At 69.7% G+C, this 56,197-nt stretch carries 54 protein-coding genes and 1 tRNA gene (1 of these 55 cut by a window edge); 25 read left to right on the forward strand and 30 right to left on the reverse strand.

Annotated features, from left to right (window positions below; translation table 11 throughout):
* On the forward strand, positions 1-985 hold a 985-nt coding region (locus tag LY625_RS12170; RefSeq protein ID WP_233740580.1), incomplete at its 5' end, for a restriction endonuclease subunit S.
* Between the two features lie 74 nt (positions 986-1,059).
* Here LY625_RS12170 and LY625_RS12175 read toward each other — a convergent pair.
* Positions 1,060-2,457, reverse strand: a complete 1,398-nt coding sequence (locus LY625_RS12175; RefSeq protein ID WP_233740581.1) for a UvrD-helicase domain-containing protein — start codon at positions 2,455-2,457, stop codon at positions 1,060-1,062.
* A complete protein-coding gene (locus LY625_RS12180) occupies positions 2,450-4,177 on the reverse strand; it encodes an ATP-binding protein (protein ID WP_233740582.1) in 1,728 nt (575 codons plus the stop codon). Before LY625_RS12180 ends, LY625_RS12175 begins: the two co-directional genes overlap by 8 nt.
* A 363-nt stretch (positions 4,178-4,540) precedes the next feature.
* On the opposite strand from LY625_RS12180, the gene LY625_RS12185 reads away from it, so the two are divergent.
* A complete protein-coding gene (locus LY625_RS12185) occupies positions 4,541-4,846 on the forward strand; it encodes a tyrosine-type recombinase/integrase (RefSeq protein ID WP_233740630.1) in 306 nt (101 codons plus the stop codon).
* 30 nt (positions 4,847-4,876) lie between these two features.
* Here the strand turns inward: LY625_RS12185 and LY625_RS12190 are convergent, their stop codons facing one another.
* Positions 4,877-8,005, reverse strand: a complete 3,129-nt coding sequence (locus LY625_RS12190) for a type I restriction endonuclease subunit R (protein WP_233740583.1) — start codon at positions 8,003-8,005, stop codon at positions 4,877-4,879.
* Positions 8,006-8,132: 127 nt separating this feature from the next.
* Between LY625_RS12190 and LY625_RS12195 the strand changes: the two genes are divergently transcribed.
* Positions 8,133-9,269, forward strand: a complete 1,137-nt coding sequence (locus LY625_RS12195; RefSeq protein ID WP_233740584.1) for a Fic family protein — start codon at positions 8,133-8,135, stop codon at positions 9,267-9,269.
* A 67-nt stretch (positions 9,270-9,336) separates the two neighbouring features.
* On the opposite strand, the gene LY625_RS12200 is transcribed toward LY625_RS12195, so the two are convergent.
* A tRNA-Met gene (locus LY625_RS12200) sits at positions 9,337-9,413 on the reverse strand.
* 142 nt (positions 9,414-9,555) lie between these two features.
* Here LY625_RS12200 and LY625_RS12205 point away from each other — a divergent pair.
* The 3 genes from LY625_RS12205 to bfr all read left to right on the forward strand — a co-directional run bounded on the left by LY625_RS12205 (position 9,556) and on the right by bfr (position 11,018).
* Positions 9,556-10,140 carry an RNA pyrophosphohydrolase gene (locus LY625_RS12205; protein ID WP_233740585.1) on the forward strand — a complete coding sequence of 195 codons (585 nt, stop codon included), beginning with the start codon at positions 9,556-9,558 and terminating at the stop codon, positions 10,138-10,140.
* Positions 10,141-10,208: 68 nt separating this feature from the next.
* Positions 10,209-10,412 (forward strand): (2Fe-2S)-binding protein, encoded by a 204-nt coding sequence (locus tag LY625_RS12210; protein ID WP_233740631.1) that lies wholly within the window; start codon positions 10,209-10,211, stop codon positions 10,410-10,412.
* Between the two features lie 135 nt (positions 10,413-10,547).
* Positions 10,548-11,018 (forward strand): bacterioferritin, encoded by a 471-nt coding sequence (gene bfr, locus LY625_RS12215; RefSeq protein ID WP_233740586.1) that lies wholly within the window; start codon positions 10,548-10,550, stop codon positions 11,016-11,018.
* Here the strand turns inward: bfr and LY625_RS12220 are convergent.
* Entirely contained in the window at positions 11,008-11,586 is a 579-nt protein-coding gene (locus LY625_RS12220) for a DUF4126 domain-containing protein (RefSeq protein WP_233740587.1), read from the reverse strand. The two genes, bfr and LY625_RS12220, sit on opposite strands and share 11 nt — an antisense overlap.
* A 68-nt stretch (positions 11,587-11,654) precedes the next feature.
* Here LY625_RS12220 and LY625_RS12225 point away from each other — a divergent pair, with 68 nt between their 5' ends.
* The 6 genes from LY625_RS12225 (at position 11,655) to LY625_RS12250 (ending at position 15,964) form a co-directional block, all read left to right on the forward strand.
* The gene (locus LY625_RS12225) at positions 11,655-12,392 is read left to right on the forward strand and encodes a DUF4349 domain-containing protein (RefSeq protein ID WP_233740588.1); all 738 of its coding nucleotides are present in this window, start codon (positions 11,655-11,657) and stop codon (positions 12,390-12,392) included.
* Entirely contained in the window at positions 12,393-12,818 is a 426-nt protein-coding gene (locus tag LY625_RS12230; RefSeq protein WP_343223492.1) for a polymer-forming cytoskeletal protein, read from the forward strand.
* Between the two features lie 114 nt (positions 12,819-12,932).
* The gene (locus tag LY625_RS12235) at positions 12,933-13,652 is read left to right on the forward strand and encodes a DUF6776 family protein (RefSeq protein ID WP_233740589.1); all 720 of its coding nucleotides are present in this window, start codon (positions 12,933-12,935) and stop codon (positions 13,650-13,652) included.
* Between the two features lie 54 nt (positions 13,653-13,706).
* Positions 13,707-14,096, forward strand: a complete 390-nt coding sequence (erpA, locus tag LY625_RS12240) for an iron-sulfur cluster insertion protein ErpA (protein WP_233740590.1) — start codon at positions 13,707-13,709, stop codon at positions 14,094-14,096.
* Between the two features lie 47 nt (positions 14,097-14,143).
* The gene (nudC, locus tag LY625_RS12245; protein ID WP_233740632.1) at positions 14,144-15,058 is read left to right on the forward strand and encodes an NAD(+) diphosphatase; all 915 of its coding nucleotides are present in this window, start codon (positions 14,144-14,146) and stop codon (positions 15,056-15,058) included.
* Positions 15,059-15,067: 9 nt separating this feature from the next.
* A complete protein-coding gene (locus LY625_RS12250; protein ID WP_233740591.1) occupies positions 15,068-15,964 on the forward strand; it encodes a hypothetical protein in 897 nt (298 codons plus the stop codon).
* A gap of 123 nt (positions 15,965-16,087) precedes the next feature.
* Here LY625_RS12250 and LY625_RS12255 read toward each other — a convergent pair whose 3' ends face one another.
* Together LY625_RS12255 and purD are read right to left on the reverse strand one after the other, a co-directional pair.
* Positions 16,088-17,971: an MFS transporter gene (locus LY625_RS12255; protein ID WP_233740592.1), complete on the reverse strand. Its 1,884-nt coding sequence runs from the start codon at positions 17,969-17,971 to the stop codon at positions 16,088-16,090.
* Positions 17,972-17,980: 9 nt separating this feature from the next.
* Positions 17,981-19,267: a phosphoribosylamine--glycine ligase gene (gene purD / locus LY625_RS12260; protein ID WP_233740593.1), complete on the reverse strand. Its 1,287-nt coding sequence runs from the start codon at positions 19,265-19,267 to the stop codon at positions 17,981-17,983.
* A 113-nt stretch (positions 19,268-19,380) separates the two neighbouring features.
* On the opposite strand from purD, the gene LY625_RS12265 reads away from it, so the two are divergent.
* Positions 19,381-20,823 (forward strand): alanine/glycine:cation symporter family protein, encoded by a 1,443-nt coding sequence (locus LY625_RS12265; RefSeq protein ID WP_233740594.1) that lies wholly within the window; start codon positions 19,381-19,383, stop codon positions 20,821-20,823.
* A gap of 40 nt (positions 20,824-20,863) precedes the next feature.
* On the opposite strand, the gene purH is transcribed toward LY625_RS12265, so the two are convergent.
* The 10 genes from purH to cutA form a co-directional block, all read right to left on the reverse strand.
* Complete coding sequence (gene purH, locus LY625_RS12270; protein WP_233740595.1) at positions 20,864-22,444, reverse strand: bifunctional phosphoribosylaminoimidazolecarboxamide formyltransferase/IMP cyclohydrolase; 1,581 nt, start codon at positions 22,442-22,444, stop codon at positions 20,864-20,866.
* 53 nt (positions 22,445-22,497) lie between these two features.
* Complete coding sequence (locus tag LY625_RS12275) at positions 22,498-22,785, reverse strand: helix-turn-helix domain-containing protein (protein ID WP_233740596.1); 288 nt, start codon at positions 22,783-22,785, stop codon at positions 22,498-22,500.
* A gap of 104 nt (positions 22,786-22,889) precedes the next feature.
* On the reverse strand, positions 22,890-23,426 hold the full coding sequence (locus LY625_RS12280; protein ID WP_233740597.1) for a DUF3426 domain-containing protein: 537 nt from the start codon (positions 23,424-23,426) through the stop codon (positions 22,890-22,892).
* 320 nt (positions 23,427-23,746) lie between these two features.
* Positions 23,747-24,664 (reverse strand): 50S ribosomal protein L11 methyltransferase, encoded by a 918-nt coding sequence (prmA, locus tag LY625_RS12285; RefSeq protein ID WP_233740598.1) that lies wholly within the window; start codon positions 24,662-24,664, stop codon positions 23,747-23,749.
* Positions 24,665-24,678: 14 nt separating this feature from the next.
* Positions 24,679-26,046 (reverse strand): acetyl-CoA carboxylase biotin carboxylase subunit, encoded by a 1,368-nt coding sequence (gene accC, locus LY625_RS12290; RefSeq protein ID WP_233740599.1) that lies wholly within the window; start codon positions 26,044-26,046, stop codon positions 24,679-24,681.
* A 6-nt stretch (positions 26,047-26,052) separates the two neighbouring features.
* Positions 26,053-26,538: an acetyl-CoA carboxylase biotin carboxyl carrier protein gene (accB, locus tag LY625_RS12295; protein ID WP_233740600.1), complete on the reverse strand. Its 486-nt coding sequence runs from the start codon at positions 26,536-26,538 to the stop codon at positions 26,053-26,055.
* Between the two features lie 60 nt (positions 26,539-26,598).
* Positions 26,599-27,048, reverse strand: coding sequence for a type II 3-dehydroquinate dehydratase (aroQ, locus tag LY625_RS12300; RefSeq protein ID WP_233740601.1), 450 nt, complete (start codon positions 27,046-27,048; stop codon positions 26,599-26,601).
* Positions 27,049-27,157: 109 nt separating this feature from the next.
* A complete protein-coding gene (locus LY625_RS12305; RefSeq protein WP_233740633.1) occupies positions 27,158-27,661 on the reverse strand; it encodes a TlpA disulfide reductase family protein in 504 nt (167 codons plus the stop codon).
* A gap of 86 nt (positions 27,662-27,747) precedes the next feature.
* Positions 27,748-30,069, reverse strand: a complete 2,322-nt coding sequence (locus LY625_RS12310) for a protein-disulfide reductase DsbD (RefSeq protein WP_233740634.1) — start codon at positions 30,067-30,069, stop codon at positions 27,748-27,750.
* A 129-nt stretch (positions 30,070-30,198) separates the two neighbouring features.
* The gene (gene cutA, locus LY625_RS12315; RefSeq protein ID WP_233740602.1) at positions 30,199-30,525 is read right to left on the reverse strand and encodes a divalent-cation tolerance protein CutA; all 327 of its coding nucleotides are present in this window, start codon (positions 30,523-30,525) and stop codon (positions 30,199-30,201) included.
* A gap of 379 nt (positions 30,526-30,904) precedes the next feature.
* Between cutA and groES the strand changes: the two genes are divergently transcribed.
* Both groES and groL read left to right on the forward strand, forming a co-directional pair.
* On the forward strand, positions 30,905-31,192 hold the full coding sequence (gene groES, locus LY625_RS12320) for a co-chaperone GroES (RefSeq protein WP_233740603.1): 288 nt from the start codon (positions 30,905-30,907) through the stop codon (positions 31,190-31,192).
* 56 nt (positions 31,193-31,248) lie between these two features.
* Positions 31,249-32,889, forward strand: coding sequence for a chaperonin GroEL (gene groL, locus LY625_RS12325; RefSeq protein ID WP_233740604.1), 1,641 nt, complete (start codon positions 31,249-31,251; stop codon positions 32,887-32,889).
* Positions 32,890-32,982: 93 nt separating this feature from the next.
* Here the strand turns inward: groL and LY625_RS12330 are convergent, their stop codons facing one another.
* Positions 32,983-34,284, reverse strand: coding sequence for a hypothetical protein (locus LY625_RS12330; RefSeq protein ID WP_233740605.1), 1,302 nt, complete (start codon positions 34,282-34,284; stop codon positions 32,983-32,985).
* A gap of 301 nt (positions 34,285-34,585) precedes the next feature.
* On the opposite strand from LY625_RS12330, the gene glnE reads away from it, so the two are divergent.
* A complete protein-coding gene (glnE, locus tag LY625_RS12335) occupies positions 34,586-37,423 on the forward strand; it encodes a bifunctional [glutamate--ammonia ligase]-adenylyl-L-tyrosine phosphorylase/[glutamate--ammonia-ligase] adenylyltransferase (RefSeq protein ID WP_233740606.1) in 2,838 nt (945 codons plus the stop codon).
* Here the strand turns inward: glnE and LY625_RS12340 are convergent.
* A complete protein-coding gene (locus tag LY625_RS12340; RefSeq protein ID WP_233740607.1) occupies positions 37,362-38,309 on the reverse strand; it encodes a mitochondrial fission ELM1 family protein in 948 nt (315 codons plus the stop codon). The two genes, glnE and LY625_RS12340, sit on opposite strands and share 62 nt — an antisense overlap.
* A gap of 121 nt (positions 38,310-38,430) precedes the next feature.
* On the opposite strand from LY625_RS12340, the gene LY625_RS12345 reads away from it, so the two are divergent.
* The 6 genes from LY625_RS12345 to LY625_RS12370 all read left to right on the forward strand — a co-directional run bounded on the left by LY625_RS12345 (position 38,431) and on the right by LY625_RS12370 (position 43,126).
* Entirely contained in the window at positions 38,431-39,027 is a 597-nt protein-coding gene (locus LY625_RS12345) for a malonic semialdehyde reductase (protein WP_233740608.1), read from the forward strand.
* Positions 39,028-39,078: 51 nt separating this feature from the next.
* A complete protein-coding gene (locus LY625_RS12350; RefSeq protein WP_233740609.1) occupies positions 39,079-39,666 on the forward strand; it encodes a YceI family protein in 588 nt (195 codons plus the stop codon).
* Positions 39,667-39,675: 9 nt separating this feature from the next.
* Positions 39,676-40,392 carry a pirin family protein gene (locus LY625_RS12355; RefSeq protein WP_233740610.1) on the forward strand — a complete coding sequence of 239 codons (717 nt, stop codon included), beginning with the start codon at positions 39,676-39,678 and terminating at the stop codon, positions 40,390-40,392.
* A gap of 69 nt (positions 40,393-40,461) precedes the next feature.
* On the forward strand, positions 40,462-40,659 hold the full coding sequence (locus LY625_RS12360; protein WP_233740611.1) for a zinc-finger domain-containing protein: 198 nt from the start codon (positions 40,462-40,464) through the stop codon (positions 40,657-40,659).
* Between the two features lie 12 nt (positions 40,660-40,671).
* A complete protein-coding gene (locus LY625_RS12365; protein ID WP_233740612.1) occupies positions 40,672-41,784 on the forward strand; it encodes a glycosyltransferase in 1,113 nt (370 codons plus the stop codon).
* Complete coding sequence (locus LY625_RS12370) at positions 41,765-43,126, forward strand: O-antigen ligase family protein (RefSeq protein WP_233740613.1); 1,362 nt, start codon at positions 41,765-41,767, stop codon at positions 43,124-43,126. Before LY625_RS12365 ends, LY625_RS12370 begins: the two co-directional genes overlap by 20 nt.
* Here LY625_RS12370 and lpxL read toward each other — a convergent pair.
* Complete coding sequence (gene lpxL / locus LY625_RS12375; RefSeq protein WP_233740614.1) at positions 43,117-44,040, reverse strand: LpxL/LpxP family Kdo(2)-lipid IV(A) lauroyl/palmitoleoyl acyltransferase; 924 nt, start codon at positions 44,038-44,040, stop codon at positions 43,117-43,119. The genes LY625_RS12370 and lpxL overlap by 10 nt on opposite strands.
* 67 nt (positions 44,041-44,107) lie before the next feature.
* Here lpxL and waaA point away from each other — a divergent pair, with 67 nt between their 5' ends.
* The gene (gene waaA / locus LY625_RS12380) at positions 44,108-45,403 is read left to right on the forward strand and encodes a lipid IV(A) 3-deoxy-D-manno-octulosonic acid transferase (protein WP_233740615.1); all 1,296 of its coding nucleotides are present in this window, start codon (positions 44,108-44,110) and stop codon (positions 45,401-45,403) included.
* Here waaA and LY625_RS12385 read toward each other — a convergent pair.
* The 3 genes from LY625_RS12385 to LY625_RS12395 all read right to left on the reverse strand — a co-directional run bounded on the left by LY625_RS12385 (position 45,397) and on the right by LY625_RS12395 (position 48,335).
* Entirely contained in the window at positions 45,397-46,830 is a 1,434-nt protein-coding gene (locus LY625_RS12385) for a TolC family outer membrane protein (RefSeq protein ID WP_233740616.1), read from the reverse strand. The genes waaA and LY625_RS12385 overlap by 7 nt on opposite strands.
* Positions 46,831-46,833: 3 nt before the next feature.
* Positions 46,834-47,490, reverse strand: coding sequence for a protein-L-isoaspartate O-methyltransferase (locus LY625_RS12390; protein ID WP_233740617.1), 657 nt, complete (start codon positions 47,488-47,490; stop codon positions 46,834-46,836).
* Between the two features lie 149 nt (positions 47,491-47,639).
* The gene (locus LY625_RS12395) at positions 47,640-48,335 is read right to left on the reverse strand and encodes a TetR/AcrR family transcriptional regulator (protein ID WP_233740618.1); all 696 of its coding nucleotides are present in this window, start codon (positions 48,333-48,335) and stop codon (positions 47,640-47,642) included.
* Between the two features lie 67 nt (positions 48,336-48,402).
* On the opposite strand from LY625_RS12395, the gene LY625_RS12400 reads away from it, so the two are divergent.
* On the forward strand, positions 48,403-49,527 hold the full coding sequence (locus LY625_RS12400) for an efflux RND transporter periplasmic adaptor subunit (protein WP_233740619.1): 1,125 nt from the start codon (positions 48,403-48,405) through the stop codon (positions 49,525-49,527).
* A 2-nt stretch (positions 49,528-49,529) separates the two neighbouring features.
* Positions 49,530-52,697, forward strand: coding sequence for an efflux RND transporter permease subunit (locus LY625_RS12405; protein WP_233740620.1), 3,168 nt, complete (start codon positions 49,530-49,532; stop codon positions 52,695-52,697).
* A gap of 63 nt (positions 52,698-52,760) precedes the next feature.
* Here LY625_RS12405 and LY625_RS12410 read toward each other — a convergent pair whose 3' ends face one another.
* The 7 genes from LY625_RS12410 to LY625_RS12440 form a co-directional block, all read right to left on the reverse strand.
* Complete coding sequence (locus LY625_RS12410) at positions 52,761-53,276, reverse strand: RES family NAD+ phosphorylase (protein ID WP_233740621.1); 516 nt, start codon at positions 53,274-53,276, stop codon at positions 52,761-52,763.
* Complete coding sequence (locus tag LY625_RS12415; RefSeq protein WP_233740622.1) at positions 53,273-53,656, reverse strand: antitoxin Xre/MbcA/ParS toxin-binding domain-containing protein; 384 nt, start codon at positions 53,654-53,656, stop codon at positions 53,273-53,275. The genes LY625_RS12410 and LY625_RS12415 overlap by 4 nt, the downstream gene beginning before the upstream one ends.
* Positions 53,657-53,773: 117 nt before the next feature.
* Entirely contained in the window at positions 53,774-54,448 is a 675-nt protein-coding gene (locus LY625_RS12420; RefSeq protein WP_233740623.1) for a hypothetical protein, read from the reverse strand.
* A 48-nt stretch (positions 54,449-54,496) separates the two neighbouring features.
* Positions 54,497-55,432, reverse strand: coding sequence for a homoserine kinase (locus LY625_RS12425; protein WP_233740624.1), 936 nt, complete (start codon positions 55,430-55,432; stop codon positions 54,497-54,499).
* Positions 55,429-55,680 (reverse strand): hypothetical protein, encoded by a 252-nt coding sequence (locus LY625_RS12430; protein WP_233740625.1) that lies wholly within the window; start codon positions 55,678-55,680, stop codon positions 55,429-55,431. The genes LY625_RS12425 and LY625_RS12430 overlap by 4 nt, the downstream gene beginning before the upstream one ends.
* Before the next feature lie 72 nt (positions 55,681-55,752).
* Complete coding sequence (locus LY625_RS12435) at positions 55,753-56,082, reverse strand: hypothetical protein (RefSeq protein WP_233740626.1); 330 nt, start codon at positions 56,080-56,082, stop codon at positions 55,753-55,755.
* Between the two features lie 78 nt (positions 56,083-56,160).
* On the reverse strand, positions 56,161-56,197 hold the final stretch of the coding sequence (locus LY625_RS12440) for a hypothetical protein (RefSeq protein WP_233740627.1). It continues 200 nt past the right edge of the window; only the last 37 of its 237 coding nucleotides appear in the window; its start codon lies beyond the right edge, outside the window; the stop codon is at positions 56,161-56,163.

The following is a 56,197-nucleotide window of genomic DNA, read 5'->3' on the forward strand; positions in this document are numbered from 1 at the left end:
TTATTATTGGCTCCAGGATATGTATCAATCTGGTCGAGCCGCCGCATACGAGAACCAATCGACCGGAATCAGTAACTTTCAGTTCGAGCGATTTCTGGACGCCGAGGCAATCGTGCTTCCGGACCTTGGTACCCAGCAGCACGTGGTAGAAATGCTGGCGTCGATCGATGACCGCATCGACAATTTGCGTCAAACCAACGCCACCCTCGAAGCCATCGCCCAATCCCTGTTCAATTCCTGGTTCATGGACTTCGACCCCGTCCGCGCTAAAGCCGATGGTCGCCAGCCCGAAGACATGGACGCCGCCACCGCCGCGCTGTTTCCCAGCGAGTTTGAAGATTCCGAGCTCGGCCCAACTCCGAAAGGTTGGCAGATCGATGAGATCGGAAAGCTGGTGGACTGCCTTGGTGGCGCAACGCCCAGCACAAAGAATGACGCGTTCTGGAACGGAGGCGTTCATCATTGGGCCACGCCAAAGGATTTGTCTGGGCTTGGCAGCCCTGTGCTGATGGATACCGGGCGCAAGCTGACCGACGCAGGCATCGCGAAGATTAGTAGCGGCCTGTTGCCAGCAGGCACCTTGCTCATGTCGTCGCGGGCGCCGATCGGATATCTCGCCATCGCGGCGATGCCTGTCGCGGTGAATCAGGGGTTCATTGCCATGCCACCCGGCGGTCAGTTATCCCCAACGTTCCTGCTGTTCTGGTGCCAGGCCAACATGGAACTGATCGAGCAGAGCGCGAACGGCTCCACATTCATGGAGATCAGCAAGAAGGCGTTCCGCCCGCTCCCCGTCCGTGTTCCGCCTCCCGAACTACTCGAGGCTTTCGAGTGCATTGTGGGTGCGCTCATAGCACGCATTATGGAGAACGAGCGGCACAGACTCTGCCTGGAAGAAGCCCGCGACACCCTTCTCCCCCGCTTGATCTCCGGCCAGCTCCGCCTCCCCGAAATCGAGGGCGTAGTTGACGACGTGTCCGCGTGAAGGGCGCGCCGTATCCGCTCAAAGGCTGCTTTCGGCCAGAAGCGGACACTCAGTTATGGTGACTCATGGTTCTTTCAATGAGTTGGCACAGGGAGCCGGATGATTCGTTCTGACGATGAAATGGTCAACGACTGAGTGGCCCGAGAAATTGCAACGTAAAAGAGCTTCGCCTGGGCTTGACGCTCGTTGGCGAAATGGGCTGCGTCGGGGATGACGACATGATCGAACTCCAGACCTTTCAGCAGTAGTGGGGTCGAAACTGTGCGCTTGGGGAGCTTCCTGCCCGAGTTGCTGACCCGCTGTCGAACACTGAGGGCCGCCACCGCCATAGTGGCCGCACGTCCTGCCGCGAGATCTACGGTCGCGCGCTCGGCGTCCCGCCATAGCTCGTTTCGAAACAGCTTCCACCGCGAGCGTCTACGCGAAAGTATGAACAGCTGTGCGAGTGCACCCGCGCCGTCGCCTTCCCCAAGGCCTGGTACAAGGTCTCGCATCGCTTGCTGGACAGCGTCGTCTTCGGAATCGATCGGCTCTCCTTCTACCGCAGGCTTCTTGTGGAAGCAGTCATCGATGAGCCTGGTGAACGCTTGCAACCGTCCTGTGCAATCGGTCGCTCGGTCCCATGCGGATGCGAAGTCGCGAAGCCGGTTGGCGGCGACTTCTTCGATGGCTTGGTAGCCGCCATTAGCCGCTCTTGCCAGCCGGTAGCAGATCGTCTTGTGGCAATGGATGGCGGCAAAGCTGCCTTCCTTTCCGTCGATGCCGTCGAACAATGTGGCCATGTCAAAGGCATTGTCGGACTCGCGATAGATAATTCGTGGGTCGGACAGGTCGATGGCGTGGCCTCGCATGAGCTTCTCACGAGTCTCCGCGATCCAATGCCCAAGCTCCGGGTTCTTGCCTGCCCAGCGATGGGGCGTTTCAAGTGTGCCTGCAAGAGGGAAGCTTGGATGAATCTCGTGATCCCAACTCAGAGTTGCGCCGGCGAACTCAAAGATTCCCTGCATGGGGTCGCCGAAGATCAAGGTCGGAACGATGCCCGAGAGCTCGATCGCGAGCTGGTGCTGCAAGCCGTGGCAATCTTGATACTCGTCGATCAGGATTCGGTCGTAGGAGGCTGCGACGACTTCGCGGACCGCATTGACCCCGAGGGCCCATGTCGCGCCGCGATAGAGCTGATTCCATTGTTCTCCGGTCTGGGGCATGCCGTCGGATGGCTGAGCCACTCCAGGGAAGGCATGGGCATAGCGCGTGCACCAGCCGGCGATAGTATCGACGGCAACCCTGCTGTGCGTTATTCCCAGCCGCTTCAATCGGGCGCGGATTGCGTGCACCCCTGCATGCGTGTGGGTCAGGATCAGAGCGCGACGCCCCATTGTGGCGACTTTGGCGATGATCTCTGTCTTGCCATGACCAGCGGGAGCAACCACGGCGGCGTTGCCCAGCGCGAACAGATCGACGGCATCAGGCATACATCCAAGCCTCGACTTGGGCGAGTGCTGTAGCCAAGGGGGAAGCGTCGTTTCCAGTGGCAATGCGCCAAACCAAAGGAGCAAGGCCTCGGGCTATGCGTTGATCCTTGAACCACTTCTTGCGTGCTGCAACTTCGGCGATGGCTTCTCGGAGCTGCACACCGTCCATTGCCGAAAAGAACTCCCAAACGTCGAAGTCGCCTCGAATTGTCGCGATGTCTACGTCGGAGATCTTGATGCTGAGGTTGTTGTTGACGGCATCATCGCCACGCACTTCCCGCGCGTAGGTCAGTAACTCTTGGACCATCGGGTCGGTTGACGCCGAGAAGATCGCCTGCTCAGTGTTCAGGCCACCGCCATACTCAAAAATGGGGACCCCTGCCGCCGCCAAGTCGGTGAGAACGGCAGGTGCCAGAGCAGTGTCTGAATCGCGATAAACGGCGGTAGCGTAGCCCAAGCCCGCTAGAGCGAGCGCCATCGAACACGCCTGTTCACCATTGCCGTCGGCGATTGCTGCGCCCAGCTGCTCGATGGGACGATTGCCTCGGCGCGCTGGCCAGTTCTCGCGCAGCCCAAGAAGAAGACCCAGCTCGGTGTTCCCCTCTGTCACCAGGATGCGTCGTGCAAACAGCGCTCTCGGTGTGAAGCGCATGAGCGGTCGGATGGTTTCTGGCGCGCTAGGGCGCGTGACGGCCGTACGCCGCTCCGGCCGTGAAACCTGGACCACTCGCAAGCTGTCCGTACCGGCTTCGCCCAAAGCCACGTCTGAGTGCGTAGTCATGAGGATCTGCCCAGCGGGCTTACGTGCCTCCAGGGACTTGACCTGATCGGCCTTCAGTTGAGCGATAGCTCCGATGATCCGATGGGGTTCGAGCCCGTGCTCGATCTCATCAATAAGCACGATCGCGCCCTCGGCAATCGCGGATTTCTGGATCGCCAGAGTAGTGAGGCGGCGCGTGCCCAGCCCTGCCAAGCGCAGCGGGACACCGCTGTCGTGCAGAGCGATGGAACCTGAAGACAAGCCGGAGCGCCCTAACTCCAACCCAGGCTCGTAAGCGCCCTCGACGTAGGCACCCAAGCCCTTAGCGAACTGCTCGGCCATCTCCGCCGTGTCGGCCAAGGATTCGATGTCGCCCAAATTAGCGCTCGCGCGGGCGGCGCGGTAGGCCTCCGCCAAGCGGGATGCCGCCTCTTTGTTGTCGCCAGTGAGCCTGGACAACACCGAACCTTGGCCCCAAGCCAGGTGCCGGGCGTCATCGCCAGCGAGCCGCACCAGCCCGAACAATGCCCGGTCGCGATTGGACAGCACACGCGAACCCTCGATACGGTCGCACACCAGCTCCCACGCCGGCTCCATCGTGGCGTCGACTGTGAGACGAACAGTCAGCACCGATTCGTCATCTTCTTCGGGCTCGTCGCGCAGGTCTCCGGAAGTCGTCCATCCGCGGATGTATAGCCCTAGTCGCTCGTCGGACTTGAGTGCCTTGGACAGCTCGCCGACCGTGGCTTCGATGACGATGGAATGGGAGGTATCACAGCCCAGGAAGTCGGATTCAGTGAAGGAGAACCAGCGCGACGAGAGCGCCGCCTCGGCCGCGTCAAGCAACGTAGACTTGCCAGAGTCTCCCGCACCGATCAGGCAGCAAAACGGCGAATCTGGAATCCAGTCGAGGGTTGCGATGCCTCGAAAATTCGAAACTTTGAGATGTCGAATCTGCATACGTCCCCTAGTTCATGCTCCAGAGCTTCCACTCCAGGATCAATGCAGGGTACGCCACAGCTTGCAGGGACTCCAATACCAGCAGTTAAAGCCGCACCCTAGAAGCACCCGAATCCGACATCGAATGTTTGCAGTGGGTCGCATCACGTCCATCTTTCAAACATAGGCGAACCCTGACCACCCCCTTCAACAGGAGTTGGTCATGGTAAGCCCTCACACATCTCAGAACCACGAGCCCCGGAACAAGGGAAAGCTGATCGGCCAGAAGGCAAGCTGAAAGACATCTGGGCTATCCGGATCAGGCTTCAACTCGGCCACAAGATCCGCGACCTCGCCCTGTTCAACCTTGCGATTGACTCAAAGCTGCGCGCCTGCGATCTGATGAAGCTCCGGGTATCCGATGTCTCCCATGGCAGCCAGATAGCATCCCGCGCCATGGTGATGCAACAGAAAACGGGGCGACCGGTCCAGTTCGAAATCACCGCGATGACACGTGAAGCCGTCCAGGCTTGGATCCAGAAGGCCGACCTGAGCCCCTCGGACTTCCTTTTCACCAGCCTGGTCACTGACTCACCTCACCTGTCGACGAGGCAGTACGCAAGGATCGTCCATCGATGGGTCGAGGATGCGGGCTGCGAACCCAAACCCAGACTCACCTTGCGCAGCTAATCGGACGTCGGCTTTGGGTCGAAAGCAGCCTCATTCTGTCCACGAATCCGCCAACAATTCCGCCTGCGCAATCACCTTCTCAATCGCCTCCGGATGCTTGTCCGGTGGGTATTTGTGCGTCGCGAGCAGCACCTTGACCATCGCCACCATCTTCGCCCGTGAGTCCTTCCGGTTCTGCCAGTTGATCGTCGCCGAGTTGCGCAGCTTGTCCGTCAGCTCCTGGGCCAGCGCGCGCAGGGTGGGGTGGCCGAGTTCGCGCACGGCGGATTCGTTCTCCGCCAGCGCCTGGTAGAAGGCGAACTCCTCCTCGCTCATGCCGTCGGGCGGGCGTGCTTCGTTGATCTCCCTGGCCAGGCGGATCAACTCCTCGATGACCTCCACCGTGGTCAGGCCGCGGTTCTGGTAGCGGTTGATCGCTTCTTCCAGCCGGGTAGCGAACTCCTTGCCCTGCAGCGCGTTCTTCTGGCCACGTGAGCGGATCTGGTCGGCCAACAGCCGTTCCAGCAGCTCGGCGGCCAGGTTCTTCGTCGGCATTTCCCGGATCTGGGCCAGGAACCGCTCGTCCAGCAGGCTGATGTCCGGCTTCTCCAGCCCCAGCGTGCTGTAGAGGTCGTTGACGCCTTCGACCAGCACGCCCTTGGCCACCAGCTGGCGCAGCGCGGCCTCTTTCTCCAGCCGCGACATGCCGCCGGCCGAGCGGGTCAGCTTGATCAGGCTCACCCGTACCGCCTGGAAGAAGGCGATCTCCTCGCGCACTGCCATGGCCTCAGCCCGGGTGCCGGCCAGGGCCTGCGCCCGGGTGAGCTTGGCGACCTGGTCCAGGTAGGCCCGCACGCCGCGGTTTCGGCCCTTGTCGTCGGATTCTGGATCAAGCTTGAGGATGTGCTCCATCGCCGGCGCCAGCAGCGCCAAGGCCCGTTTCGGATCCTCGAATCCGCTGTAGTCGAAACCTGCGAAGAATTCCTTGCGGATGACGTCGAGCGTATCGAGCAGAATGCCCAGCGCGGCGCCGGAGGTATCCACCGGCTCGCGCTCCGCGCCGCTGTCGCTGGTGTACTGGCGGATGGCCTTCTTCAGCTCCTCGCCGATGCCGATGTAGTCCACCACCAAGCCGCCGGGCTTGCCCTTCCAGATGCGGTTGGTGCGGGCGATCGCCTGCATCAGGCCGTGGCCCTGCATGGGCTTGTCCACGTACAGGGTGTGCACGGGCGGGGCGTCGAAGCCGGTCAGCCACATGTCGCGCACGATCACCAGCTCCAGCGGCACCTCGTTCGGCTTCAGCTCGTCAGGTGACTGCTTGAAGCGCTTCTCCAGCAGCTTGCGGTCGGCCTTGTCGGTGCGGTGCGGCTGGAAGTGCGGCGGGTCGGCCGAGCTGCCGGTCATCACCACCTTGATCCGGCCGCTGTTGATGTCGTCCGAGTGCCAGTCCGGGCGCAGCTTGACGATCTCGTTGTACAGGCGCACCGCGGCCTCGCGCGAGACGGCCACGATCATCGCCTTGCCGGCCACCGATTGCTTGCGCGCCTCCCAGTGCTGCACCAGGTCTTCGGCCAGGGTTGTCATCCGGCCATCGGCCATGGCCAGCGCTTCCAGCCGGGTATGGCGGCTGGCGGTGCGGTCCTGCTCGGCCTCGTCCTCGTCGACTGTAGCGTCAAGGAACTCGTCCATCAGCGCCTGCTTCTCGGCCTCGTTGAAGCGCAGCTCGATGATCCGGGACTCGTAGCTGACCGGCACCACCGCCTCGTCTTCCTGGGCGGCGATCATGTCGTAGACGTCGACGTAGCTGCCGAAGACCGCTTCGGTATCGCGGTCGTCCAGGCTCACCGGGGTGCCGGTCATGCCCAGGTAGATGGCCTTGGGCAGTGCGTCGCGCATGTACTTGGCCAGGCCGTATTTGGTCTGGCCGGTCTTGGTATCCATGTCGGCGCGGAAGCCGTACTGGGTGCGGTGCGCCTCGTCGGCGATCACCACCACGTTGTCACGCTTGCACAGCACCGGCACCGAAGTCTGGCCCGGCTCGGGCGCGAACTTGTTGATGGTGGTGAAGAACACGCCGCCGGCCTGAACCTCGGACAGCATCCGGCGCAGGTCCTCGCGGCTGTCGGCCTGCACCGGCGTGGCGCGCAGCGACCAAGCGCTGTCGGCGAAGGTCTCGTAGAGCTGGCCGTCGAGGTCGTTGCGGTCGGTGACCATCACCACGGTCGGGTTGCGGAACTCCGGCCGGTCGCGCAGCGCCATCACGTAGAACAGCGCCAGCAGCGACTTGCCCGAGCCCTGGGTGAACCAGATCACCCCGCCCTTGCCGTCCTTGCGCTGGGTGAGCGCCTCTACCGCACGCTCCACCGCCTTCTTCACCCCGTGGTACTGGTGCCACTGGGCGATGATCTTGAAGCTGGTGCCGCCGTCGGCCCCGCCGTAGGCGACGAAGCCGCGGAAAAAATCCAGCAGCGTCGCGGGCTTGAGCAGGCCGCGCATCAGTACTTCCAGCGCCAGCTGCTCCTTGCCGACCTTCTTTCCATCCAGCAGCCGCCAGCGCGAGTAGCGCGACAGGTCCGCGCTCAGCGAGCCGTAGCGCGCGACCGTGCCATCGGAGACCACGTTGAGCAGGTTGAACCAGAACAGCTGCGGGATTTCGGCCTTGTAGTTCTGGATCTGGTTCCAGGCGGCCACATGGTCGGCATTGAGATCGGCCGGGTTCTTCAGCTCGATCACTACCAGCGGCAGGCCGTTGACGAACAGCACGATGTCGGGCCGCCGCAGCTTCGCGCCCTGCACGGTGAACTGGCGGACGGCCAGCAGGTCGTTGTCGCCGCTGAAGTCGATCACCGGGACCCGCAGGACCTCCCGTCGGCCATCGCTTGCGGTGCGCTCAAGGGGCACGCCGTTTCGCAGCCAGTCGTAGACCTCGCGATTGCCGTCGACCAGGGACTGGTGGCCGTAGCCGGCGACCTTGGCGACCACGGCGTCGACTTCGGCTGCCGACAGTGCCGGGTTGAGGCGCGTGGCGGCCTCTTGCAGCCGGGGAGCCAATACGACTTCGGACCAGCGCTCGCGCGCCTGGAGCTCACCACCGGGTGCGACCGCCTCACCTTCCATGACCGTCCAGCCCACGCTGGCCAGCCAGTCCAGACAGGCGTCTTCGAGGTGGTTTTCCTTCATGCCCGGCGCCGCTCCAGCTTTCCCCTCCGGGCAGTATGCCGCCGAACGATTTGGGCGTTGGTGGACCACGTGAATAAACGGTACATTCGCCGCATGCTGTGCGGTGAATGTGTGGCATATTCGCCGCATGAGCACCGGAAGCCCTTGGATCTGGCAGCAGAGCGGCTGGCCCGAGCTGACCTTCGACGCGGCGGCGCTGGCGCTGCCGCTCGAAACGGTGGCCCAGGCCATCGGCAGGTTGCATGGGCGGGTCGGAGTGCTGCATGACGCCGACCGTGACCGGGCCGCCCTGGCCGGACTGATGCACGACGTCATCGAATCCAGCGCGATCGAAGGCGAGCGCCTGGACGTGGAGGCGGTGCGCTCTTCTCTCGCCCGCCGCCTGGGCGTGGACATGGGCGGAGCGGCGCGCATGGACCGGCACGCGGACGGCGTGGTGGAGATGACCCTCGATGCCACGCGCAACGCCGGCGCGCCACTGACGGCCAAGCGGTTGCAGGCGTGGCAGGCGGCGCTGTTCCCCACCGGTCGGAGCGGCCTGTCTGAAATACGCGTGGGGCAATGGCGCGATGACGGCGACGGCCCCACGCAGGTGGTGTCCGGGCCCATCGGCAGGCAGCGGGTGCACTTTGAAGCGCCGCCCGCCGCGGTGCTCGACGGGGAAGTCGCGAAATTCCTGGAGTGGGTGGAGGCGCCTTCGGGCACGCCCGGAATCCTGAGGGCCGGCCTGGCGCACCTCTGGTTCGTCACCCTGCATCCTGTCGATGACGGGAACGGCCGCGTCGCACGCGCCGTCGGTGACCTGATGCTGTCCCGCGCGGATGGCGAACCCTATCGCTACTACAGCCTGTCCGCGCAGATCCAAGCCGAGCGCAACGCGTACTACGACATCCTGGAGCGGACCCAGCGCGGCGGCCTGGACGTCACTGCGTGGCTGTCGTGGTTCCTGCGTTGCCTTCTGCGCGCGGTGCGACGATCCGACGCGGAGCTCGACCGGGTCCTGGCCAAGGTCCTGTTCTGGCAGCGCGTGGCGGATGTACCGTTGACCGGACGCCAGGTAAAGGCGCTCAACAAGGTTCTCGACGAATTCGAGCAGCCGGTGACCAACCGCAAGTGGGCGGCGCTGACGCGTACCTCATCCGACACCGCCCTGCGCGACCTGCGCGCGCTGGTGGAAGCGGGGGTCCTGGAGCGCGCCGATACGGGAGGGCGCTCCTCTGCGTACTGGCTGAAGGGGATACCGCCCCCACGCGCGGAAGACTGACGCCGGACCACCACGCCGGACACAAAAAAACCCGCGAAAATCGCGGGCTTGCGTGGGTTCCCGTGGATGGTGGCTATGGGTGGACTCGAACCACCGACCCCAGCATTATGAGTGCTGTGCTCTAACCGGCTGAGCTACATAGCCATGGGAACCGGCAATTTTCCGCCTCCCGGCCCCGGCTGTCAATTGCCAGTTGCAATGCCGGCTGACCCGGCGGGTCTTGCCTTGCTGCCCACGGGGCCCCGTGGCAGAGTCGATCGCAGGTGACGCTTCGGGAGTTCGCGTCGTGATCGATCCGGACGGCTTTCGGCCCAACGTGGGCATCGTGCTGATGCACGGCGACGGGCGCCTGTTCTGGGCGCGGCGGGTGCGGCGTGACGGGTGGCAGTTCCCGCAGGGCGGGATGAACACCGACGAGACGCCGGTCGAGGCGATGTACCGCGAATTGCACGAGGAGACCGGGCTGCTGCCGCGGCACGTTGAGGTGCTCGGGGCGACGCCGGGCTGGTTGCGTTACCGGCTGCCGGAGCGGTCGATCCGCCGGCACGAACGGCTGGTGTGCATCGGCCAGAAGCAGGTGTGGTTCCTGTTGCGGCTGACCGGTTGCGAGGGCGACGTGCGCCTGGACCTGACCGACACCCCCGAGTTCGACCACTGGCGCTGGGTGGACTTCTGGTACCCGGTGGAGCACGTGGTGATGTTCAAGCGCGGGGTCTACGCGCGCGCGCTGCGGCACCTGGCCCCGTTCGCGCGGCAGGTGGCCGGCGATGGCGCGGTCCCGCCGCCGCGTCCGGACCTGCCGGGTATCGGCCGTGACCGGCCCAGGGCACGCGCAGGCGGAGGCGGTTTCCAGCGCGTTGCCCGTGGTTAATTGACAATCATTCGCATTGGTAGTGGAATGGCCCGGCAGCGATCCGGGCTGCGCCAGTGCCTTCTGCCGTGTACGTCTGCATCTGCAACGCCGTAACCGACCATGACATCCGCGCCGCCGCCGAGGCCGGCTGCACCAACCTGGCCGGGCTGACCATGCGCACCGGGGCGGGCGCCTGCTGCGGCAGCTGCGTCGAGTCCGCCACGCAGGTGCTGGCCGAGGCCCGCGCGGCCATCGAACTGCCGCTGGTCCTGCTCGACCGGGCGGCCTGATCCACACCGGTCCCGCCGCTGCCTGGTCCGCCGGACCGGCGCTGCCCGCCCATGCGGATGCACCCGATTCGCGTTCCGTCATTGCTTTGCGAACGTCGCTAGAGTGGGGCAATTCCACTGCGACGGAGCACGGTCATGAAGGGCGATCCCAAGGTCATCGGCTATCTCAACAAGGCGCTCTACAACGAGCTGACCGCCATCAACCAGTACTTCCTGCACGCCAAGATGCTGAAGAACTGGGGCCTGAAGGAACTCGCCGAGCACGAGTACCACGAGTCGATCGACGAGATGAAGCACGCCGACCAGCTTGCCGATCGGATCCTGTTCCTGGAGGGGCTGCCGAACTTCCAGGCACTGGGCAAGCTGCGCATCGGCGAGGGACCGCGCGAGATCATGGAGTGCGACCTGGCGCTCGAGATGGACGCGGTGCCGCTGCTGCGCGAGGCGATCGCCTATTGCGAGAGCGTCAGTGACTACGTCAGCCGCGACCTGTTCTCCGACATCCTCGAGTCGGAGGAGGAGCACATCGACTGGATCGAGACCCAGCTGGAGCTGATCGCCCGGATCGGAGAGCCGAATTACCTGGCGCAGCAGATCAGGGATTGAGGCCGGGCTTGCGGCGGAACACCAGGCGCCACAGGCACCACAGCAGGGCGGCTATCGCCAGGGTGACCAGCGCGGCCAGCGACAGGGCGACCCACGGATGGGCGAACACCAGGGCCAGGCCGCCGACCACGGCCACGTCCTCGCCGACCGAGGCGGTCCAGTTGCTGAGCGGTTCGGGCGAGGTGTTGATCACCGCCCGTGAACCGGCTTTCAGCACGTGGCTGCCCAGTGCCACCACGGCGCCGGTCAGCATCGCCCCGCCGCCCAGCTCGCCGTCGGGCGACAGCGTGGCCGCCGCCAGGAAGGCGCCCGCCGGGACCCGGGCCAGGGTGTTGAACAGGTCCCAGGCGGAGTCCACGCCCGGGATCTTGTCGGCGAAGAATTCCACTGCCGCCAGCAGGCCGCACAGGCCGAGCACCCAGGGCGAGGTGGTGGCCTCCAGCGCCTGTGGCAGGTCCAGCCAGCCGAAGTACCCGGCCAGGCCGACGCCGAACACCGTCAGGTAGGCGCGCACGCCGGCGAGCCAGGCCAGCACCACGCCAATTGCGAACAGGTGCGCATCCGTCATGGCGCAAACCCCGTAGACTCGGGCCCCGAGTATATGGGGACCGCGGGCGCGCATGCGCCCCCGTGCACATGGACATACCCGGGGAAATCCAACGCTACCAGGTGGTGCGGCAAGCGCCGCGCCGCCGCCTGTTGCGGCCCGCGCTGGCCTGCGGCTGGGTGCTGAGCCTGGTCGCCGCGTGGGCGGCGGCCAGCTGGCACGCCGCGCCGGTGCAGGCGCTGGCGATTCCCGGCACCGGGGCCGCGGCGCTGCGCGGGGAACTGCAATCGGCCACCGCCGAGGTCGAGCGGCTGCGCCAGCAGCACGTGCTGCTGGAGAGGTCCGACCAGGTCAGTCGCGCCGCCAACCGCGCGATCCAGCAGGAGCTCGCCGAGCGCGAGGGCGAGATCGCCCGGCTGAAGGCGGACCTGGCGTTCTACGAGCGCATCGCCGCCGGGGACGCACCGCGCCAGGACCTGAACGTGCACTCGGCGGAGTTCAGCCCGCAGGCCGGTGGCAGCTGGAACTACGACATCGTGCTGACCCAGGGCATCGAGCGCGCCTCGGCCAGCCGCGGCCAGCTGCGCTTCACCATCGAAGGGGTGCAGGACGGGCGCCTGGCCAGTCTCGACTGGAACACCCTCCACCAGCGCGAGGACGCCCCGGCGCAGTCCTTCGCCTTCCGTTACTTCCAGCGCCTGCACGGCAGCGTGATGCTGCCCGACGGCTTCACGCCGCAGCGGGTGCGGGTATCGCTGCGTGGCCCGGACACCAGCCTCGAGCAGGCCCTGGCCTGGGTGCAGCCCAATTCCCGAGGGGATGCCTGAATGTTCAAGAGCAACAAGCCGATCGCGGTCGATGGCCCGGTCGAGACCCTGATCGGCCCCAAGGTCGTGCTGCAGGGGGACCTGCACTTCGACGGGGGCCTGTACATCGAGGGACGGGTGGTCGGACGGGTGATCGCCGGCGAAGACGCCAAGGCGATCGTCACCCTGGCCGAGGGCGGCAGCATCCAGGGCGAGGTCCGCGCCCCGGTGGTGGTCATCAATGGCCAGGTCGACGGCGACATCCACGCCAGCGGCCGGGTCCAGTTGGCGCCCAAGGCGCGGATCACCGGCGACGTGCATTACCAGGTGGTGGAGATGGCCGCCGGCGCGGTGCTCACCGGGCGGCTGGTCCATGCCGCGCACGACGCGCTCCGGGACACGGCGGAACCTGAAGCAAGGGCGAACCTCACCGCGGTTTCCGGCTGACCCTCACGCCGGTCGGGGTAGTCTGGGCGCCGGTCCACACCCGGTGCCCCGATGGCCGTCCCGCCACCTGGACAACCCGAACCCGAGAATTCCGCGCCACCGGCAGGCGAGCCCGTGTCGGGCGCCTTCGTGTCCCTGCGGGCACTGGCGATCGCCGCCGGGGTGCTGTTGCTGGCGCTGCTGTTCGGACTGTGGGGCGTGTGGCGCACGTTCTCGCCGGCCGCCGGCGACCTGCGCGGCGAACTCGCGCGTGCCGAGCGCCAGCTGGAGCAGGCCCGCACCGAACTGGCCGGCGAGCAGCAGAAGAGCGCGACCCTGTCACGCTCGGACCAGATCAGCCGCGACGCGAACCGGGAGCTGCAGGGCGCCCTGGCGGTGCGCGACGAGGAAATCGCCGGCCTGCGGGCGGACGTGGCCTTCTACGAGCGGCTGGTCGGCTCCACCAGCCAGCGCCGCGGCCTGAGCGTGCACGCCATCCGCATGCAGCCGCAGAGCGACAGCGCCTGGCATTTCGACACCACCCTGACCCGCAACCTCGACCGCGAGGTGGTCAGCGAGGGTCGCCTGAGCCTGTCGATCGAGGGATCGCAGGGCGGGCGGCTGCAGACCCTGGAGTGGAACCAGCTCCGCCAGCAGCCCGATGCCGAAGGGGTGGAGTTCTCGTTCCGCTATTTCCAGCAGGTGAGCGGCGATGTGTTCCTGCCCGCGGGCTTCGAGCCGGTGCGGGTGAACGTCCACCTGCGTCCGCAGTCGGGGCCTGATGTCGAGCAGTCCTTCACCTGGGCCGACGCGACGCGGGCGCAGGCCGGCCAGGGTCCGCGGGCGGTGGAATGAACCATCCACGGGATGGTGCTTGAATGGCGCCGGCGCGCGCCCCATGCTGACGGGATGGAAAGCCAGATCGTCCCCCTGCCCGGCGTCGACGACGCGCCCGACTACCACGCCATCGAGCGCCCGCTCGAATTCACCCCGGCCGCGGCGGCCAAGGTCGCCGAACTGGTGGCCAGCGAGGGCAACCCGGCGCTCAAGCTGCGGGTGTTCATCCAGGGCGGCGGCTGCTCGGGCTTCCAGTACGGCTTCGAGTTCGATGAAGAGCGCGCCGAGGACGACCTGGGCGTGGACACCGACGGCGTCACCCTGCTGGTCGACCCGCTGAGCCTGCAGTACCTGATGGGCGCGACGGTGGACTACACCGAGAGCCTGCACGGGGCCCAGTTCGTCATCCGCAACCCGAACGCGAAGACCACCTGCGGCTGCGGTTCCTCGTTCGCCGCGTGAGTGCGGACCGCGCGCCGTTCGGGTTCATCGGCGGCGGCGCGTTCGCCATCGACGGCCCGCTGATCCCGGTTGCCGACGATCCCGCCTGCACCGGCGCGCTCGACCGTGCCGACGCATTGCGCGCGGACCCGGAGGCGCTGTCACGCCTGTGGCAGGACGGCCGGGTGCTGCTGGTCGACGCCGAGGGCCGGGCATTGTCCGTCGGCGATGCGCCGTATGCCCCGCGCGGCGGCGAGCTCAGCCGGGGCCCCGGTGGCCCGGGCGCGGCGATCTTCCTCGGCCTGGACGGCGACGGCACGGCCTGGTTCGCACTGGATGCCGCGCTGGTCGCGGTCGATGCCCCGGAGCGGACCGACGTGCGCACCGCTGCCGCCTCCTGGTCGGCGTTCCACGCCGGCGTATTCGCCCAGGCCCGCGCGCTGCTGCACTGGCGCCGCAGCCATCGCCACTGCGGCATCTGCGGCGCGACCCTCGGCCACGAGCGCGCCGGCTGGCTGGGGCGCTGCAGTGGCTGCAAGCGCGAGCACTACCCGCGCACCGACCCGGCGATCATCGCCGCGGTGACCGACGGCGAGCGCCTGCTGCTCGGGCGCCCGTCGAGCTGGGTGCCGCGGCGCTACTCGCTGGTGGCCGGTTTCGTCGAACCGGGCGAGACCCTGGAGCAGACCGTGGCCCGCGAGGTACTGGAGGAAACCCGGGTGCGCGTGCGTGCCTGCCGCTACCTGGGTTCACAGCCGTGGCCGTTCCCCGGTCAGTTGATGCTCGGCTTCATGGCGCTGGCGCACCCGGACGAGCCGCAGGTGTTCGACGAGCTCGAGGACGCCCGCTGGTTCGGCCCGGCCGAGGTCCGCCGGGCGCTGGAGCGCGAGCACGCCGATGACGGCACCGGGCCGACCCTGCCGCCGCGGGTGTCGATCGCGCGCTGGCTGATCGAACACTGGCTTGCCGCTGTCGGGGGATAGCATCCGTCCATGGCCCTGACCCTGATCGCCACCGTCCTTGCGCTGGTGCTTGGCCACCTGGCGCCCGGCCTGGCCGCGCGCGTGCGCAATCATCGCTGGTTCGGCCGCTGGCTGGCCTGGCTGGCCTCGCAGCGGGTGCTTGCCGACGCCTGGCGCAGCGGCTGGGGCGTGCTGCTGGCGGTCGCGCCGCCGCTTTTGCTGGTGGGACTGTTGCAAACCCTGTTTGCGGGCACCGCCTGGGGCCTGGGTGGCCTCCTGTTCGGACTGGCGGCGCTGTTCCATGCCTGGGGGCCGCGCGACCTGGACCGTGATGTCGAGGCGGTCGTCGACGGGCCGGACCCGCTCGCCCGCCGCCACGCCGCCGCCCGGCTGTCGGACAACGGCATCGCCCCGGGCGATGCCGATGCCCTGGTCACCGCGGTGTTTCGCAATGCGCTGCGGCGCTGGTTCGGCGTGCTGCTGTGGTTCCTGCTGCTGGGACCGGTAGGTGCGGTCGGCTACCGCCTGGTGGTGCTGCTGGCGGCGGCCGCCGCCGGCGGCCGGCTGCCGGCCGGGACCGCGCGCGGCGCGCGCGCCGTGTTGCGCTGGCTCGAATGGCCGGTCGCGCAACTGCTCAGCTTCACCCTGGCCCTGGTCGGCAGCTTCGACCGGGTGATCGGTGCCTGGCGCGAGGCTGGTGGTGCCGGGTTCCGGTTGGACCCGGGCTTCCTGGGCGCCGCGGGCCGCGCCGCGGTGGCCAGCGAGTTGGCCTGGGACGGCACGCCGCCGTCCGCGCCGGGCGCCGATCCGTACGAAGGGGAGGGCGGCCTGCTGCGCGCCGGCAAGGCGATGACCCTGGTGTGGCGCTGCCTGCTGGGATGGCTGGTGGTGCTGGCGCTGTTCGTGATCGCCGGGTTCGTGAGCTGACCCTGACATCCGTCGTGCCCGCGTAGGCGGGCATCCGCTGAATCCCTTCATGCCCGCGTACGCGGGCATCCATGGACGTGTGCGGGGGATCTTCGGGACCGTGGTTTCAGGCGCGCCGGGGGGTTACGGGGCGTTGGCGCGGAGGGTGCGGACCCGGGTTTCCAGTTCGGCTGCGCTGGTGGTTGCACCGTCTACGGGTGGGGCGGCCACGACCTCGATGCGGGCGCGGAGGCGGCGCGGCAGGCGCATGCGGCCCAGCCGGCCGTCGCGGCGGCTCCACATGCTGGCCCACATGCCGCGCAGGGCCATGGGCACCACCGGGACCGGGCGCCGTTCGAGGATCTTCTCCACGCCGGACTTGAATGCGGCGATATCGCCATCCTTCGTCAGCGCGCCCTCCGGGAAGATGCCCACTACCTGGCCGTCGGCCAGCGCGGCGTCGATCTCCTCGAACGCGCGCCGCATCAGCGCCGGGTCCTCCTTCGCCCCGGCGATCGGGATCGCCCTGGCGGTGCGGAAGATCCAGCGCAGCACCGGGATGTTGAAGATCCGGTGGTACATGACGAAGCGCACCGGCCGCGGGATGCTCGCTGCCAGGATCAGCGCGTCCATGTAGCTGACGTGGTTGCACACCACCAGCGCCGGGCCTTCCTCCGGCACGTGGTCGATGCCCGAGGCGCGCAGCCGGTACAGCGTGCGCACCAGCACCCAGCTCAGGAAGCGCATCAGGAACTCGGGTACCAGGGTGAAGATCCAGGCCGCCACCAGCGCGTTGGCGATCGCCAGCGCCAGGAACAGCTGCGGCACGCTCCAGCCCAGCCAGCGTTGGGTCGCCAGCCCGGCCAGCGCGCCGGCGACGATGAAGCCCGAGTTCTGGATGTTCAGCGCGGCGAACACCCGCGCCATCTCCGTGCGCGGGGTGCGGCTCTGGATCAGCGCGAACAGCGGCACCACGAAGAAGCCGGTGAACACGCCGATGCCCAGCAGGTCGATGATGATGCGGCTGCTGCCTTCCGCCGCTAGGAATCCCGCCACGTCCAACCCGCCCGCGGGCGCGGCGCCGGGCCGGGCGAAGTACAGGTCGAGCATGAAGGCGCTCATGCCGAACGCCCCCAGCGGCACCAGGCCGATCTCCACCGTGCGCGCGGAGAGCTTCTCGCACAGCAGCGAACCGGTCCCGGTGCCGATGGAGAACAGCGCCAGGGCGAGGATGTACAGCGTCGCCGAGCCGCCCAGGTTGGCCTCGGCGTAGGCCGGCAGCTGGCTGGTGACCACGGTGCCGAAGAACCAGAACCAGGAGACCCCCAGCACCGCGTTGCGCACCGCGCGCTGCTTCTTCGCCAGCCGCAGCACCGCCAGCGATTCGGGGAGCGGGTTCCAGTTGATCTTCAGACCCGGCATCCCGGCACCGGCGGGTGGGATCGCCCGGCTGACCAGGTGCCCGGTCACCGCCAGCGCGACCAGCGCCCCGCCGGCAACCCAGCGCCCGTGCTCGCCGGCCACCGCGAAGATCGAGCCGCCGGCGATCATCCCCAGCAGGATGGAAATGGAGGTGCCCATCTCGACCAGGCCATTGCCGCCGGTCAGCTCGCGCGGCTGCAGCACCGCCGGCAGCATCGAGTACTTCACCGGCCCGAACAGCGTCGACTGCACCCCGGTCAGGAACAGCGCCACCAGCAGCACGCCCATGCTGGTGGTGGCAAAACCGATCGCCGCCAGCGACATGATCGCGATCTCCATCGCCGTGGTGAGGCGGATCAGCGTGGCCTTCTCCAGCTTCTCGGCGAACTGCCCGGCGATCGCCGAGAACAGGAAGTAGGGCAGGATGAACAGCGCCGGCGCCAGGTTGGCGTACAGCGCCATGTCCGGCCCGGACACGCCCAGCCAGAACAGCATGCCAATGATCGCCTGGCGGTAGACGTTGTCGTTGAACGCACCCAGCGACTGGGTCAGGAAGAACGGCAGGAAGCGGCGCTGGCCCAGCAGCGCGTACTGGTTGTTGGCCATCGGCCGAGGCTACCGGCCTTCGCGCCCGATTGCCCGCCAGCCGATGTCGTGGCGGTGGAACTCGCCATGCCAGGAGATCCCGGCGACCGCCTCGTAGGCGCGCCGCTGGGCCTGGGCGACGTCCCCGCCCAGCGCGCAGACGCACAGCACCCGGCCCCCGGCGGTGACGGCCTGGCCGTCCACCAGCCGGGTGCCGGCGTGGAAGACCTTGCTGTACTCCGGTTCCGGCACGTCCCAGCTGCCGATCGGATCGCCGGTGCGCGGGGTGCCGGGGTAGTTCTCCGCGGCCATCACCACCCCGAGGCTGGCGCGCGGGTCCCAGTCGGCATGGACTTGGTCCAGCCGGCCGTCGATCGCGGCCTCGACCAGGTCCAGCAGGTCCGAGCGCAGCCGCATCAGTACCGGCTGGGTTTCCGGATCGCCGAAGCGGACATTGAACTCGATGACCCTGGGGGCGCCGTCGGCTCCGATCATCAGCCCGGCGTAGAGGAAGCCGGTGAACGGCACGCCGTCGGCGGCCATGCCGCGCACGGTCGGCTCGACCACCTCGCGCATGATCCGCGCGTGCATCGCGGGCGTGACCACCGGGGCGGGGGAGTAGGCGCCCATGCCGCCGGTGTTGGGGCCGGTGTCGCCGTCGCCGACCCGCTTGTGGTCCTGGCTGGTGGCCATCGGTAGCGCGGTGCGGCCGTCGACGATGGAGATGAAACTGGCCTCCTCGCCGTCGAGGAATTCCTCGACCACCACCCGCGCGCCGGCCGCGCCGAAGGCATTGCCGGCGAGCATGTCGCGCACCGCGATCTCCGCCTCCTCCAGGGTCATCGCCACGATCACGCCCTTGCCGGCCGCCAGCCCGTCGGCCTTGATGACGATCGGCGCGCCCTGTTCGCGGACGTGGGCGAGCGCGGCCTCGACGTCGGTATGCACCGCATAGTGCGCGGTGGGGATGCCGTGGCGGGCCAGGAAATCCTTGGCGAACGCCTTGCTGCCTTCCAGCTGCGCGGCGGCCGCGGTCGGCCCGAAGATGCGCTGGCCGGCGGCGCGGAAGCGGTCGACCACCCCGGCCACCAGCGGGGCCTCGGGCCCGACCACGGTCAGGGTGACGCCTTCGCGTCCGGCCAGCTCGAGCAGGCCGTCGATGTCGGTGGCGGCCACCTCGACATTGCGGCACTTGCCTTCTGCGGCGGTGCCGGCATTGCCGGGGGCGACCAGGACCTCGCTGATCCGGGGCGACTGCGCGAGCTTCCAGGCGAGGGCGTGTTCGCGGCCGCCGCCGCCGATGACGAGGATCTTCATGCGCCGGGATTCTACCGGCCGGGCACGTCGTTGCGCTCCACTTGACCGACCCGGGTGCGGCCTTTGGCCTTGCCCGGGCTACGATGCCGCGGCCCTGTCTTTCCTTGCATCCAATGAATCCAATCCTTGCGCTGATCGAGACCGCACTCGGCCCTGTGGTGGGCCTGGTCAACGGCGTGCTGTGGAACTACGTGCTGGTCTACGGCCTGCTCGGGGTCGGGGTCTTCTTCACCCTGCGCCTGCGCTTCCTGCAGCTACGCCGCCTGCCGCACATGTTGCAGGTGATCGGCCGTGGCACCGCGGGCGATGCCAGCGGCATCTCGCCCTTCCAGGCGCTGTGCACCAGCCTGGCCTCGCGCGTGGGGACCGGGAACCTGGCCGGGGTGGCGATCGCGCTGGGCGTCGGCGGGCCCGGTGCGCTGTTCTGGATGTGGTGCACGGCGGTGGTCGGCATGGCGACCGCCTATGCCGAGAGCGCGCTGGCGCAGCTGTATAAGGTCCGCGACAGCGACGGCCAGTACCGCGGCGGCCCGGCGTACTACATGACGCTGGGATTGAAGAAGCGCTGGATGGGCATCGTGTTCGCGGTCTCGCTGTTGCTGACCTACGGGCTGGTCTTCAGCAGCGTGCATGCCAACGCCATGGCCCAGGCGCTGGGCGACGCGTTCGGCTTCAGCCGCGGGCAGATCGCCACCGGACTGGTGGTGTTGACCGCGGTGATCATTTTCGGCGGGCTGCGCTCGGTGGCCCGCTTCGCCGAATGGGCGGTGCCGTTCATGGCGGTGGCCTACCTGGGGTTGGCGCTGTGGGTGGTCGCCACCCACCTGGCCGAGGTGCCGGCGGTCCTGTCGCTGGTGCTGCGCAGCGCGTTCGGGCTGGAGCCGGCGGCGGGCGGCATGCTGGGCGGCATCGCCGCGGCGATGCTCAACGGGGTCAAGCGCGGGCTGTATTCGAACGAGGCCGGCATGGGCAGCGCGCCCAACGTTGCCGCCGCCGCGACGCCGGTGCCACACCATCCGGCCAGCCAGGGCCTGGTGCAGTCACTGGGCGTGTTCATCGACACCCTGCTGATCTGCAGCGCGACCGGCTTCGTGATCCTGCTGTCGGGCGTGGCCGGCGATGGCCACGACGGGGTGCGGATGACCCAGGAGGCGATGACGGTGTTCTTCGGTGGCGCGGGAACCTACTTCGTCGCGGTCGCGATGTTCTTCTTCGCCTTCACCACCATCCTGGGCAACTACACCTATGCCGAGAACAACCTTCTGTACCTGGGCGGCGGCAAGGCCGGGTTGCTGGTGCTGCGGCTGGCGGCGCTGGCGGTGATCGTCTGGGGCGTGTACTCGAAGGTGCAGCTGGTCTGGGATGCCGCCGATGCGGCGATGGCGGTCATGGCCTCGATCAACCTGGTGGCGATCGTGATGCTGTCCGGGGTGGTGGTGAAGCTGACGCGGGATTACGACCGGCAGCTGGATGCGGGCACCTCGCCGCGGTTCCACATCGCCGAACACCCGGAACTGGGCGACGGCGTGGACCGGGAGATCTGGCGGGAGCGTTGAGATTCCGGCGCAATACGCCTTTGGCTATTGCGCCGCATGCCTAGTGCCGGAAATGCCGGATGCCGGTGAACACCATCGCAATCCCATGCTCGTCCGCGGCGGCGATCACCTCGTTGTCGCGCATCGAGCCGCCCGGCTGGATCACCGCCCTGATCCCCGCGGCTGCCGCGGCATCGATGCCGTCGCGGAACGGGAAGAACGCATCGCTCGCCATCACCGCGCCCGGCACCGCCAGGCCGGCCTCTTCGGCCTTCAGCCCGGCGATCTTCGCCGACACCACCCGGCTCATCTGCCCGGCGCCGACCCCGACGGTGCGCCCGTCCTTCGCATAGACGATCGCGTTGGACTTCACGTACTTGGCCACCCGCCAGGCGAACAGCAGGTCCGACAGCTGCGCCTCGTCCGGCGCCACCCTGGTCACCACCTTCAGCTCGTCGCGGGTGACCTCGCGGTTGTCGCTGGCCTGCATCAGCAGGCCGGAGCCGACGCGCCTGACGTCGAAGTTGTTGCGGCCCTCGCCGTGCGGGATCTCCAGCACCCGCACGTTGGCCTTCTTCGATGCGTATTCGAGGGCGGCCGGCTGGTAGCCCGGCGCGATCAGCACTTCGACGAACTGGCGGTCGAGGATCGCCTTCATGGTCGCCGGGTCGAGCGTGCGATTGAAGGCGATGATGCCGCCGAAGGCCGAGGTCGGGTCGGTGGCGAAGGCCGCCTCGTAGGCCTCGCCGTTTCCGGCGCCGACCGCCACCCCGCACGGGTTGGCGTGCTTGACGATCACGCAGGCGGGGGCGTCGAACTGGCGCACGCACTCCCAGGCCGCATCGGCGTCGGCCAGGTTGTTGAAACTCAACTCCTTGCCCTGCAGCTGGCGGAAGGTCGCCAGGGTGCCGGGGACCGGCCAGCGGTCACGGTAGAAGGCGCCGGCCTGGTGCGGGTTCTCGCCGTAGCGCAGGTCCATGACCTTGGTGAAGCTGCTGTTGTTCTGCGCCGGGAACAGCCCCTGGCTGCCGTCGTCGCGCAGCGAGGACAGGTGGTTGCTGATGCAGGCGTCGTAGAAGGCGACGTCGTTGAATGCCGCCACCGCCAGTTCGAAGCGGGTCCGGCCCGACAGCGCGCCGTCGCCGGTTTCCAGCTCGGTGGTGATCGCCGGGTACTGCGCCGGGTCGGTGGCGACCGCGACCCGGGCGAAGTTCTTCGCCGCCGAGCGCAGCATCGCCGGCCCGCCGATGTCGATGTTCTCGATCACCTGTTCGAAGCTGCTGTCCGGGTTGGCCGCCACCTGCGCGAACGGGTACAGGTTGAGCACCAGCAGGTCGATCGCGCCGATGCCGTGCTCGGCCATCACCGCCTCGTCGACCCCCGCGCGGCCGAGCAGGCCGCCGTGGACCACCGGATGCAGGGTCTTGACCCGGCCGTCCATCATCTCCGGGAAGCCGGTCGCCTCGCTGACGTCCTTCACCGCCAGGCCGGCCTCGCGCAGCGCGCGCGCGGTGCCACCGGTGGACAGCAGTTCGACCCCGCGGGCCGCCAGCGCGCGTGCCAGTTCGACCAGTCCGGTCTTGTCGGAAACGGACAGCAGCGCGCGGCGGATCTTCACCGGCGGCAGGGAGGCGGCGTGCATGGGGGACTCCGGCATGGAAGGCCGGGAATTATAGCGGCCGGGACGCCTGGCCCTCAGGCCATGCCGTATTCGCGCAGCTTCTTGCGCAAGGTCGCCCGGTGGATGCCCAGCACCGCGGCGGCGCGGCTCTGGTTGCCCTCGCAGTGGGCCAGCACCTCGGTCAGCAGCGGCACCTCGAACTCCTGCAGTGCGACCTGGTAGAGGCCGGCATCGTCGCATTCGCCCATGTCCCGCAGGAAGCGGCGGATGGCGGTGGCGACGTGGTCACGCAGCGGCGTCCTGCTGCCCGACAGCGTGGTCGCGGACAGCGTGGACAGGTTGCGATCGGATGCAGCGTTCAACGTGTTCCCCCGGAGGTGTCACCGCCCGCCGCTCGCCAGGTCGTCCTGGGGCGGGTCGGCCAGTCTACCGTGCCGCGGGCGGACGGCGCAGCGTGGATGCCCGGTCAGCGGAACTCGAACGAGAAGGCGACGATCTCCGGCCCCGGTTCGCGCACCCGGAAACGCACCCGGGTGGCTTCGCCGGCGGCAAGCAGCGCCGGCGCATCCGGCGCGCCTTCCTGCCGGCCCGGGTGCGTGGCGTCCCCGGCCACGGATTCGCCAGGCGCGTACTCGTCGGGAGTGAACGCGCGCGCGGCCACGGTGCGGCCATGGCGATCGGTGAGCGAGAGCACCAGCACCGGCAACGGCTGCGGCCAGCGGGCCTGGTTGCGGAATGCGGCGGTCACCTCGAGCTCGCAGGGCGCCTCGGGTGCGGGCACCACGTCGCGCGAGAGCATGCTCCAGGCCGAGGGTTCGCGCCACGGCGGCACCCGGCACCCCAGCGCCGAACAGGCCGAGGTGACCAGCGGCCGCCAGCCGGCGTCGGCAGCCAGCTGCCCGCGCTGGGACAACAGCAACTGCAGCGCCAGCAGCGCGGCCAGGACGCCAATCGCCAGCCACCAGGGCCAGCGGCGCGTGCCGGCAACGGCGGACGCCCGCATCCGGGCAAAGCTCGGTGCGCCACGGCCGCTGTTCCGGGGCGGAGCGGCGGGTGGCGGCGTGGGGCTGGCTGCAGGTCCGGAGGCGGATCCGGACCCGGCGCGGGACGTGGAGTCGCCAACGGACGGCGCCGCGGCCGGGGCCGGCTCTGAAGCCGCGCCCGGAGCGGCAGCGCCGCCTTCCTCGTGCAGCGCACGGTCGCAGCGCGGGCAGCGTTGGCTCGCCGCGTCGGCCCCGACGATCAGCGCGACCAGGAAACCGCAGTGCGGGCAGGGCACGAACATCGCGGCAGTCTACCCGGGCCTGCTCGGTCGCCGCCGGCTCAGCGGCGTATGCCGCCGATCAGGATCCAGTCCTCGAGCCGCTCGACCTGCAGCCGGTCGAAATGCCGCCGGTAATGCGCGAGCACCTCGTCCTCCTGGCCGGCGAGGATGCCCGACAGCGCGATCCGTCCGCCGGGCGCCACGCGGGCGGCGAGCGTGTCCACCAGTTCGATGAGCGCCGAAGCCAGGATGTTGGCCACCACGACCGGGTAGCCCGCGTCCGGCTCGTCGCCGGGCAGGTACACGTGCAGCCGGTCGTCGACTGCGTTGCGCTCGGCGTTGTCGGCGGTCGCCGCCAGCGCCTGCGGGTCGTTGTCCACCCCGGTGGCGCTTTCCGCGCCGAGCTTGAGTGCGGCCAGCGCGAGGATTCCCGACCCGCAGCCGAAGTCCAGGACCCGCTGGCCTTCCAGCAGTCCGCCGCGTGCAAGGCGGTCCAGCCAGCCCAGGCACAGAGCGGTGGTCGGGTGGGTGCCCGAGCCGAACGCCAGGCCCGGGTCCAGCCGCACCACCGCGGCACCCTCGTTGTCCGCTGCCGCGGGCAACTCGTGGTTCCACGGCACGATCCAGGTGTGCTCGCCGAAGTGCAGCGGTTCGTACTGGTCCATCCAGGCCCGTTCCCAGTCCTGGTCGGCGACCTCGCGGAAGCTGGCCCAGGACCAGTCCACGCCCTCGTCGGCGGCGGCGAGGGCCTGCAGCAGCAGCTCGCGCGGGGTGTCGGCCTCGAACAGCGCGGTCAGCACCATCTCGCCCCACAACGGGGTCTGGCCAACGCCCGGCTCGAAGATCGCCTGCTCGTCGGGCGCATCGGCGTGGGCATCCACCAGCGTCACCGCCAGCGCGCCCACGTCCTCCAGCGCCCGCTCGACGCGCGGCTGCCCGGTCACGGTGCACGGAATGGAAAGTTCAAGAAAGGCCATGGCGGTAGGAAGGCTCACCCGATCGAGAGCGACTTCTCCTTCTGTTCCTTCAGCCGCTTCTCCAGGTAATGGATGTTCTGCCCGCCCTGCTGGAAGCCGACGTCGGCCATGATCCGCTGCTGCAGCGGGATGTTGGTGCGGATGCCGTCCACCACCATCTCGCTGAGCGCAACGCGCATGCGGCAGATCGCGGTCTCGCGGTCGGGGCCGTGGACGATCAGCTTGCCGATCATCGAGTCGTAGTTCGGCGGCACCCGGTAACCCTCGTACACATGGCTGTCCACCCGCACCCCGGGGCCACCCGGAGCATGGAAATGGCTGACCTGCCCGGGGCTGGGCATGAAGGTGTCCGGGTCCTCGGCGTTGATGCGGCACTCGATCGCGTGGCCGGACAGGACGATGTCCTCCTGCCGGATCGACAGCTTCTGCCCGGCGGCGATCATCAGCTGCTCGCGGATCAGGTCGATGCCGGTGACCATCTCGGTGACCGGGTGCTCGACCTGGATCCGGGTGTTCATCTCGATGAAGTAGAAGCGCCCGTCCTCGAACAGGAACTCGAAGGTGCCGGCGCCGCGGTAGCCGATGCGGATGCAGGCCTCCACGCAGACCTTGCCGATCTGCGCGCGCAATTCCGGTGTGATGCCGGGGGCGGGTGCTTCCTCGACCACCTTCTGGTGGCGGCGCTGCATCGAGCAGTCGCGCTCGCCCAGGTGGATGGCGTTGCCCTGGCCGTCGGCGAGGACCTGGATCTCCACGTGGCGCGGGTTCTCCAGGAACTTCTCCATGTAGACCATGTCGTTGCCGAACGCCGCCTTGGCCTCGGCCTTGGTGGTGGCGATGGCGTTGACCAGCGCGGCCTCGGTCTGGACCACGCGCATGCCGCGCCCGCCGCCGCCGCCGGATGCCTTGACGATCACCGGGTAGCCGATCTCGCGGGCGATGCGCACGTTCTCGGCCGGGTCGTCGCCCAGCGGGCCGCCGCTGCCGGGCACGCAGGGCACGCCGGCTTCCTTCATCGCGCGGATCGCCTCGACCTTGTCGCCCATCAAGCGGATGGTGTCGGCCTTCGGGCCGATGAAGATGAAACCGGACTCCTCCACGCGCTCGGCGAAGTCGGCGTTCTCGGCCAGGAAGCCGTAGCCGGGGTGGATCGCCTGGGCGTCGGTGACTTCGGCGGCGGCGATGATCTGCGCCATGTTGAGGTAACTCTGCGCCGAGGGTGCCGGGCCGATGCAAACCGACTCGTCGGCCATGGCCACGTGCTTGAGGTTGCGGTCCACGGTGGAATGCACCGCGACCGTGCGGATGCCCAGCGAGTGGCACGCGCGCAGGATGCGCAGCGCGATCTCGCCGCGGTTGGCGATGACGACCTTGTCGAGCATGGCCGCTTACCCGATCACGAACAGCGGCTGGTCGAACTCGACCGGTTCGCCGTTCTCCGGCACCACCTTCAGCACGGTGCCGGAGGCGTCGGCCTCGATCGGGTTGAACATCTTCATCGCCTCGATGATGCCCAGCGTGTCGCCTTCCTTGACCTGCTGGCCGACGGTGACGAAGGGCGGCTTGTCCGGGGACGAGGCGGCGTAGAAGGTGCCGACCATTGGTGCGCGCACCACGTGGCCTTCGGGCAGTTCCTGGCCGGCCGGGGCGGCATCGGCCGCCGCCTGCTGCTGCGGGCGGCCGCCGGTGGCGGCCTGCACCGGCGAGCTCATCGGCATCACCTGGGTGGGCACCGCCGGGACGGCGTAGGCGGGGGCGCCGGCGACCGGCGCGCGGGCCAGGCGTACCGACTCCTCGCCTTCGCGGATCTCGATCTCGGCGAGGTTGGAGTCTTCAAGCAGGTCGATGAGCTTCTTGATCTTGCGCAGGTCCATGGATGGCGCCTCTTGTCTCTGGATGAAGGGCGCCGCGCGGGCGCGGCAGCCGGGGTCAGGTCAGGCCGGGTCCGTGGCCAGCCGCGCGATGGCGGCTTCAAGTGCATGCCGGTATCCGTTGGCGCCCAGCCCGGCGACCACCCCGAGGGCCAGGTCGCTGAAGTAGCTGTGCCGGCGGAACGGCTCGCGTGCATTCGGGTTGGACAGGTGCACTTCGTAGAAGGGAATGGCGACCGCCGCCAGCGCGTCGCGCAGGGCGATCGAGGTGTGGGTGAAGGCCGCCGGGTTGATCACGATACAGGCGGTGCCGTCACCGGCCGCCGCCTGCACCCGGTCCACCAGCGCGTGCTCGGCGTTGGACTGGAAGCACTGCAGCCGGTGGCCGGCGGCCTCGGCGACCTGCTGCAGCCCGGCATCGATCTGCGCCAGCGTGGCACGGCCGTAGACTTCCGGCTCGCGGGTGCCGAGCAGGTTGAGGTTGGGACCGTGCAGTACCAGCAGTTTCGCCATCGGGGCGGGCCACGGGAAAGCCGGGAGTGTGGCGGAGGCGGCCGCGGCTGTCCAGAAATTCGCCGCAGGTTCGCCGAAGATGTCGTGCTTTAATCGCCTGTTTGAATTTCTACAGGTCGACCCAGCCGTCGACCTCGCCGTCGCCGAACGGCCCGATCTTCTGCCGCCGCAGCACGCCGTCGGCATCGACCAGCACCGTGTACGGCAGCACCCCGGCCGGGTTGCCCAGCTGCACGCTGGTGTCGGACGGTCCGGGCCGGTCGAGCAGGATCCGGTAACTAACCGGGACCCGTTCCAGGAACCCCCGTACTGCCCCGGCCTCGTCCAGCGCGATACCGACCACTTCCACGCCATCCGCCCCCTGGCTGGCGGCGAAGCGGTCCAGTTCCGGCATCTCCTCGATGCAAGGGGCGCACCAGCTGGCCCAATAGTTGATCAGCAGCGGCCGGCCGCCGCCGTCAGGCAGGCGCACGGTCTTCCCATCGAGGCCGGGCAACTCCAGGGCCGGGATCCGGTCGCCGCGCCCGGCGACTTCCAGTCCGTCCGGCGGCGCGGGTGCGCCGGCGGCGGCCAGCTGCTGCAGCGCGCGCTGGCCCGGCTCGCTGCCCAGCAGCGGGCCAGGGCCGTTGATCAGCAGTCCGGCAGCACCCCCTGCGATCGCGGCGGCGAACGCGACCAGCAGGATCTTCCGGTTGCCGCTCACGCCGCTCCCCCCGCCGCCTGTTCGAGCGCCTCGCGGACGGTTTCGGGGGTGAGCACGATCGGCAGCACCTGCGGCCCGGCACCGCTGGCGGGGTAGACCACGTACAGCGGCACGCCGACCGCGCCGTGGCGCTGCAGGTAGCGGGTCAGGTCGGGGTCGACATCGGTCCAGTCGCCGACCAGGTAGGCCGCGTCCGCTTTCGCCAGCGCCTGGCGGAAACCGTCGCGCGCGAGCACCGTGCGCTCGTTGGCCTTGCAGGTCACGCACCAGTCGGCGGTGATGTTGACGAACACCGGCCGCCCCGACTCGCGCAGCTCCGCCAGCCGGGCCTCGGAGAACGGCTCGCTCCCGGCCGCATCCGGGGCGGCCGCGGTGGCCTGCGGACGTGGCATGACGTGGACCGCATGCAGCGGCCAGCCCATTGCCAGCAGCGCCAGGACCACGGCGGGCAACCACCGGCGCGGGGCGCCCAGGCGCGACCGGGTCCACGCCCAGGCCGCGAACGCCAGCAGCACCGCCGCCAGCAGCCACAGCCCCACTGCATCGGCGCCGCGCTGGCGCGCCAGCACCCACACCAGCCAGGCCGCGGTCAGGTACAGCGGGAAGGCCAGCAGTTGCTTGAAGGTGTCCATCCACGCGCCGGGCCGCGGCAGGCGCCCTGCCAGCGACGGCACCAGGCCGATCAGCAGGAACGGCAGTGCCAGGCCCACGCCCAGCGCCAGGAACACCATGATCGCCAGTGCGGGTGGGGCGGCGAACGCCCAAGCCAGCGCCGCACCCATGAACGGCGCCGTGCAGGGGGTCGCCACGACCACCGCCAGCACGCCGGTGAAGAAGTCGCCGGCGGGTCCCGAGCGGGTCGCCAACCCGTGGCCGATGCCGGTCCAGCGGCCGCCCACGTGCCACAGGCCCGACAGGCTCAGGCCCAGGGCGAACATCAGCAGCGCCAGCAGTGCGACCACCAGGGGCTGCTGCAACTGGAAGCCCCAGCCCAGTGCCAGTCCCGCCTGGCGCAGGCCCAGTGCCAGCGCGCCGAGCGCGGCGAAGGAGGCCAGCACGCCGGCGGTGTACCAGAGCGCCTGGCGGCGGGCCCCGGCGTGGCTGCCGTCGCCGCTGGCCAGCGACAGTGCCTTGAGCGAGAGCACCGGCAATACGCAGGGCATGAGGTTGAGGATCAGACCGCCGATCACGGCCAGCAGCAGCACCGCCAGGAGCCCCGGGCCGCCCTCGGCGAGACCGCCACGGACCACGCCGGCAGGCGGACGGCTGCGTTCCACGGCGGAACCGGCGCCGGAACCGGCGGCGGGGGTTCCGTCGGCCGCTTTGCCGGCCGCCTCCGGGGACTCCGGAGCCCCTGCCTCCGCCGTCGCCGCGCCGTCCGCGCCGTCGCCGGCAGGCGGCGGCGCGTCGCCCACGGGCGCGGCCGCTGCCGCCGCCCGCAGCTCCCCGGCTGGCAGCGAGACTTCCAGGGTCCGGGTCATCGGCGGATAGCAGATGCCGTCGTCCTGGCAGCCCTGCAAGGACACCACCAGCGTGGCCGCGAGCGGGCCGGGGTGTTCGCGCAGCACCTCCACCGGGACGTCCACCGGCTGCCGGTAGACAGTGGTGTCGCCGAAGAACTCGTCGTTGTGTGCCACCCCGCGCGGCCAGTCGACCGCGCCGACCGCCAGGCCGTCGCCCGGCAGCTTGAATCCGGTCTGGTCGCGATAGATGTAATAGCCCGGCGCCGGGGCCAGGCGCACCAGCAGGCCGTTGCCGCCATCGGCGATGGCCTCGACCGAGAACGCCTGCTGCTCCGGCAGCGGGTCATTGCCGCCGCCGAGCAGCCCACCGGTGTTGCCGCCGGGCAACGAATTGCTGCCCAGGCCGCCGGACAGCAGCCCTGACAGGCGGCCGCGGGCCCCGCCCGGCAGGGCTACCTCCACCGTGCGGGTCTGTGGCGGATAGCAGATGCCCAGGTCGGCGCAGCCCTGGTACTTCACCGTCAGCGTCGTGCCCGTGCCCCGTGGCGTGCCGGGCAGGGTGGCCACCAACTGGTCGCGGTAGGTCTCCACCGGGCCGAAGAACTCGTCCTCGTGGGCAATGCCGTCGGGCAGCCGCAGGGCCCCGGCATCGAATCCCTCCCCGGCCTCCGCCGAGGTGCGGTGCCGATACAGGTAGTAGCCGTCGGCGATCTCCCAACGCAGCTCGATGGCGCCGGGTCCGGCGGCGCTCGCCTGCAGACGGAACGCCTCGTCGACCGGCAGCAGGTCGTCCGGGCTCACCGCAGCTGCGGTGGCGGGCAGCAGGAGCAGCGCCGCGCACAGGGCCAGGAGCATGCGGCCGGCGCGGCGGGCACGGCGGTGGATTTCGGGGGTGCGGATCATGGATTGCGGTGTCCGGGCAACTGGCGGGCCGACCGATGGTCGCGCGCCGCGATTAAGCAGGCATTAGCCAGGAGCAGACAGTCAAGCCGGGTCCGTCGCGGCGACTTCGGTCCGGACCCAGTCGAGATATCCGCGACTGCCCCCGGCCGGGACGGTCAGCAGTTCGGGCACGTCGTAGGGATGCAGCTCGTGCACCCTGCGCTCCAGCGCTTCCAGGCGCCCGGAAGTGGTCTTGATCATCAGCAGTTCCTCGGTCGCCTCTTCGACCTGCCCCTGCCAGCGGTAGCACGAGCGCGTGCCCGGGATCCGGGTGACGCAGGCGGCCAGGCGCGTTTCGACCAGGTCGCGGGCCAGGCCCGCGGCGCTGTCGGCGTCAGGGCAGGTGCAATAGACGATGACGACGCTCATGCCGCGATTGTATCGCCGGAAGTCAATGCGGCCGGGTCACAGAAAAGTGCAATGTTGACGCAGTGTGTCCATAATCGCCGCAGGCTGACAGGATGTCGGTTTGCCAAGGGGGGTGGATTCAGGGGAGAGGCGCCGGATCGCGCCGAGCTTGGAAGCCGGTCCCGAATACCAGAAGGGGTGCGTTCCGCAGGGAGCGCACCCCTTTTTTGCCTGTGCACCCGCCGGTACCGCGCTTCATTTGCCGCCTGCCCCTTGAAAGCCACCCGGCCCGCCCCATCTGGGGTTCAGTCCCGGTCTCCGGGCACGCGGCGGGGTCACTGCCCCGGCGCGGAAACCACACAACGTTCCAACCACATCAGTCCATTTGCGAGGCTATGCAATGAACATCAAGCCGCTCTACGACCGCGTGGTCATCAAGCGCATGGAAGAAGAAAAGATGTCCGCCGGCGGCATCGTCATCCCGGACTCGGCTACCGAGAAGCCGATCCGCGGCGAAGTCGTGGCCGTGGGCGAGGGCAAGGCGCTGGACAACGGCAGCCTGCGCGCACCGAAGGTGAAGGTCGGCGACAAGGTGCTGTTCGGCAAGTACAGCGGCACCGAGGTCAAGCTCGACGGCGTCGACTACCTGGTGGTCAAGGAAGACGACATCTTCGCGACCCTGGGCTGAGCGGCCCGCCGCACCCCTGATTCTTTCCCCATTCCAGATTTACGGAGTTGATCCAAATGGCTGCCAAGGAAATCCGCTTCGGCGAAGACGCGCGCTCCAAGATGGTGCGCGGCGTCAATACGCTTGCCAATGCCGTCAAGGCCACCCTCGGCCCGAAGGGCCGCAACGTCGTGCTCGACAAGAGCTTCGGCGCCCCGACCATCACCAAGGACGGCGTGTCCGTCGCCAAGGAAATCGAACTGCAGGACAAGTTCGAGAACATGGGCGCGCAGATGGTCAAGGAAGTCGCTTCCAGGACCTCCGACAACGCCGGTGACGGCACCACCACCGCGACCGTGCTGGCCCAGGCCTTCATCCGCGAGGGCATGAAGGCGGTCGCCGCCGGCATGAACCCGATGGACCTCAAGCGCGGCATCGACAAGGCCGTGACCGCGGCCGTGGCCGAGCTCAAGAGCATCTCGCGCCCGTCCGAGACCTCGCGCGAGATCGCCCAGGTCGGCACCATCTCGGCCAACTCCGATGCCAACATCGGCGAGCTGATCGCCCAGGCGATGGACAAGGTCGGCAAGGAAGGCGTGATCACCGTCGAGGACGGCTCGGGCCTGGACAACGAGCTGGACGTGGTGGAGGGCATGCAGTTCGACCGCGGCTACCTCTCGCCGTACTTCATCAACAACCAGCAGTCGATGCAGGCCGAGCTGGATGACCCGTTCATCCTGCTGCACGACAAGAAGATCTCCAACGTGCGTGACCTGCTGCCCGTCCTCGAGGGCGTGGCCAAGGCCGGCAAGCCGCTGCTGATCGTCGCCGAGGAAGTCGAGGGCGAGGCCCTGGCGACCCTGGTGGTCAACACCATCCGCGGCATCGTCAAGGTCGTGGCGGTCAAGGCCCCGGGCTTCGGCGACCGTCGCAAGGCGATGCTGGAAGACATGGCCGTGCTGACCGGCGGCACCGTGATCAGCGAGGAAGTCGGCCTGCAGCTGGACAAGGCGACCATCGACGACCTCGGCCGTGCCAAGAAGGTGCAGGTCTCCAAGGAGAACACCACCATCATCGACGGCGCCGGCGACACCGGTGGCATCGAGGCGCGCATCAAGCAGATCAAGGCGCAGATCGAGGAGACCTCCTCGGACTACGACCGCGAGAAGCTGCAGGAGCGCGTGGCCAAGCTGGCCGGCGGCGTGGCCGTCATCAAGGTCGGTGCCGCCACCGAAGTCGAGATGAAGGAGAAGAAGGCCCGCGTCGAGGACGCCCTGCACGCCACCCGTGCGGCGGTCGAGGAGGGCATCGTCCCCGGCGGTGGCGTCGCGCTGCTGCGCGCCAGGACCGCGATCGCCGACCTCAAGGGTGACAACGAGGACCAGAACCACGGCATCACCATCGCCCTGCGTGCCATGGAGGCCCCGCTGCGCGAGATCGTCGCCAACGCCGGCGAGGAGCCCTCGGTCATCCTCAACAAGGTCGTCGAGGGCAGCGGCGCGTACGGCTACAACGCCGCCAACGGCGAGTACGGCGACATGCTCGAGTTCGGCATCCTGGACCCGACCAAGGTGACCCGCACCGCGCTGCAGAACGCCGCGTCGATCGCCGGCCTGATGATCACCACCGAGGCCATGGTGGCCGAGCTGCCGAAGAAGGAAGAGCCGGCGATGCCGGCCGGCGGCGGCATGGGCGACATGGGCGGCATGGGCTTCTAAGCCCGCCGCACAGCCCGCACTGGGCCGCTCCACCAAGGAAGACCCCGCCAGATGGCGGGGTCTTCTGCTTTCCGGACCGTACGATGGGCCCTGCTACGCCCCCGGCTTCCCCCGCGACTCCTCCGGGTCTTCCCCGTCGGGCGGCGGATAGTCCACCTCCGGGTCCTTCCGCAGCACCGCATCCACCTCCGCCAGCACCGCCTCGCGCAGCTCCGCGTCCGGCAGGTTGGACTCGCGGGTGATTCGGCGGACCTCGGTGGCGTGTTCGGGGCTGAATTCGCGGGCCGGGTCCAGGTGGCGCATGGCCAACCGGTGAAGGCGCCTGCGACGGGCGATCTCCGCACCGATCCGCCGCCGCCTGCGCATCCAGCCCACCGCCATGACCACGATCAGCACCAGGCCCAGGTAGCCCAGCGCCGGGTATACATAGGACACCAGGTCGCGGAAGCCGACGAAGCTCAGGGCGAAGCCGACCAGCACGGACGCGATGTAGACGATGCGGAAGCGCTCGGGCCGGTCCCGGGTCAGGCGCTTGCCCAGGGCATAGAACATGCCCAATGCGGTGTTGAAGATCATCCCGAAGATCACCACCGACATCGCGGCACCGAGCCAGGGGTGGACCGCGTTGACCAGGGCCAGCATCGGCAGTTCGTCGCTGCCGACGATGTCGACCTGGAGGTACAGCGCGACCACCGCCAGCAACAGCAGCACGAGGTACATGACGCCGCCGATCAGCCCACCCAGCCCGGCGGCCCGGGTGTCGAGCATGCTGCCGCCGATGACGATGGTCATCGACACCGCGGTGATCGCGCACAGGCCGACATAGTTCAGCGCGGCCACCCACCAGTTCGGCAGGCTGGTCTGCACCTCCCCGGTAGCCAGGTTGAGCGCGGCGATGTCGTAGTCGGAGGTGAGCAGCATCCAGGCGGAGACGCCGACCATGAAGAGGATGATAAACGGGGTGATCGCACCGATGATGGTCGAGACGCGCTGGACGTCGGCCATGCCGGCCACCAGCACCGCCAACAGGGTCAATCCGGCGCCGATCCACACCGGCCAGTCGAACTGCTGGGCCATGTTGGAGCCCCCGCCGGCGAACATGACGAAGCCGATCGAGAACAGCGTGACGATGGTGGTGGCGTCCAGGAACCAGGCCACCCAGGGGTTCGACACCCGCCGGAAGACCACCGTGTGTTCCTTCGCCATCAGGTAGCTGCCCAGCTGCAGTGCGGCGATGCCGCTGATGATCATCAGCACCGACGCGATCAGCGCTCCCACGATGCCCCGGGTCCCGAAGGCCACGAAGAACTGCAGCATCTCCTGGCCGGACGCGAATCCGGCCCCGACGATCAGGCCGATGAAGGCCATCCCGATGCCCAGTGCGCGTTTGAACACGTGGCGGTCCTCAAGGTGCCTGGCGAGGCAGTGCGCAGAGGATGCGGGTCCCGGCGACATGGGCCGGTGTAGACGTCCCCTGCAGGACAAAGGCCCGCCTTGCGACCACGCCGGCTAATTGCTGATACGCCCGGTTCTCTTTTGCACTGCAGCGTGCAACTCCGCTAACACTTCGTTCACGATCGGTCCCGCATCCCGACGTGGGGGAGGGAGCAGGCCCGCTTACCGGTTTCGACCGGAAGCGGGCTTTTTACTTTCCGCCGCCCGGCCTTGGCCGACCGCCGTGCGATGATCCGGGCCGATGAGCCTCGCGTCGCCCGAACCGTCCCTGGACCCGCTGGTTGAACGTGGTCTGGCTCGCCTGTCCGCCGCGAGCGGCGGGCCCGTGGACGATCCGCGCGTGCGCCGCGTGCTGGCCGCCAGCGATTTCGTGCTCGATACCCTGGTCCGGCAGCCCGGGCTGCTGCGGCAGTTGCTGGTCGATGATGGCGCGCGGCCCTTGCCGGTGCCGGTCCTCGGCCTGGACGGCGCCGACGGGTGGCCGGCGCTGCTGCGCCGCTATCGCAGCGCCGAATCGGCCCGGTTGGCCTGGCGCGACATCAATGGCCTGGATGGCATTGCCGACACCCTCGCCGGGAGCACCGCGCTGGCCGAGCAGTGCCTGCAGATTGCGCTGGCCGCCTGCGAGCACGACTTCGCCGGCCGCCATGGGGTGCTGCGCGCGACCGACGGCACGCCGCGGCGGCTGATCGTGTTCGCCCTGGGCAAGCTGGGCGGCGGGGAGCTCAACTTCAGCTCCGACGTCGACCTGGTCTACGGCTACGACTCCGACGGACTCGCCGCGGCCAGCGACGGGCCACGCCCGCTCGCGCCGGAGCCGTACTTCTCGCGGCTGGGCCAGCAGTTGGCGCGCCTGTTGGGCGAGCACACCGCCGAGGGTTTCTGCCACCGGGTCGACCTGCGCCTGCGCCCCTACGGCAGTGCCGGGCGCAGCGCCTGGTCGCTGGCGGCGATGGAGCTGTATTTCCAGCAGGAAGGCCGCGACTGGGAGCGCTACGCCTGGCAAAAGGCACGGCCGGTCGCCGGTGACACCGCCGCCGGCGAGGCCTTCCTCGCGGCCCTGCGGCCTTTCGTCTACCGCCGCTACCTGGACTTCGGCGCGCTGGAGGGACTGCGCGACATGAAGGCGGCGGTGAGCGCCGAGGTCGCCCGGCGTGACCTGGCGGATGACATCAAGCGCGGGCCGGGCGGGATCCGCGAGATCGAGTTCCTGGTCCAGGCGCTGCAGCTGATCCGCGGCGGCCGCGAACCGGCATTGCGCCGGCGTGGCCTGCTGCCGGCGTTGCAGGCACTGCTGCAGGCGCATCACATCGAACCGGAAGCCGCCGGGGTCCTTGGCGCTGCCTACCGCTTCCTGCGGCGGCTGGAGAACCGCCTGCAGATGCTGCGCGACGACCAGGTGCACGCATTGCCGGAGGACCCGCTCGACCGCCTGCGCATCGCCCGTGGCCTGGACTTTGCCGACTGGCGGGAACTGCTTGGCGCACTGGAGCACCACCGCGCGGCGGTATCCGCCGAATTCGACGCCCTGCTGGGCGGGCGCGGCCAGTCCAGGGCACCGGCGGCGCTGGCGGTGTACTGGCGCGCGCTGCCCGATGCGGGTGAGCCGGATGAGCTGGCGTCCGCCGGTTTCGACGAGCCGCGGGTGGCCGACGCGCTGCTGCGCGACTTCGCCCGCGGCCCGGGGGTGCGGGGCCTGTCGGATGCGAGCCGGGCGCGGCTGGACCGGATCCTGCCGGCGCTGCTGCAGGGCGCGGCGGACTCCGGCCAAGGCACGCTGGCCCTGCGCCGGCTGCTGGCGATGCTGCAGAACATCCTGCGCCGCAGCGCCTACCTGGCCTTGCTGGACGAGCAGCCCGACGCGCTGGAGCGGGTGCTCGATGTGGTTTCGCACAGCGCCCTGCTGGCCGAGCGGCTGGCCGCCCATCCGCTGCTGCTGGACGAGCTGCTCGACACCCGGGTGTCCGGGCCGATGCCGGGGCGCGGGGAAGTGCTGGATGCCTGCGCGCGCGCCGGTGCCGCGGCGGGCAACGATGTCGAAACCGTGCTCAATGCGCTCAACGAGGTCCGCCAGGCGCTGGGCTTCCGCATCGCCATGGCACTGCGCGACGGGCGCCAGGGTCCGGTGGAAAGCGCCCGGCAGCTGGCCTGGCTGGCCGACGGGGTCGTAGCGCGGGTGCTGGCATTGGCCTGGCGCGAGATGGCGACGGCACACGGCGCGGTGTCGCAGGCACGCTTCGCCGTGCTCGGCTACGGCAGCCTGGGGGCCGGCGAGCTCGGCTTCGGTTCCGACCTGGACCTGGTGTTTCTGTACGACGCGCCGGCCGGCGCTGCATCCGATGGCGCGCGGCCGCTGGAGGCGCAGCGCTGGTTCGCCCGGCTGGCACAGAAACTGGTGGCCCTGCTGGGCGCGACATCCGCGGCCGGCCACCTCTACGAGGTCGACGTGCGGCTGCGGCCGGATGGGGCCAAGGGCCTGCTGGTGTCCACGCTGGCCCGTTACCGCGATTACCAGCTCGCCCGCGCCTGGACCTGGGAGCACCAGGCGCTGGTGCGTGCCCGCTGCATCGCCGGCGATCCCTCGCTGTGCGCCGATTTCGAGCAGGTCCGGGCCGAGGTCCTGTCGCGCCCGCGCACACCGCAGAGCGTCGCCGCCGAGGTCGGGGCGATGCGCGAGCGCATGCGTGCCGAACTCGACCGCAGTGGCCGCGGCGACTCGCCCCCGGCCCGCTTCGACCTCAAGCACGGCCGCGGCGGGCTGGTGGACCTGGAATTCATGTTGCAGGCCCGGGTACTGGCCCATGCCGCGCGCCATGGCGCGCTGTTGCGGCCGCGCGACAGCACCGGGCTGATGGAGGCCTGCCTCGCGGCCGGGGTGCTCGATGCCCACACCGGAGCGGCCTTGCGCCAAGCACATGCCACCCTGTTGCGCCGCGCCCTGGAGTGCTCGCTGGACCGGAGGAGCCGGGTGCTAGTAGTGCCCGATGCCGCCTTGGTCGCGGCCCGTGCGGTCGTGCTCAGCGCCGCAGCCGTTGCTCCACCTCCGCCGCCACCCGCGCGGTCTCCCGCAATGGAGTGACCGGATAGCCATCCATCCGCTCGCCCAACAGCCGCGCACGGCCGCCGCCGAGCAGGCTGTCGATGAAGCGCCGCGGGCGCCCGCTCACCCGCTCGGCGCCGGCGATGTGGACCGGGACGGCGGTGGCGGCGGCTTCCGAGAGCATGTTCACCGAGTCACCGGTGCAGACGATGCGGTCGGCGTGGGCGAGCAGCCCGGGATAGGGGTTGCCGCCGTCCTGTGGGCCGGTCCAGACCAGGCTCTCGTAGCCTGCCAGGCGCTTTCGCAGTTCATTGGCGAAGCCCGCGGGGGTGCGCCGGGAAGTGCTCGCCAGCAGGCTCCCGCCCTCCAGCTTCAGCTGGCGCAGCAGCACGTCGAGGGTGGCGTGCAGGAAGCCCTCGTCCAGGCGTGCATGGCCACTGTTGCCGCCCAGCAGCAGGGTGGTGCGGGGCCGGGGCAGGGTGGCCAGCGCGGTGTAGTGTTCGCGCGCCTGCATCAGCCACGCCGCGTCCACCGGGTGCAGGCTGCCCAGCAGGCGGACCACGTTCGGCCCGTCCAGCCCGTCATGCTCCGGCGCCACCACCAGGTCCCAGTGCCGGGGGTCCAGGCGCGGGTCGAGGATCTGGACCACGCGTGAGCCCCGGATGCGCAGCAGGCGGGTGGCCAGGGCGGACTGGCGGCCGCAGCCGATCGCCAGGTCCGGAGGCGCGGACAGCGCATCGGCGAAGCCGTGGCCGAAGGCGCCGGCGGCACCGGGCAGTCGCCGCGGGGCGACCCAGCGCCACGGCGCCCGGGATTTCAGCGTCCAGTCGCGGATCGGACGCGAGAGCGCGGCGGCCAGCGCGTGCGCCTGGCGCACATTCCCCGCATTGCCATCAGTAATGGTCCAAACGGCGGAAGTCGGCATCTATTGTTCCATATGAGTGGTTAATACGTTCCGGGACACCCCCTTTGCGCCCGTCATTGCGACCCTACACTTGTCCACCTCGCCGCGGCACGACGCGGCCGCCAACCGGAGACCAGACCCGATGAACCCGCAAGACGCCCTGGGCGCCTCGTCCCTCGACCAGCTGTTCCGCACCGCCCGCACCCACAACGTACTGGGAGGGGAGATCGGCGAGCAGACCCTGCGGGACCTCTACGACCTGCTCAAGTGGGGCCCGACCAGCGCCAACATGGGGCCGGCGCGCTTCGTATTCGTGCGCTCGGCCGAGGCCAAGGCCCGGCTGGAGCCGGCGCTGAGCGAAGGCAACCGCGAAAAGACCATGAAGGCCCCGGTCACCGTGATCGTCGGCCACGACCTGGACTTCGCCGAAAAGCTCCCGTTCCTGTTCCCGCACACCGATGCCAAGTCCTGGTTCGCCGGCGCCGACGATGCCGCGCTGGACCGCATCGGCCTGCAGAACGCCGCGATGCAGGGCGCCTACCTGATCCTCGCGGCCCGCGCGCTGGGCCTGGACACCGGTCCCATGGTCGGTTTCGACCATGCCAGGGTCGATGCCGAGTTCTTTCCCGGTACCCGCATCCGCTCCAATCTGCTGGTCAACCTGGGCCAGGGCGATGCCGGCGCCCTGTTCCCGCGCTCGCCGCGACTGCCCTTTGACGAGGCCGCGCGGATCCTCTGACTGCGTGATCCCGGGTGCGCTTCGCTTACCCGGGAACCAAGGAGAAACACGATGTTCAAGCAACTCATCCTCGCCGCCGCGCTCGCCGGCGCCGCCGGCGCCGCCAACGCCGAGTCCATCACCTACACCATGGACCCGGCGCACACCGAGGTGGTCGCGCAGTGGAACCACTTCGGGTTCTCCAACCCGACCATCCACTTCGGCCAGGTCGAAGGCACCGTCACCTACGACCCGGACAACGTCGGGGCCTCCTCGGTGCAGGTGCGCATCCCGCTTTCGGGGATGGACTCGGGCGTGGAGGCGTTCAACGACCACCTGCGCACGGCGGACTTCTTCGACGCCGCGACGGACCCCGACGTCACCTTCAACAGCACCGCGGTCCAGGCCCTGGGCGCCAACCGCCTGCGGGTGACCGGCGAGCTGACGATGCACGGCATCACCCGGCCGGTCGAGATGGCGGTCACCGTCAACGGCGTCGGCAACCACGCCATGACCGGCCAGCCTGCGGCGGGCTTCGACGCGGAAGCCACCATCCTGCGCAGCGACTTCGGCCTGGACATGTATGCCCCGACCGTCAGCGACGAGGTGAAGCTGCGCATCACCACCGAGGCGACCGTCCCGGCGCCGGAAGGCGAGTAAGGCGGCCGCATGATCGTCCAGCGCCCCAGCGCTAGCCGCGGCCGTGGTCCCGCCGCGGCCGACTGGCTTGACAGCCGCCACAGTTTCTCCTTCGGCCAGTACTACGACCCGCACTGGATGGGTTTTGGCGCGCTGCGGGTGATCAACGAGGACCGGGTCGCGCCGGGCGCCGGATTCGCGCCGCACCGGCACGCCAACATGGAGATCCTCAGTTACGTGCTGGCCGGCCGGCTGGCCCATCGCGACAGCAGCGGGGCCGAGGGCGTGATCGGTCCCGGCGAACTGCAATGGATGAGCGCGGGGCACGGGGTGGAACACAGCGAGTACAACGCCTCGGCAACCGAAGCGGTGCACTTCCTGCAGGTCTGGATCCAGCCCGACCAGGTGAACGCGACGCCCGCCTATGCCCACCGGCCGGCCAGCGACGCCCCCGGCTGGCAGCTGCTGGCCTCGCCCGACGGCAGTGCCGGAAGCCTGGCGATCCGGCAGGACGCGCGACTGTACCGGCTGGCTACGGGTCCCGGGGAAGAGGCCGCCTTCGACCTCGATCCCGAGCAGCGCTACTGGCTGCACGTGGCCGCCGGGGAGATCGTCTCGGGCGGGGAGGTGCTGCGCACCGGTGATGCCGTCGGCCTGGTCGACGAGGAAGGCGCGCTGGCCCTGGCCGGCGGCCGCGGCGGTGGCGAGGTGCTGCTGTTCGAGCTGCCCGGCGCCAACGCACGCTAGGGGCGCGATACGACTTCGGCTGTTGCCCCTACAATGGCCGGGTTCGCATTCCACGGCCGAGTTCCCCACATGACCGCCACCCAGGATCCTTCCATCCAGGCCAACGCCGAGCGCAGCTACACCGTCAGCCGCGCCGACCTGCCGCTGAGCTGCCCGCTGCCCGAGATGGCGCTGTGGAACTCGCATCCGCGGGTGTACCTGCCCATCGAGGCGGACGGCGAGGCCGATTGCCCGTACTGCAGTGCGCATTTCGTCCTGAAGGACTGAGTCAGCGCGCCCGTGCGCCGGCTGAAGGTCCTGCAGCTGCTGCCGGCACTCGAATCCGGTGGGGTCGAGCGCTCCACCCTGGAGATCGCCGAGGCGCTGGTCCGGGCCGGCCATGACGCGCTGGTTGTGTCCGCCGGCGGGCGGCTGGTCCCGCGCCTTGAAGCATCCGGCGCCCGGCACTTCGAACTGGATACCGGTCGCAAGTCCCCGGCCGCCCTGTCCAGGGCGATCCCGCTGCGCGCGCTGATCAGGCGCGAGCGCCCGGACATCCTGCACCTGCGCTCGCGGCTGCCGGCCTGGGTCGCGTGGCTGGCGTTGCGCGGCATCGCGCCGCAGCAGCGCCCGCGGGTGGTGACCACCGTGCACGGGTTGAACTCGCCCTCGCGCTACAGCCGGGTGATGACGCGCGGGGAGCGGGTGATCTGTGTGTCCGGCACGGTCCGCGACTACGTGCTGCGGCATTACCCCGACACCGATCCCGCACGGCTGCGGGTCATCCCGCGCGGGATCGATCCCGGGGCCTTCCCGCGGGCCGGGGGCCTGGACCGCGCCGCGCGCGCCCGGGCGTCGCAGCAGCATCCGGCGCTGGCCGGCGAGGGTCCGCTATTGCTGCTGCCGGGGCGCGGCACCCGCCTGAAGGGCCACGCCGACGCGCTGGAGTTGCTGGCTGCCTTGCGCGCCGGCGGCCCGGATGCCCGCCTGTGGCTGCCCGGCAGCCGCCAGGCGGGACGCGAGGCTTACCTGGCGGAACTCGAGGATCGGGCGGCGGCGCTGGGGCTGTCGGACGTGGTCGCCTTCAGCGAGGCCACCGATGCGATCGCGCGTGCCTATGCCGCCAGCGACCTGGTGCTGCAGCTCTCGCGCAAGCCCGAGGCCTTCGGCCGCACCGTGCTGGAGGCGCTGTCGGTTGGCCGCCCGGTGCTGGGCTGGGACCATGGCGGGACCGGCGAGCTGCTGCGCGAGCTCCAGCCCGCCGGCGCGGTGGCCGCCTTCGATGCGCCCGCGCTTGCCGCCACCGCGCGGGAGCTGATCGACCGCCCACCGGTTCCACCGGCTACGATCCCCTACACCCTGGAAGCGATGCAGAGCGCCACGCTCGCCGTCTATGCCGAACTCGCACACTGATTCCGCCCCCACGCTCCACCACGCTCCGGCGCATGACCAGGCGCCGGTCGAAGGCTGGCGCTGGGCCCCGGCCTGGATCCTCGCCCACGTGGCGCTGTGGCCGGCGCCCGGTTACGCCGAGGGCGTGCTGGTGCTGGGCGCGCTGCTGGCGGTCTACCGGCTGGTCGCCTCGCGCTTCCGCGGCGGCATCGCGCTGCTCAGCCACCAGGCCTGGGCGCTGACCAGCGTGTTGTTCTTCGCCTACTGGCTGCCCGAACTGGCCTCCGCGTTCGACTCGGTCGACCCGGGACGGGCCCTGCGCGAGGCCGCGGTCGACCTGCGCTACCTGCCGTTCCTGTGGCTGGTTGCCTCGGCGGTGGCGAACCGGCGTGGCCGGCGGATCACCTTCGGCGGGCTGGCGATCATCGTCGCGGCCTGGACCCTCGATGCGCTGGCGCAGGCCATGACCGGCACCAGCCCGCTGTTCTTCGGCATCGACTCGATCAAGCAGGTGATCAGTGGACGCGGCATGTGTTCCGCCCAGGAGGTGACCACGGTTGACCGCCTCAGCGGCATCCTCGGTCCCTGCAACCTGAAGCTGGGCATCGTACTCGCCAGCCTGTCGCCGTTCGCGCTGTTCTGGACCGGCCGGCGGCTCGGTACCGCCGGTTGGCTGGTGACGGCGGCGGCCATCGGCGTGGTGGTGCTGCTGGCCGGCTCCCGCGCCTCCTGGCTGACCTACGCGCTGGTGCTGGCGGTTTCCGGCTGGCGCCTGCTGGGCTGGCGCCGGCTGCTGGCGGTACTCGGTGTCGGCGTGCTGCTGCTGGGCACGTTGACCGTGGTCTCGCCGGACGTGCGCGAACGGGTGGTGCGCACCACCCAGCTGGTGCAGGGCGGCGAGGACGGGGTGGACGAGGCGCTGTCGGGGCGGGCACGGATCTGGGGCGCCGCGGCCTGCATGGCCCGCGAGCATCCGTTCAACGGGATCGGTGCGCGCGGCTTCCGCGAGGCCTTTCCGGGCTGCGACCCGGTGCCCGGGGAAGCGCCCGCCTGGGGCGAGGGGCCGGCCTTCCATGCCCACCAGATCGTGCTGGAGATCCTGAGCGAAACCGGCTTCTTCGGCCTGCTGTTGTGGCTGGCGGGCGCGGCGCTGGCGTGGCGTGCCTGGAGCTTCGCCGACGCCGCCGCACGCGAGCGCGCGCGCCCTGCGATGTGGGCGCTGGCGGTGACGGTGTTCCCGCTCAACACCCACCTGGCGTTCTATTCGACCTTCTGGGGTGGGCTGACCCTGCTGCTGGCGGCGCTGTATGCCGGCAGCCTGCTCTCGCGCGAACCGGCGCCGGATGCCGCCCCTCAGCGGTAGGGGACGTCGAGGCCTTCCGGCCGCCGCTTGAAGCGGCGATGGATCCACAGGTACTGGGTGGGCGCGCGGCGGACCATCTCCTCGATCGCCTGGTTGACCCGGGCGGTGTCGGCGACCGCGTCTTCGGAGGGGAAGTCCGGCAGTGGCTCGCCCAGTCGCAGCACGTAGTCGGCGCCCTCGCGGCGGTGGAAGAACGGCACCACCGCGCAGCCGGTCATCCGGGCGAACTGGTGGGTGGCGGTGATGGTCGCCGCGGGCACGCCGAAGAACGGCACGAACACCGTTTCCTTGCCGCGCATGTCCTGGTCGGGCGCGTACCACAGCATCCCGCCCTTCTTGAGGTGGCGCATGGCCGGGCGCAACTCGTGGTTGCCGAACATCGCCGCCGCGTAGCGCAGCCGCCCGCGCTTGACCGCCCATTCCATCACCGCGCCGCGGTGGCGCCGGTACATGCCGGCCAGCGGCAGGTGGTCGCACATCAGCCGGCCGCACATTTCCAGGGTCATGAAGTGCCCGGATACCAGCAGCACCCCGCGGCCACTGGCGCGGATCGCCTCCACCGCCTCCAGGCCCTCGATGCGGACGCTGCGGCGCATCGGCCCGGCATCGCCCCACCAGGCGCGGGCGAACTCGAACAGGCCGATGCCCAGGTCGCGGAAGGCGCCGCGCAGCAAGGCCTCGCGCTCGGCTTCCGGCATCTGCGGGAAGCACAACGCCAGGTTGGTGCGCGCCGCGCGCCGGCGGTCGCCGGCGACCGCGAAGGCGAGCCGGCCCAGCAGCGCACCCAGCGTCCGCTGCACGCCCCACGGCAGCCGCGCCGCACAGATCGCAAGGCCCAGTACCAGCCAGTGCGGCCAATGGCGCGGCCCGCTCGGCGCAGGCCCGGGGGAGGTGGGGGAGTCGGTTTCGGCCATCGCCGGCCATTCTAGGCGTCGACGCCGCAAGGAGGATGAGCGGCGGCGCTGAAGTATCCTGCCCGCCATGCGGAACGACCCCATCGAGCGCCTGCTGCGCGGCCTGTATTCGGCAGTGTTGTACCTGCTGGTGCCGGTAACCGTGTACCACCTGATCTGGCGCGGCTTCCGCCAGCAGGCCTACCTGCACCGCTGGAGCGAGCGCTACGGCCGTTACCACCAGCGCCCCGGGCCGCGGGTGCTGTGGTTGCACGCGGTGTCGGTGGGCGAGGTCAATGCCGCGGTTCCGGTGATCAACGCGCTGCGCCGCGGGCGCCCCGACCTGCGGCTGCTGGTGACCACCATCACCCCGACCGGCTCGGAGCGGGTACGGGCGCTGTGGGGCCATGACATCGAACACGTCTACCTGCCCTACGACCTGCCCGGTGCGGTCGGCCGCTTCCTCGATCATTACCGGCCGCACGCCGCGCTGATCATGGAGACCGAGTTGTGGCCGAACCTGCTGTTCGGTTGCCGCGACCGCGGACTGCCGGTGTTCATCCTCAACGCGCGGCTGTCGGAGCGTTCGCTGCGCGGCTACCGGGTGCTCGCCCCGCTGGTTGGGCGGGCACTGCGCACCGTGCGTACCGTCGCCGCGCAGTCGCTGGGCGATGCGGTGCGCTTCGTGCGCCTGGGCGCGCGGAGCGAGCAGGTGGTCGAGGTGGGCAACCTGAAGTACGACGTGGCGGTGCCGGAGGGCCTGGAAGCGTTCGCCGCCGAGTGCCGGCGGCATGCCGGGGCCCGCCCGGTCTGGATCGCCGCCAGTACCCACGAGGAGGAGGAGGCGGCGGTGCTGGCCATCCACCGCCGGCTGCGTGCGCGGTTCCCTGGCCTGCTGTTGCTGTGGGCGCCGCGGCACCCGGAGCGCTTCAGCACGGTGGCCAGCCAGGCACGCGCGGCAGGCTGGCCGGTCTCGACCCGCTCACGCGGGCGCTGGCCGTCCCGCGACGATGCGGTGTTCGTGGTCGATACCCTGGGTGAGCTGGTGCAGTTCTATGCCGCGGCCGACGTGGCCTTCGTCGGGGGCAGCCTGCAGCCGGTCGGCGGCCACAACCTGCTGGAGCCGGCCGCCACCGGAACGCCCATCGTTACCGGGCCGCATCTGCACAATTTCAGCGAGATATCGCGGCGCATGCTCGACAGCGGCGCGCTGCGCATCGGCGCCGACCAGGACGGCGTCGGGGCCGAGCTGGCCGCGTTGCTGAGCGATGACGAGGCCCGCGGCGGCATGGTCGATGCCGGCCGCGAGCTGGTCGAGAGTGGCCGCGGTGCGCTGGCGCAGACGCTGGTGCTGCTGCGCCCGGTCCTGCCCCCGGGTCAGTAGGGCAGGGTGCCCTGGACGCGGGACTCGGCGTCGGCGGTCAGCAGGCGGTTGATGTCCTGCAGGTCGCCCGCGTCGAGGGTGCCGGCGGCCTGCTCGAGCAACAGCCGCTGCTGCAGGTGGTTGTAGCGCGCCTGCGCGTAGGCCTGCTGGGCCTGGAACAGGTTCTGCTGGTTGTTCAGCACGTCCAGCACGGTGCGGGTGCCGACTTCCAGCCCGACCTGCGAGGCGTCGTAGGCGGCCTGCGCCGAGACCAGCGCCAGTCGCCGCGCCTCGACCTCGCTCACGCCGGCAACCAGGGTCTGGTAGGCGTTGCGGGTGTTGCGCTCGAGCTGCCGGCGTTCCTGCACCAGCTGGTCGCCGGCGATGTCGCGGCGGGCGATGGCCTGGCGCACCCGCGAGCGGGTCGCCCCGCCGTTGAAGATCGGCACCTGCAGGGTCAGGTTGACGCTGGGGCCCCGGCTCTCGGAGCCGATCGGGTTGGTCGCGTCGATCGGCAGGCCGTCGGCGCTGAAGGTCTGGGTGCCCCAGGTGGTCGACTCGGAGTAGCCGCCGCCCAGGTACAGGGTCGGCCAGTACCCCGAGCGGGCGGTCTCGACGTTGGCCTCGGCGGCCTGCACGTTGAATCCGGCGGCCTGCAGCGAGGGGTTGTTGTCCACCGCGGTGGCCACCCATTCGTCGGCCCCGCCGGTTACCGGCAGCTTCGGCTGGAAATCGTCCGGCAGGCCGCGGAGGTTGCGCACCTCGACCCCGGTGATCTCCGCCAGCGCCTGGTAGGCGTCGGCCACCGCGTTGCGGGCCAGGATGGTGTTGGCGCGGGCGGCATCGTACTGCGCGCGGGCCTCGTGCACGTCGGTGATCGGAGCCAGGCCGACGTCCAGGCGCCGGGAGGCGAAGTCGAACTGCTTCTGCAGCGCGGCCTCGGCGGCCTCGGCGGCGGCCAGGGTCTCCAGCTGCACCAGCACGTTGAAGTAGGCGCCGGAGGTGCGGGTGATCAGGTTCTGCCCGGCCGCCTCCAGGTCGAAGTCACTGGCGCGGCTGAGCGCGCGCTCGCTGCGCAGGGCAGTGAAGCGCGAGCGGTCGAAAACCATCTGGTTGACATCCACCCCGTAGCTGCGGGTGGTGCTTTCGCGATCGGTGTTGCCGGTGTAGGTGACCGGTTCGCCGGTGACCGGGTCGAACTGGGTGGTGCTGGCCGGCCCCTTGCTCTCGCTGCGGCTCAGCCGCGCGCTGCCCGACAGCTGCGGCAGCATCGCCGCGCGCGCCTGCACCGCGCCCTCGCGGGTGGCCAGCCGGCTGGACTCGGCGATCGACAGCTGCGGGTCGCCGGCACGGGCGAGCTCAAAGGTGTCCATCAGGTCGGTGGCCCCGGCCTGCAGTGGCAGCAGGGCGGCGAGGGCGGAGGCAAGTGCAAGCGGGCGCAGGGTCATCGACTAGAGCTCGAAGGCGGGTACCGGCTCGGCGCCGGCGAGATAGGGGACATGGGTCTCGAACAACGATTCGATGCGCGGGGCGTTGACCTGCTGGTGGACCAGCACCGCCTCCATGGCCGGGGCGTGGCCGCGCACGATGAACATGCGGCCGTTCGGCTTCAGCCATTCCAGGAACGTCGCCGGGATGTCGGTCACCGCGCCGGTGACGCAGATGGCGTCGAACTGGCGGCCGGGCTCGAAGCCGAACGCATCGGCGTGCTGCACGCGCACGTTGGCGCGCCCCTGGCGCACCAGGCGGGCCTGTGCGGCCTCGGCCAGGTCGGCGTGGCGCTCGATGCTCAGCACCTCGCGGGCCATCCGTGACAGGCAGTCGGTCAGGTAGCCGCTGCCGGTGCCGATCTCCAGCACGTCCTCCTCCGGGCCGACCTGCAGCGCCTCGAGCGCCCGGCCCTGGACCACCGGTTTCATGATCACTTCGCCATGGGCCAGCGGCAGGGTGACGTCGGCATAGGCCAGCTCGCGCTGCGCCTGCGGCACGTAGTCCTCGCGCGGCACGCTTCCCAGCACCTCCAGTACGCGCGGATCGAGCACGTTCCAGGGGCGGATCTGCTGTTCGACCATCAAGTCGCGTGCCTGGGTGAAATCGAAGGTGTTCATGTGACGGCTCTCGGGGGTTCGCGTGCAACCGCCTATTCTACCGGCCCGCGGGCGGTGAAGGCTGGCGCGACGGGCCAAAGCATCGCCGCAGCGGGCGGGCGCATTCAGTGCCATTAGTCACCACGACCCGGGTCATGGCCGCGGCCGGTTCAGTTTGCCGGCGGATCCGCCGCCCAGGCGCGCAGGAAGGTCGCGACCGCGGCCGCGATGTGGGTTTGGGGGTTCACCGGCGCCGGGTCACAGCCCAGCACCAGCCGCACCTGCGCGGGGCCGGTGAGCAGGGCGATGAACTGGCTGGCCGCGGTGGCGATGGTCTGGGCATCGGCGGGGTCCAGGCGCAACTCCCCGCGCGCGCTGCGGCGGGCCAGCAGAGCTTCCAGGTCGGCCTGCAGCCGCGCCGGGCCGGCATCCCAGTACAGCCGCGCTTCCTGCGAGCCGGCCATCCCGGGGGCGCCGAGCACGCGGCTGGCGGCGATCGCCTCCGGACTCGTGCACAAGGCATGCACCGCGCGGGCCACCGAGTGCAGCCGCTGGGCCAGCGGGGTTTCCGGCGCACGGGCAAACAGCGCGTCCGGGAGCATCCGCTCGCAGTGGGCCTGCACGGCGGCCACGAACAGGCCCTGCTTGTTGCCGAAGTGGCTGTAGACGGTGAGCTTGGACACCCCGGCCGCGGCGGCCACGGCTTCCATGCTGGTGCCCTCGTAGCCGTTGTCCACGAACAGGACGGTACCCGCCTGCAGGATCGCGGCGCGCTTGGCCAGGTCCTTCGGGCGGCCCGGGCCGCGTGCCGCGGGCGACGGGGCGGTGTCCTCGGGCGAGGCGGCGGGCACGGGTTCATCACGCATGGGCAATACCATACCACCGGGTTCTGTATTAGAGTCCGCGCAATCCCGCGCCGGCCGGAGCGCCACCATGCGTGCTGCTGTCCCCTCCCGTGTGTTGCTGCACCGCTGTGCCATCGCGCTGCTGGCCTGCGTACTGGTTTCCGGCTGCGGCGGCAGGGAGGAGGCGCCCGAGGCCCCACGCACCGTGCTGGTCACCCGGGTCGGGGCCCACGCCGGCACCGGGACCTCCCTGGCCGGCGAGATCCGGGCCCGCCACGAGACCCAGCTGGGCTTCCAGGTCGCCGGCAGGATGGTCGAGCGCCAGGCCGAGGTCGGCGACCGCGTCGAGCGCGGCGAGCTGCTGGCACGGCTCGAGCCCGACGACCTGCAGGCCCGCGAGCGCGCCGCGCGCGCCCAGCTCGCGGCCGCCGAGGCCGAGCTCGGGCGCGCCCGGGCCGACCAGGCGCGGTTTCGCGTGCTTGCCGAGGACCAACTGGTCAGCCGGTCCACGCTCGATACCCAGAACGCCGCCGCCACCGCCGCCCAGGGCCAGGTCGATGCCGCCCGCGCCGAGCTCGAGCTGGCGCGCAACCAGGCCGGCCATACCCGGCTGCTGTCGCCGGCCGATGGCGTGATCGCCGCCCTGCATGCCGAGACCGGCCAGGTGCTCGGGGCCGGGCAGCCGGTATTCACGCTGGCGACCGACGGTGACCGCGAGGTCGTGTTCGCCGTGGCCGAGGGGCAGGTCGGCCATATCCGCCCGGGCGACCCGGTGCAGGTCGAGCCGTGGACCGGCGAGGGCGGGCGGTTGAATGCCAGCGTCCGCGAAGTGGCGCCCGCCGCGGACCCCACCACCCGCACCTACCAGGTGCGTGCGACGATCGACGCTCCGCCCGGCGCCCTGGAGCTGGGGCAGAGCGCCCGCGTGTTCCTGCCCGATGGCGGGGCGGACACGCTGTCGGTGCCGCTGGCGGCGCTTCAGCCCAACCCGGAGGGCGGCAAGGCCGTGTTCGTGCTGGCCGCGGATTCCACCGTGGCGTTGCGACCGGTGCAGGCCGGCGCCTACGCCGCCGATGGAGTCGCGGTGATGGAGGGACTGCGGGCGGGTGAGTGGGTGGTCGCCGCCGGTGGCCACCTGCTGCGCGAGGGCATGGCGGTACGGCCGGTGGACGCCGAAGGCCGCAGCGTGGCCCCCGGCGACGGGACCCCCTGAGCATGCGCTTCAACCTCTCCGCCTGGGCCCTGCGCCACCGCAGCCTGGTGGTCTACGCAATGCTGGTGGCGGCCATTGCCGGTGCCTTTTCCTATCGCAACCTGGGCCGCAGCGAGGACCCGGAGTTCACCTTCAAGGTGATGGTGATCCACACCCTGTGGCCCGGCGCCGACGCGCAGCAGGTCGCCCGGCAGGTCACCGAGCCGATCGAGCGCAGGATCATGGAGACCGGCGACTACGAGTTCGTCCGCTCCTACTCGCGCGCCGGCGAGTCGCAGGTGATCTTCGCCGCCCGCGACGCCATGCGTTCGGGCGAGATCCCGGAGCTGAATTACCAGATCCGCAAGAAGGTCGGCGACCTGCGCCCGCAGCTGCCGCGCGACATCGTCGGGCCGTTCTTCAACGACGAGTTCGGCGATACCTGGGGCAACCTGTACGCGCTCACCGGCGAGGGCTTCGAGCACGCCCTGCTGCACGACTGGGCCAAGCGCCTGCAGCTGCAGATCGAGCGCGTGCCCGACGTGGGCAAGGTGGCGCTGTTCGGGGTGCAGGACGAGCGCATCTGGATCGAGCTGGACAACACCCGGCTGGCGACGCTGGGCATCTCCCCGGCGCAGGTGCAGCAGCAGCTCGAGGAACAGAACGCGATGATGCCGGCCGGCTACTTCGAGCTGGCCGACAGCCGCGTGCCGGTGCGGGTGAGCGGGCAGTTCGAGACCGTCGGGCAGGTGCGCGCGCTGCCGATCCGGGCCGGCGAACGCACCCTGTCCCTGGGCGACATCGCCACCGTCAGCCGCGGCTACGCCGACCCGCGCGACCCGGGCATGCGCTTCATGGGCGAGGACGGCATCGGCATCGGCGTGGCGATGCGCAAGGGCGGCGACATCATCACCCTGGGGCGGACGCTGGAGCGCGAGGTCGCGGACCTGCAGGCCGCGCTGCCGGCGGGCATGGAACTGCGCAAGGTCTCCGACCAGCCGGCCGCGGTGCGGGTGTCGATCGGCGAGTTCGTGCGCGTGCTGGCCGAGGCGGTGGCCATCGTGCTGCTGGTCAGCTTCCTCTCGCTGGGCTGGCGCACCGGGCTGGTGGTGGCGCTGTCGATCCCGCTGGTGCTGGCGCTGACCTTCGTGGCGATGGAGGTGTTCGGGGTCAGCCTGCACAAGGTCTCGCTGGGCGCGCTGGTGCTCGCGCTGGGGCTGCTGGTGGACGACGCGATCATTGCCATCGAGATGATGGCCATCAAGCTCGAGCAGGGCTTCGAGCGTGCCCGCGCGGCGGCCTTCGCCTGGGACTCGACCGCCTTCCCGATGCTCACCGGCACCCTGATCACCGCCGCCGGCCTGCTGCCGATCGCCACCGCCGCCTCCAGCGTGGGCGAGTACACCCGCTCGCTGTTCCAGGTGGTGACCTTCGCCCTGCTGCTGTCGTGGATCGCCGCGGTGGTGTTCATCCCGTACCTGGGCGACAAGTTGCTGCCGGACCCGCGCAAGGCAAACGCGGCCCCGCGACCCGGCTCGCTGGCGGCGCGCTGGCGGGCTTGGCGCGAGCGCTGGGCCGACCGCAATCCGGCCTTGGCCAACCTCGTCGGACCGCGCGAGCAGCCGGTCGATGGCCACCCGCACGACCCCTACGACACCGGCTTCTACCGGCGCTTCCGCGGCCTGGTGGCCTGGAGCGTGCGCCGGCGCGGGCTGGTGATCGTGCTGACCGTGGCCGCCTTCGCCGCCTCGGTGCTGCTGTTCCGTTTCATCCCGCAGCAGTTCTTCCCCGAGTCGGTGCGGCCGGAGCTGATGATCGACATGGAGCTGGCCGAGGGCAGCTCGTTGCGCGCCACCCGCGAGCAGGCACTGCGGCTGGAGGAGATGCTGGCCACCCGCGACGACCTGGACAACTACACCGCCTGGGTCGGCACCGGCGCGCCACGCTTCTACCTGCCGCTGGACCAGCAGCTGCCGGCCGCCAACTTCGCCCAATTCGTGCTGCTCGCGAAGGACACGGAGTCGCGCGAGGACATCCGCGAGTGGCTGCTGGAGGAAGTCGCCCCCCGGTTCCCGCAGCTGCAACTGCGCGTGACGCGCCTGGAGATGGGCCCGCCGGTGGGCTACCCGGTGCAGTTCCGGATCTCCGGCGAGCACATCGACCAGGTGCGCCAGATCGCCTACCGGGTGCGCGAGCAGGTGCGTGCCAACCCGCACGTGGCCAACGTCAACCTGGACTGGGACGAGCCGTCCAAGGTGATCCGGCTGGAGCTCGACCAGGCCCGCGTGCGCGCGCTGGGAGTCAGCTCCACCCAGCTGGCGCAGACCCTGCAGGCGACCCTGACCGGCGCCGAGGTCGGCGTGTTCCGCGACGACGAGCGGCTGGTCTCGATCATGCTGCGCGGCGGCGAGCGCGAACGGCAGTCGCCCGAGCAACTGGCCAGCCTGATGATCCAGACCCCCGGCGGCCCGGTGCCGCTGGCCCAGCTGGCGGAGATCGAACACGGCTTCGAGGACGGCATCATCTGGCACCGCGACCGGGTGCCGACCATGACCGTGCGCGCCGACGTCAGCGGCGCGCTGCTGCCGGCCGAGGTGACCGCGCAGATCGACCCGACCCTGGACGCCATCCGTGCCGACCTGCCGCCGGGCTACGAGGTGGAAATCGGTGGCTCGGTGGAAGACTCCGCCCGCGCCCAGGGCTCGATCGCCGCCGGCGTGCCGATGTTCCTGCTGGTGGTGTTCACCCTGCTGATGATCCAGCTGCGCAGCTTCTCGCGCAGCTTCATGGTGCTGCTGACCGCGCCGCTTGGCCTGATCGGCGTGGTCGTGTTCCTGCTGGTGTTCCGGGTGCCGTTCGGCTTCGTGGCGATGCTGGGCACCATCGCCCTGGCGGGCATGATCATGCGCAACTCGGTGATCCTGGTGGACCAGATCGAGCAGGACCGCAGCGAGGGCGCCGAGCCGTGGCAGGCGATCGTCGAGGCCACCGTGCGCCGCTTCCGCCCGATCGTGCTGACCGCCCTGACCGCGATCCTGGCTATGGTCCCGCTGTCACGCAGCGATTTCTTCGGCCCCATGGCTACCGCGATCATGGGCGGCCTGCTGTTCGCGACGGTGCTGACGCTGGTGTTCGTGCCGGCGCTGTATGCGGCGTGGTTCCGGGTGCGGTTGCCGGACGACCGCCGCTGACGCATGACCCCAGGGTAGGGCGCAATAGCCAAAGGCGTATTGCGCCGGAGCCAACAGCCCACGTCATCGCCAGGACTTCTGGGACTTGGGCAATTGCCCTTCCGGATCATGCACCTGGAGTTCGTCGCCATCGGTGAGGCGCTCCGGATAAAGCACCAGGTTCGTACCACCGGGACGCTTGACGGACGGGAACAACAGCCCCCGAGCACCCGCGCCCTCCAGCAGGTCCGCCATGGCCCATGTCGGCGGCTCGATGCCCTCAATGAACCACAGCCGCTTCCACTCGCAATCCCACTCTCGCCACAGCGGATCCCAATCGCGGTTGTAGCCTTCGCGCAGGTCTGCGACCTGCTCGACCCGGATGCGAAAGCACGCGAGTACGCCCGGGCTGAAGAGGGGTTCGGCCTGCGAGAACTCGGCAACTGCCGTTTCCGGTTCCAGTGACAGGTAGAGCGCTCGCGTACGCGGTCGGTTGAATCGGCCGCCTTCGCGGGCCGCGCCCGCGCCACTGAGGGGCTGGAACGACCAGCGTGGCGTCAACATCCGGTAGGCCAACAGGTCGACCGGTGCCACGATCATCCAGTTGCGCCCGCCGACAGATTGCGGACGTAGCGACGGATTGCTTCGGCCTTGCCTTCGCGTACGAACGACTCGGCGGTCCCGCCGCCAAGCTCAGTGAGGGGCGTATTGCGGTACCAGTAGATGGCCCGATCGGAATCCCCGCCATTGAGTTCCAGGATCATCCCGACGACACCCAACGCCTCGCGCATGTAAGCCTGTGCGCGCTCGGTACCTGGTGAGCGCTGCAGGGTGCTGCGGTGTACCTGGGCAAGGTCTGCCAGGGACTGCAGCGAGATGTGCATCCGCTCGGCGAACAAGGCAGGGGAGATGTAGGGGGTTCCTTCTTCGCGCAGCTCGTCGGCGAAGTGCGCGGCATCAATGTTCAGTACGGCGTTCATGCTGCCTCCGGCGTGCATTTACGTCGCAATTGTGGCGCAAAAAAGTCACCGGTGAGTGAACGCCGTCGCGATTGGCCTGTCCGGCCCATGTGGACCGTGGCGGGCAGCATTTTTCCTTTACTCGTGACCCCAAGGCGCCGGCGGCGCGTCGATCGGGTTGGCGAGATCGAAGCGCACCCGGAACAGGCGATCCTGGTCGGTGCGGCCCAGCTCGTAGGTGTAGTGCACGTCCGGCTCGACCTCGATCGCCCAGACGTTGGTGTTGGACACGTCCATGCCCTCGCGGGTGAACATCTCCTGCGAGAACGCATCGACCGGGAACTCCTGCCGGTTGGCCGTGCCCTCGCTGGCGCTGTCGCCGCCGTACAGGGTCACCGGGTCGTCGCTGCCGTCTTCCAGGCGGTGGTCGTGCTTCAGGCGCAGGCCTTCGTCGGTGCGGGTCACGATCCAGGTGCGCGAGCGGTCCTCGCCGACGTGGAACGGGATCCTGATCTCCCCGTCGCTGCACTCGCGCACGTGCACCACCAGCGCCTGGCCGGCGAAGGCGTTGTTGCCCTGCGAATCGGGGCGGTCGGTTTCGACCTTGCCGGCGTAAGCGTTGCCGCACAACGCGGTGAGGTTGTCGAAGAAAGCATCCTGGGCGGTGGCGGCTGGTGCTTCGGCGGTCGAAGCGTCCGGCGTCGTGCCGGCGGTGGTGGGTGCCGGAGCGGGCGAGCACGCCGCGAGCGCCAGGGCGAGCGGACCGGCGAGCAGGGCGCCGGATGCGGGACGGAAGCTCAGTGGGCTGTTCATCCGTCCGAAGCTAGCCGTTCACGCGAACTTGCGCCAGCCGCCCAAAGCTCACTCGATCGACAGCAGCTCGGCCCGCGGTCCGTTGACCTGCCCCACCCAGCCCTCACTCTCCAGCCCGGCCACGGCGAACGCCCCGCGCATGGCCACCAGCGCCCGCGTAGCCGCCTCCCGCGTGGCGAACCAGCCGAACACGCTGGGGCCCGCACCGGACAGGCTCGCGCCCAGCGCCCCGTGGTCCAGGGCCGCGACCTTGACCTGCGCGAAGCCCGGTACCAGAGCCGCCCGGCGTGGCTCGACCAGCACGTCGCGCAGGCCCGCCGCGACCAGCTCCAGGTCGCCGCGCGCCAGTCCGGTCAGGAACAGCGCCAGGTGCGTGCCGTGCCGGACCACGTCGGCCAGCGGATACGGCTCGGTCAGCACCGCACGGGCGCTGCGGGTCTCGAGCACGAAGTGCGGGTGTACGACCGCACTCCAGATCTCCGGGGCCTGCAGTCGCAGCAAGCGTCCGGGCGTGGCCAGCGCAACGCCGCCGACCAGCATCGGGCCGACGTTGTCACCCTGGACGCTGTCGGTGGCCACCGCCTCGCCGGCGAGCGCGTGCGGGTAGAGCGCCTCGCGCGGCAGCGGGCTGTCGAGGAGGGCATTGCCAGCCACGCCCGCCGCCACTGCCGACGCGGCGGAACCGCCCAGACCAGAGCCCAGCGGAATGCCCTTGTGCAGCTCGATCTCGAAACCGTGGCTGGCGCCGGTCGCCTGCAGCAACGACTGCAGCGTCCGCCCGGCGGTATTGCGGGCCGGTTCCATTGGGAGCGTTTGCGCGCCGTGCGCGTCGCCGTGAATGGCGAGCAGGCGCACTCCAGGCCGGTCAACCCGTCGGACTACCGCCCGATCCCCGGGACCGTCGAACGTGTGCCCCAGCAGGTCGAAGCCAACCCCGATGTTGCCAACGCCGGCAGGGCAGAATGCTTCGGCCTTCACACTCATCGGTCGCCACCCCAACGCCAGCGCGGCCGTTCGCCCTTGATCGCGCAGATCACCAGCAGAACCGCCGTGGCGATCCCGATGCCCACAAAGAAGCGGACTGGCGAGACCTCGGGGTTGCTCCAGATGCTGATTCCGATGAGTGCGCCCACATAGGCCGCCAGAACGACCCACCCCTGCCATGCGCAGGGGAGGCCCCATCCCCAACCGTAGGTCCTGGCCGGAAACCAGTACTGCTTGTCATCTCCCATCAGGCTGCCCGGCAAGCAGGGTCGAGCGGAATGGGCCACGGCGGCAGGGTGTCGGGAACAGGAGCGATTCCATCATTTGCACCGGGCCAATCCCCGCAGAGTAGCTATAAGCCGGCCGTCACTTACCTTGCTCGTCGGCGATGGGTCCTGCTCAAGCTCAAAGGCACCGTCACACTCCTTTGCGGCCGCTTGCTCCAGCAGGTCGGTAAGCCCGAGAGATACGGATCCCGACGACGAGGCGAGCCGTTCCGACCTGGCCGTCACGACGATCTCGATCGCCCCATCAGCCTGCCGCTTGGCTTCATAACTGTCAGCGGATGAGCCGGATGAAAGTACGGGGCTCGATGCACAAGAAGCAGCCAGGGCCAGAGAGGCGATGGCTGCAATCTTCAACGGATTCAATTGATGGCTCCTCCTGGAGTGATGAACGGTGCAACGCTTAGGTTAAGTCGGGCTGCGAAGCGGCTTCGGCTTGAATCGTTAGGCCGCTGCAGCACGATGCGCCGACATTGACCCG

It is taken from the genome of Lysobacter sp. GX 14042 (assembly GCF_021390425.1).
Lineage (GTDB): Bacteria > Pseudomonadota > Gammaproteobacteria > Xanthomonadales > Xanthomonadaceae > Novilysobacter.

Coding starts and splice junctions, on each gene's coding strand:
- LY625_RS12425 (WP_233740624.1), bottom strand. CDS start 55,432: ATGAGTGTGAAGGCCGAAGCATTCTGCCCTGCCGGCGTTGGCAACATC.
- LY625_RS12175 (WP_233740581.1), bottom strand. CDS start 2,457: ATGCCTGATGCCGTCGATCTGTTCGCGCTGGGCAACGCCGCCGTGGTT.
- erpA (WP_233740590.1), top strand. CDS start 13,707: ATGGAAAGCCAGATCGTCCCCCTGCCCGGCGTCGACGACGCGCCCGAC.
- LY625_RS12280 (WP_233740597.1), bottom strand. CDS start 23,426: ATGCGGGCGTCCGCCGTTGCCGGCACGCGCCGCTGGCCCTGGTGGCTG.
- prmA (WP_233740598.1), bottom strand. CDS start 24,664: ATGGCCTTTCTTGAACTTTCCATTCCGTGCACCGTGACCGGGCAGCCG.
- groES (WP_233740603.1), top strand. CDS start 30,905: ATGAACATCAAGCCGCTCTACGACCGCGTGGTCATCAAGCGCATGGAA.
- LY625_RS12395 (WP_233740618.1), bottom strand. CDS start 48,335: ATGCGTGATGAACCCGTGCCCGCCGCCTCGCCCGAGGACACCGCCCCG.
- LY625_RS12420 (WP_233740623.1), bottom strand. CDS start 54,448: ATGAACAGCCCACTGAGCTTCCGTCCCGCATCCGGCGCCCTGCTCGCC.
- LY625_RS12370 (WP_233740613.1), top strand. CDS start 41,765: ATGCCGAACTCGCACACTGATTCCGCCCCCACGCTCCACCACGCTCCG.
- LY625_RS12230 (WP_343223492.1), top strand. CDS start 12,393: ATGTTCAAGAGCAACAAGCCGATCGCGGTCGATGGCCCGGTCGAGACC.
- purD (WP_233740593.1), bottom strand. CDS start 19,267: ATGAAGATCCTCGTCATCGGCGGCGGCGGCCGCGAACACGCCCTCGCC.
- aroQ (WP_233740601.1), bottom strand. CDS start 27,048: ATGGCGAAACTGCTGGTACTGCACGGTCCCAACCTCAACCTGCTCGGC.
- LY625_RS12190 (WP_233740583.1), bottom strand. CDS start 8,005: ATGAAGGAAAACCACCTCGAAGACGCCTGTCTGGACTGGCTGGCCAGC.
- LY625_RS12415 (WP_233740622.1), bottom strand. CDS start 53,656: ATGAACGCCGTACTGAACATTGATGCCGCGCACTTCGCCGACGAGCTG.
- cutA (WP_233740602.1), bottom strand. CDS start 30,525: ATGAGCGTCGTCATCGTCTATTGCACCTGCCCTGACGCCGACAGCGCC.
- LY625_RS12250 (WP_233740591.1), top strand. CDS start 15,068: ATGGCCCTGACCCTGATCGCCACCGTCCTTGCGCTGGTGCTTGGCCAC.
- lpxL (WP_233740614.1), bottom strand. CDS start 44,040: ATGGCCGAAACCGACTCCCCCACCTCCCCCGGGCCTGCGCCGAGCGGG.
- bfr (WP_233740586.1), top strand. CDS start 10,548: ATGAAGGGCGATCCCAAGGTCATCGGCTATCTCAACAAGGCGCTCTAC.
- LY625_RS12350 (WP_233740609.1), top strand. CDS start 39,079: ATGTTCAAGCAACTCATCCTCGCCGCCGCGCTCGCCGGCGCCGCCGGC.
- LY625_RS12220 (WP_233740587.1), bottom strand. CDS start 11,586: ATGACGGATGCGCACCTGTTCGCAATTGGCGTGGTGCTGGCCTGGCTC.
- LY625_RS12385 (WP_233740616.1), bottom strand. CDS start 46,830: ATGACCCTGCGCCCGCTTGCACTTGCCTCCGCCCTCGCCGCCCTGCTG.
- LY625_RS12180 (WP_233740582.1), bottom strand. CDS start 4,177: ATGCAGATTCGACATCTCAAAGTTTCGAATTTTCGAGGCATCGCAACC.
- purH (WP_233740595.1), bottom strand. CDS start 22,444: ATGCACGCCGCCTCCCTGCCGCCGGTGAAGATCCGCCGCGCGCTGCTG.
- LY625_RS12310 (WP_233740634.1), bottom strand. CDS start 30,069: ATGCTCCTGGCCCTGTGCGCGGCGCTGCTCCTGCTGCCCGCCACCGCA.
- LY625_RS12265 (WP_233740594.1), top strand. CDS start 19,381: ATGAATCCAATCCTTGCGCTGATCGAGACCGCACTCGGCCCTGTGGTG.
- LY625_RS12195 (WP_233740584.1), top strand. CDS start 8,133: ATGAGCACCGGAAGCCCTTGGATCTGGCAGCAGAGCGGCTGGCCCGAG.
- glnE (WP_233740606.1), top strand. CDS start 34,586: ATGAGCCTCGCGTCGCCCGAACCGTCCCTGGACCCGCTGGTTGAACGT.
- LY625_RS12400 (WP_233740619.1), top strand. CDS start 48,403: ATGCGTGCTGCTGTCCCCTCCCGTGTGTTGCTGCACCGCTGTGCCATC.
- LY625_RS12355 (WP_233740610.1), top strand. CDS start 39,676: ATGATCGTCCAGCGCCCCAGCGCTAGCCGCGGCCGTGGTCCCGCCGCG.
- LY625_RS12405 (WP_233740620.1), top strand. CDS start 49,530: ATGCGCTTCAACCTCTCCGCCTGGGCCCTGCGCCACCGCAGCCTGGTG.
- LY625_RS12225 (WP_233740588.1), top strand. CDS start 11,655: ATGGACATACCCGGGGAAATCCAACGCTACCAGGTGGTGCGGCAAGCG.
- accB (WP_233740600.1), bottom strand. CDS start 26,538: ATGGACCTGCGCAAGATCAAGAAGCTCATCGACCTGCTTGAAGACTCC.
- LY625_RS12360 (WP_233740611.1), top strand. CDS start 40,462: ATGACCGCCACCCAGGATCCTTCCATCCAGGCCAACGCCGAGCGCAGC.
- groL (WP_233740604.1), top strand. CDS start 31,249: ATGGCTGCCAAGGAAATCCGCTTCGGCGAAGACGCGCGCTCCAAGATG.
- LY625_RS12345 (WP_233740608.1), top strand. CDS start 38,431: ATGAACCCGCAAGACGCCCTGGGCGCCTCGTCCCTCGACCAGCTGTTC.
- LY625_RS12340 (WP_233740607.1), bottom strand. CDS start 38,309: ATGCCGACTTCCGCCGTTTGGACCATTACTGATGGCAATGCGGGGAAT.
- LY625_RS12390 (WP_233740617.1), bottom strand. CDS start 47,490: ATGAACACCTTCGATTTCACCCAGGCACGCGACTTGATGGTCGAACAG.
- waaA (WP_233740615.1), top strand. CDS start 44,108: ATGCGGAACGACCCCATCGAGCGCCTGCTGCGCGGCCTGTATTCGGCA.
- accC (WP_233740599.1), bottom strand. CDS start 26,046: ATGCTCGACAAGGTCGTCATCGCCAACCGCGGCGAGATCGCGCTGCGC.
- LY625_RS12255 (WP_233740592.1), bottom strand. CDS start 17,971: ATGGCCAACAACCAGTACGCGCTGCTGGGCCAGCGCCGCTTCCTGCCG.
- LY625_RS12430 (WP_233740625.1), bottom strand. CDS start 55,680: ATGGGAGATGACAAGCAGTACTGGTTTCCGGCCAGGACCTACGGTTGG.
- LY625_RS12410 (WP_233740621.1), bottom strand. CDS start 53,276: ATGATCGTGGCACCGGTCGACCTGTTGGCCTACCGGATGTTGACGCCA.